Source organism: Bradyrhizobium sp. ISRA442 (assembly GCF_038085055.1).
Classification (GTDB): Bacteria; Pseudomonadota; Alphaproteobacteria; order Rhizobiales; family Xanthobacteraceae; genus Bradyrhizobium.
The window spans coordinates 165,574-220,547 of record NZ_JALGCN010000011.1 but is presented as its reverse complement, the minus strand read 5'-3'; the positions used below and the strand labels follow the sequence as shown (position 1 = coordinate 220,547).

Annotated in this window: 58 protein-coding genes, 1 tRNA gene and 1 pseudogene (2 of these 60 only partly in view); 34 read left to right on the top strand and 26 right to left on the bottom strand. The window is 63.4% G+C overall.

The genetic code is table 11. From position 1 onward, the window contains the following. From MTR72_RS23710 to MTR72_RS23700, 3 genes are all read left to right on the top strand, one after another. A protein-coding gene (locus MTR72_RS23710; RefSeq protein WP_341511153.1) for an acetyl/propionyl/methylcrotonyl-CoA carboxylase subunit alpha crosses the window boundary here: on the top strand, positions 1–1,626 show its 3' portion. It extends 390 nt beyond the left edge of the window; the window shows 1,626 of its 2,016 coding nt (coding positions 391–2,016); the start codon falls outside the window, past its left edge; it ends in the stop codon at positions 1,624–1,626. A 153-nt stretch (positions 1,627–1,779) separates the two neighbouring features. Further along, a complete protein-coding gene (locus tag MTR72_RS23705; protein ID WP_341511152.1) occupies positions 1,780–2,646 on the top strand; it encodes an isocitrate lyase/PEP mutase family protein in 867 nt (288 codons plus the stop codon). Further along, a complete protein-coding gene (locus MTR72_RS23700) occupies positions 2,643–2,942 on the top strand; it encodes an acylphosphatase (protein WP_280970402.1) in 300 nt (99 codons plus the stop codon). Before MTR72_RS23705 ends, MTR72_RS23700 begins: the two co-directional genes overlap by 4 nt. A 45-nt stretch (positions 2,943–2,987) precedes the next feature. On the opposite strand, the gene MTR72_RS23695 is transcribed toward MTR72_RS23700, so the two are convergent. Both MTR72_RS23695 and MTR72_RS23690 read right to left on the bottom strand, forming a co-directional pair. Next, on the bottom strand, positions 2,988–4,508 hold the full coding sequence (locus MTR72_RS23695) for a PAS domain-containing sensor histidine kinase (RefSeq protein WP_341511151.1): 1,521 nt from the start codon (positions 4,506–4,508) through the stop codon (positions 2,988–2,990). A 221-nt stretch (positions 4,509–4,729) separates the two neighbouring features. Further along, positions 4,730–5,584 carry a LysR family transcriptional regulator gene (locus tag MTR72_RS23690; protein ID WP_341511150.1) on the bottom strand — a complete coding sequence of 285 codons (855 nt, stop codon included), beginning with the start codon at positions 5,582–5,584 and terminating at the stop codon, positions 4,730–4,732. A 115-nt stretch (positions 5,585–5,699) separates the two neighbouring features. Between MTR72_RS23690 and MTR72_RS23685 the strand changes: the two genes are divergently transcribed. Continuing rightward, positions 5,700–6,128, top strand: a complete 429-nt coding sequence (locus MTR72_RS23685) for a tautomerase family protein (RefSeq protein ID WP_341511149.1) — start codon at positions 5,700–5,702, stop codon at positions 6,126–6,128. Between the two features lie 110 nt (positions 6,129–6,238). Here the strand turns inward: MTR72_RS23685 and lipB are convergent, their stop codons facing one another. After that, a complete protein-coding gene (gene lipB, locus MTR72_RS23680) occupies positions 6,239–6,976 on the bottom strand; it encodes a lipoyl(octanoyl) transferase LipB (RefSeq protein ID WP_341511148.1) in 738 nt (245 codons plus the stop codon). A gap of 67 nt (positions 6,977–7,043) precedes the next feature. Between lipB and MTR72_RS23675 the strand changes: the two genes are divergently transcribed. Both MTR72_RS23675 and MTR72_RS23670 read left to right on the top strand, forming a co-directional pair. Continuing rightward, positions 7,044–7,286, top strand: a complete 243-nt coding sequence (locus MTR72_RS23675) for a FliM/FliN family flagellar motor switch protein (RefSeq protein ID WP_018647371.1) — start codon at positions 7,044–7,046, stop codon at positions 7,284–7,286. 134 nt (positions 7,287–7,420) lie between these two features. After that, positions 7,421–7,505: transfer RNA gene (locus MTR72_RS23670), tRNA-Leu, on the top strand. A 236-nt stretch (positions 7,506–7,741) separates the two neighbouring features. Here the strand turns inward: MTR72_RS23670 and MTR72_RS23665 are convergent. From MTR72_RS23665 to gspD, 4 genes are all read right to left on the bottom strand, one after another. Beyond that, positions 7,742–7,984: a hypothetical protein gene (locus MTR72_RS23665; protein ID WP_341511147.1), complete on the bottom strand. Its 243-nt coding sequence runs from the start codon at positions 7,982–7,984 to the stop codon at positions 7,742–7,744. A 102-nt stretch (positions 7,985–8,086) separates the two neighbouring features. Then, positions 8,087–9,928 carry an alkaline phosphatase family protein gene (locus tag MTR72_RS23660; protein ID WP_445819624.1) on the bottom strand — a complete coding sequence of 614 codons (1,842 nt, stop codon included), beginning with the start codon at positions 9,926–9,928 and terminating at the stop codon, positions 8,087–8,089. Positions 9,929–10,191: 263 nt separating this feature from the next. Then, the gene (locus MTR72_RS23655) at positions 10,192–10,728 is read right to left on the bottom strand and encodes a tetratricopeptide repeat protein (protein WP_445819623.1); all 537 of its coding nucleotides are present in this window, start codon (positions 10,726–10,728) and stop codon (positions 10,192–10,194) included. After that, positions 10,700–13,015, bottom strand: coding sequence for a type II secretion system secretin GspD (gene gspD, locus MTR72_RS23650; RefSeq protein ID WP_341511144.1), 2,316 nt, complete (start codon positions 13,013–13,015; stop codon positions 10,700–10,702). Before gspD ends, MTR72_RS23655 begins: the two co-directional genes overlap by 29 nt. A 252-nt stretch (positions 13,016–13,267) precedes the next feature. On the opposite strand from gspD, the gene MTR72_RS23645 reads away from it, so the two are divergent. The 10 genes from MTR72_RS23645 to MTR72_RS23600 all read left to right on the top strand — a co-directional run bounded on the left by MTR72_RS23645 (position 13,268) and on the right by MTR72_RS23600 (position 21,459). After that, positions 13,268–14,923: a GspE/PulE family protein gene (locus MTR72_RS23645; RefSeq protein ID WP_341511143.1), complete on the top strand. Its 1,656-nt coding sequence runs from the start codon at positions 13,268–13,270 to the stop codon at positions 14,921–14,923. Between the two features lie 8 nt (positions 14,924–14,931). After that, positions 14,932–16,143, top strand: coding sequence for a type II secretion system F family protein (locus MTR72_RS23640; protein ID WP_341511142.1), 1,212 nt, complete (start codon positions 14,932–14,934; stop codon positions 16,141–16,143). A gap of 75 nt (positions 16,144–16,218) precedes the next feature. Next, positions 16,219–16,677 carry a type II secretion system major pseudopilin GspG gene (gene gspG / locus MTR72_RS23635; protein ID WP_280970412.1) on the top strand — a complete coding sequence of 153 codons (459 nt, stop codon included), beginning with the start codon at positions 16,219–16,221 and terminating at the stop codon, positions 16,675–16,677. Continuing rightward, on the top strand, positions 16,670–17,134 hold the full coding sequence (locus MTR72_RS23630) for a prepilin-type N-terminal cleavage/methylation domain-containing protein (RefSeq protein WP_280970413.1): 465 nt from the start codon (positions 16,670–16,672) through the stop codon (positions 17,132–17,134). Before gspG ends, MTR72_RS23630 begins: the two co-directional genes overlap by 8 nt. Beyond that, positions 17,127–17,516, top strand: a complete 390-nt coding sequence (locus MTR72_RS23625) for a PulJ/GspJ family protein (RefSeq protein ID WP_280970951.1) — start codon at positions 17,127–17,129, stop codon at positions 17,514–17,516. Before MTR72_RS23630 ends, MTR72_RS23625 begins: the two co-directional genes overlap by 8 nt. After that, positions 17,516–18,238 (top strand): PulJ/GspJ family protein, encoded by a 723-nt coding sequence (locus MTR72_RS23620; RefSeq protein WP_341511141.1) that lies wholly within the window; start codon positions 17,516–17,518, stop codon positions 18,236–18,238. The genes MTR72_RS23625 and MTR72_RS23620 overlap by 1 nt, the downstream gene beginning before the upstream one ends. After that, complete coding sequence (locus MTR72_RS23615; protein ID WP_341511140.1) at positions 18,238–19,176, top strand: type II secretion system minor pseudopilin; 939 nt, start codon at positions 18,238–18,240, stop codon at positions 19,174–19,176. The genes MTR72_RS23620 and MTR72_RS23615 overlap by 1 nt, the downstream gene beginning before the upstream one ends. After that, entirely contained in the window at positions 19,173–20,240 is a 1,068-nt protein-coding gene (locus tag MTR72_RS23610; RefSeq protein WP_341511139.1) for a PilN domain-containing protein, read from the top strand. The genes MTR72_RS23615 and MTR72_RS23610 overlap by 4 nt, the downstream gene beginning before the upstream one ends. Beyond that, positions 20,237–20,800 carry a type II secretion system protein GspM gene (gene gspM / locus MTR72_RS23605; RefSeq protein ID WP_341511138.1) on the top strand — a complete coding sequence of 188 codons (564 nt, stop codon included), beginning with the start codon at positions 20,237–20,239 and terminating at the stop codon, positions 20,798–20,800. Before MTR72_RS23610 ends, gspM begins: the two co-directional genes overlap by 4 nt. Next, positions 20,800–21,459: a hypothetical protein gene (locus MTR72_RS23600; RefSeq protein ID WP_341511137.1), complete on the top strand. Its 660-nt coding sequence runs from the start codon at positions 20,800–20,802 to the stop codon at positions 21,457–21,459. Before gspM ends, MTR72_RS23600 begins: the two co-directional genes overlap by 1 nt. 18 nt (positions 21,460–21,477) lie before the next feature. On the opposite strand, the gene MTR72_RS23595 is transcribed toward MTR72_RS23600, so the two are convergent. From MTR72_RS23595 to MTR72_RS23575, 5 genes are read right to left on the bottom strand one after another with little or no spacing between them, the layout of a single operon-like run. Then, positions 21,478–21,960 (bottom strand): A24 family peptidase, encoded by a 483-nt coding sequence (locus MTR72_RS23595; RefSeq protein WP_341511136.1) that lies wholly within the window; start codon positions 21,958–21,960, stop codon positions 21,478–21,480. 46 nt (positions 21,961–22,006) lie between these two features. Further along, complete coding sequence (locus MTR72_RS23590; RefSeq protein ID WP_341511135.1) at positions 22,007–22,621, bottom strand: HupE/UreJ family protein; 615 nt, start codon at positions 22,619–22,621, stop codon at positions 22,007–22,009. After that, positions 22,618–23,223 (bottom strand): HupE/UreJ family protein, encoded by a 606-nt coding sequence (locus MTR72_RS23585; protein ID WP_341511212.1) that lies wholly within the window; start codon positions 23,221–23,223, stop codon positions 22,618–22,620. Before MTR72_RS23585 ends, MTR72_RS23590 begins: the two co-directional genes overlap by 4 nt. Before the next feature lie 17 nt (positions 23,224–23,240). Continuing rightward, positions 23,241–24,215, bottom strand: a complete 975-nt coding sequence (locus MTR72_RS23580) for a HupE/UreJ family protein (RefSeq protein ID WP_445819626.1) — start codon at positions 24,213–24,215, stop codon at positions 23,241–23,243. Next, a complete protein-coding gene (locus MTR72_RS23575) occupies positions 24,215–25,012 on the bottom strand; it encodes a peptidylprolyl isomerase (RefSeq protein ID WP_341511133.1) in 798 nt (265 codons plus the stop codon). Before MTR72_RS23575 ends, MTR72_RS23580 begins: the two co-directional genes overlap by 1 nt. 382 nt (positions 25,013–25,394) lie before the next feature. Here MTR72_RS23575 and MTR72_RS23570 point away from each other — a divergent pair, with 382 nt between their 5' ends. The 3 genes from MTR72_RS23570 to MTR72_RS23560 all read left to right on the top strand — a co-directional run bounded on the left by MTR72_RS23570 (position 25,395) and on the right by MTR72_RS23560 (position 28,552). Then, a complete protein-coding gene (locus MTR72_RS23570) occupies positions 25,395–27,377 on the top strand; it encodes a hypothetical protein (RefSeq protein WP_341511132.1) in 1,983 nt (660 codons plus the stop codon). 221 nt (positions 27,378–27,598) lie between these two features. Then, positions 27,599–27,814, top strand: coding sequence for a hypothetical protein (locus MTR72_RS23565; protein WP_341511131.1), 216 nt, complete (start codon positions 27,599–27,601; stop codon positions 27,812–27,814). A 114-nt stretch (positions 27,815–27,928) separates the two neighbouring features. Then, positions 27,929–28,552 (top strand): putative 2OG-Fe(II) oxygenase, encoded by a 624-nt coding sequence (locus MTR72_RS23560; protein ID WP_280970425.1) that lies wholly within the window; start codon positions 27,929–27,931, stop codon positions 28,550–28,552. A gap of 25 nt (positions 28,553–28,577) precedes the next feature. On the opposite strand, the gene MTR72_RS23555 is transcribed toward MTR72_RS23560, so the two are convergent. Continuing rightward, positions 28,578–31,211, bottom strand: a complete 2,634-nt coding sequence (locus MTR72_RS23555) for a spermine/spermidine synthase domain-containing protein (protein WP_341511130.1) — start codon at positions 31,209–31,211, stop codon at positions 28,578–28,580. A 669-nt stretch (positions 31,212–31,880) separates the two neighbouring features. Here MTR72_RS23555 and MTR72_RS23550 point away from each other — a divergent pair. Then, positions 31,881–33,908, top strand: a complete 2,028-nt coding sequence (locus MTR72_RS23550) for a TonB-dependent receptor (protein WP_341511129.1) — start codon at positions 31,881–31,883, stop codon at positions 33,906–33,908. Here MTR72_RS23550 and MTR72_RS40535 read toward each other — a convergent pair. The 5 genes from MTR72_RS40535 to MTR72_RS23530 form a co-directional block, all read right to left on the bottom strand. Continuing rightward, positions 33,797–34,342, bottom strand: coding sequence for a hypothetical protein (locus MTR72_RS40535; protein ID WP_445819625.1), 546 nt, complete (start codon positions 34,340–34,342; stop codon positions 33,797–33,799). The two genes, MTR72_RS23550 and MTR72_RS40535, sit on opposite strands and share 112 nt — an antisense overlap. Positions 34,343–34,389: 47 nt before the next feature. Beyond that, positions 34,390–34,608, bottom strand: a complete 219-nt coding sequence (locus tag MTR72_RS23545; RefSeq protein ID WP_280970428.1) for a hypothetical protein — start codon at positions 34,606–34,608, stop codon at positions 34,390–34,392. Between the two features lie 49 nt (positions 34,609–34,657). After that, positions 34,658–35,287, bottom strand: coding sequence for a DUF1326 domain-containing protein (locus MTR72_RS23540; protein ID WP_280970429.1), 630 nt, complete (start codon positions 35,285–35,287; stop codon positions 34,658–34,660). A 515-nt stretch (positions 35,288–35,802) separates the two neighbouring features. After that, complete coding sequence (locus MTR72_RS23535) at positions 35,803–36,300, bottom strand: hypothetical protein (RefSeq protein WP_341511128.1); 498 nt, start codon at positions 36,298–36,300, stop codon at positions 35,803–35,805. A 165-nt stretch (positions 36,301–36,465) separates the two neighbouring features. Continuing rightward, entirely contained in the window at positions 36,466–36,723 is a 258-nt protein-coding gene (locus MTR72_RS23530; protein ID WP_280970431.1) for a hypothetical protein, read from the bottom strand. Between the two features lie 301 nt (positions 36,724–37,024). Between MTR72_RS23530 and MTR72_RS23525 the strand changes: the two genes are divergently transcribed. Beyond that, a complete protein-coding gene (locus MTR72_RS23525) occupies positions 37,025–37,399 on the top strand; it encodes a hypothetical protein (RefSeq protein WP_341511127.1) in 375 nt (124 codons plus the stop codon). A gap of 4 nt (positions 37,400–37,403) precedes the next feature. Here the strand turns inward: MTR72_RS23525 and MTR72_RS23520 are convergent, their stop codons facing one another. After that, complete coding sequence (locus tag MTR72_RS23520) at positions 37,404–38,687, bottom strand: polysaccharide deacetylase family protein (protein WP_341511126.1); 1,284 nt, start codon at positions 38,685–38,687, stop codon at positions 37,404–37,406. 166 nt (positions 38,688–38,853) lie between these two features. Continuing rightward, positions 38,854–39,627, bottom strand: a complete 774-nt coding sequence (locus MTR72_RS23515) for a polysaccharide deacetylase family protein (protein ID WP_341511211.1) — start codon at positions 39,625–39,627, stop codon at positions 38,854–38,856. Positions 39,628–39,740: 113 nt separating this feature from the next. On the opposite strand from MTR72_RS23515, the gene mgtE reads away from it, so the two are divergent. The 4 genes from mgtE (at position 39,741) to MTR72_RS23495 (ending at position 43,617) form a co-directional block, all read left to right on the top strand. Further along, positions 39,741–41,162 (top strand): magnesium transporter, encoded by a 1,422-nt coding sequence (gene mgtE / locus MTR72_RS23510; protein ID WP_280970434.1) that lies wholly within the window; start codon positions 39,741–39,743, stop codon positions 41,160–41,162. Between the two features lie 184 nt (positions 41,163–41,346). Further along, positions 41,347–41,664 carry a helix-turn-helix domain-containing protein gene (locus tag MTR72_RS23505; RefSeq protein ID WP_341511125.1) on the top strand — a complete coding sequence of 106 codons (318 nt, stop codon included), beginning with the start codon at positions 41,347–41,349 and terminating at the stop codon, positions 41,662–41,664. Between the two features lie 131 nt (positions 41,665–41,795). Next, complete coding sequence (locus MTR72_RS23500; protein WP_341511124.1) at positions 41,796–42,614, top strand: aldo/keto reductase; 819 nt, start codon at positions 41,796–41,798, stop codon at positions 42,612–42,614. 49 nt (positions 42,615–42,663) lie between these two features. Beyond that, positions 42,664–43,617 (top strand): hypothetical protein, encoded by a 954-nt coding sequence (locus MTR72_RS23495; RefSeq protein ID WP_341511123.1) that lies wholly within the window; start codon positions 42,664–42,666, stop codon positions 43,615–43,617. Positions 43,618–43,641: 24 nt separating this feature from the next. On the opposite strand, the gene MTR72_RS23490 is transcribed toward MTR72_RS23495, so the two are convergent. The 4 genes and pseudogenes from MTR72_RS23490 to MTR72_RS23475 form a co-directional block, all read right to left on the bottom strand. Next, a complete protein-coding gene (locus MTR72_RS23490; protein WP_341511122.1) occupies positions 43,642–43,977 on the bottom strand; it encodes a hypothetical protein in 336 nt (111 codons plus the stop codon). An 8-nt stretch (positions 43,978–43,985) separates the two neighbouring features. Next, on the bottom strand, positions 43,986–44,213 hold the full coding sequence (locus MTR72_RS23485) for a hypothetical protein (RefSeq protein ID WP_341511121.1): 228 nt from the start codon (positions 44,211–44,213) through the stop codon (positions 43,986–43,988). Between the two features lie 20 nt (positions 44,214–44,233). After that, positions 44,234–44,401 (bottom strand): annotated as a pseudogene (locus MTR72_RS23480) (RNA polymerase sigma factor region1.1 domain-containing protein); the annotation flags it as partial. Between the two features lie 1,110 nt (positions 44,402–45,511). Continuing rightward, positions 45,512–46,234, bottom strand: coding sequence for a DUF599 domain-containing protein (locus MTR72_RS23475; protein WP_341511119.1), 723 nt, complete (start codon positions 46,232–46,234; stop codon positions 45,512–45,514). A 121-nt stretch (positions 46,235–46,355) separates the two neighbouring features. Here MTR72_RS23475 and MTR72_RS23470 point away from each other — a divergent pair, with 121 nt between their 5' ends. From MTR72_RS23470 to MTR72_RS23450, 5 genes are all read left to right on the top strand, one after another. Further along, positions 46,356–47,018 (top strand): glutathione S-transferase family protein, encoded by a 663-nt coding sequence (locus MTR72_RS23470; protein WP_341511118.1) that lies wholly within the window; start codon positions 46,356–46,358, stop codon positions 47,016–47,018. Positions 47,019–47,049: 31 nt separating this feature from the next. Beyond that, the gene (locus tag MTR72_RS23465) at positions 47,050–47,472 is read left to right on the top strand and encodes a YidB family protein (RefSeq protein ID WP_341511210.1); all 423 of its coding nucleotides are present in this window, start codon (positions 47,050–47,052) and stop codon (positions 47,470–47,472) included. Positions 47,473–47,671: 199 nt separating this feature from the next. Beyond that, complete coding sequence (locus MTR72_RS23460) at positions 47,672–47,863, top strand: hypothetical protein (RefSeq protein ID WP_280970444.1); 192 nt, start codon at positions 47,672–47,674, stop codon at positions 47,861–47,863. Between the two features lie 147 nt (positions 47,864–48,010). After that, complete coding sequence (locus tag MTR72_RS23455; RefSeq protein WP_341511117.1) at positions 48,011–49,006, top strand: hypothetical protein; 996 nt, start codon at positions 48,011–48,013, stop codon at positions 49,004–49,006. 41 nt (positions 49,007–49,047) lie between these two features. Then, positions 49,048–49,488, top strand: coding sequence for a DUF1489 family protein (locus MTR72_RS23450; protein WP_341511116.1), 441 nt, complete (start codon positions 49,048–49,050; stop codon positions 49,486–49,488). Here MTR72_RS23450 and panC read toward each other — a convergent pair. Then, positions 49,485–50,336, bottom strand: a complete 852-nt coding sequence (gene panC, locus MTR72_RS23445; protein WP_341511115.1) for a pantoate--beta-alanine ligase — start codon at positions 50,334–50,336, stop codon at positions 49,485–49,487. The two genes, MTR72_RS23450 and panC, sit on opposite strands and share 4 nt — an antisense overlap. A 280-nt stretch (positions 50,337–50,616) precedes the next feature. Here panC and MTR72_RS23440 point away from each other — a divergent pair, with 280 nt between their 5' ends. The 4 genes from MTR72_RS23440 (at position 50,617) to MTR72_RS23425 (ending at position 54,476) form a co-directional block, all read left to right on the top strand. After that, on the top strand, positions 50,617–51,540 hold the full coding sequence (locus MTR72_RS23440; protein WP_280970448.1) for a division plane positioning ATPase MipZ: 924 nt from the start codon (positions 50,617–50,619) through the stop codon (positions 51,538–51,540). Between the two features lie 356 nt (positions 51,541–51,896). Further along, on the top strand, positions 51,897–52,757 hold the full coding sequence (locus tag MTR72_RS23435; protein WP_280970449.1) for an alpha/beta fold hydrolase: 861 nt from the start codon (positions 51,897–51,899) through the stop codon (positions 52,755–52,757). A gap of 135 nt (positions 52,758–52,892) precedes the next feature. Then, positions 52,893–53,648 (top strand): VWA domain-containing protein, encoded by a 756-nt coding sequence (locus tag MTR72_RS23430; RefSeq protein WP_341511114.1) that lies wholly within the window; start codon positions 52,893–52,895, stop codon positions 53,646–53,648. A 99-nt stretch (positions 53,649–53,747) separates the two neighbouring features. Beyond that, the gene (locus MTR72_RS23425) at positions 53,748–54,476 is read left to right on the top strand and encodes a DnaJ domain-containing protein (RefSeq protein WP_280970451.1); all 729 of its coding nucleotides are present in this window, start codon (positions 53,748–53,750) and stop codon (positions 54,474–54,476) included. A gap of 222 nt (positions 54,477–54,698) precedes the next feature. Here MTR72_RS23425 and MTR72_RS23420 read toward each other — a convergent pair whose 3' ends face one another. After that, positions 54,699–54,974, bottom strand: partial view of a serine hydrolase gene (locus MTR72_RS23420; RefSeq protein ID WP_341511113.1) — the end only. 1,539 nt of this gene lie beyond the right edge of the window; 276 of the gene's 1,815 nt are visible here — the last part of the coding sequence; the start codon falls outside the window, past its right edge; the stop codon is at positions 54,699–54,701.

The window sequence follows — 54,974 nt, the reverse complement described above, 5'->3', positions numbered from 1 at the left end:
GTGCCCGGCTATCTCGGCGTCATCGAGGACGACCGGCACGCGGTGCGCATCGCCGACGAGATCGGCTATCCGGTGATGATCAAGGCCTCCGCCGGCGGCGGCGGCAAAGGCATGCGCATCGCGCATTCGAAGGCCGAGGTCGCCGAGGGCTTCAACCTGGCCAAGGCCGAGGCCAAGGCCTCGTTCGGCGACGATCGCGTTTTCGTCGAAAAATTCATCGTCGATCCCCGCCACATCGAGATCCAGGTGCTGGGCGACAAGCATGGCAACGTGATCCATCTCGGCGAGCGCGAATGCTCGATCCAGCGCCGCAACCAGAAGGTCATCGAGGAGGCGCCGTCGCCGCTGCTCGACGAAGCCACCCGCCGCAAGATGGGCGAGCAGGCGGTCGCGCTGGCGAAAGCCGTGAATTACGACTCGGCCGGCACAGTCGAGTTCGTCGCCGGGCAGGACAAGAGCTTCTACTTCCTGGAGATGAACACGCGCCTTCAGGTCGAGCATCCCGTAACCGAGCTCGTTACCGGCATCGATCTCGTCGAGCAGATGATCCGCGTCGCCGCCGGCGAGAAGCTTACCATCGCGCAGAAGGACGTCACTCTGACGGGCTGGGCGGTGGAATCGCGCCTCTATGCCGAAGATCCCTTCCGCAACTTCCTGCCCTCGATCGGGCGCTTGGTGAAATACCGGCCGCCGGCGGAAGCGAGCAGGGACGGCATTACCGTGCGCAACGATACCGGCGTGCAGGAGGGTGGCGAGATCTCGATCCACTACGATCCGATGATCGCCAAGCTCGTCACGCATGCGCCCTCGCGCGCCGCCGCGATCGAGGCACAGTCAACCGCGCTCGACGCCTTCTACGTCGATGGCATCCGCCACAACATCCCGTTCCTGTCGGCGTTGATGAGCCATCCGCGCTGGCGCGAGGGAAGGCTGTCGACTGGCTTCATCGCCGAGGAATTTCCGCGCGGCTTTGCGCCGCATGCGGCTGCGGGCGAGGTCGCCCGCCGGATCGCGGCGGTCGGCGCCGCCATCGATCACGTGTTAGGCGAGCGCAAGCGGCAGATCTCCGGGCAGCTCGGCGGCCGGATTGTGCAACGCGAGCGGCGCCGCGCGGTGTGGCTCGACCGTGACGAGATTCTGCTCGAGGTCGGCCGCGAGGGCGATGCCATCGTGGTGCGCTTCCTCGACGCCGAGGGCAAGGCCGGCAATGCGCATCTGTTGCAGTCGTCGTGGAAGCCGGGCGATCCGGTCTGGCAGGGCACGATCGACGGCCACATCATCGCGGTGCAGACGCGGCCCATTGCGAACGGCGTCCGCCTCGCGCACCAGGGCGTCGAGGTGCCGGTCTATGTCTGGACCGAAGCGGAAGCGGCCTCGGCGCGACTGATGCCGGTCGTCACGGCCTCCGATACCGGCAAGAAGCTGCTCTGTCCGATGCCCGGCCTCGTGGTCTCGATCGTGGTGACCGAGGGTCAGGAGGTCAAGGCCGGCGAGACGCTCGCGGTGGTCGAAGCCATGAAGATGCAGAACGTGCTGCGCGCCGAGCGCGACGGCACGGTGAAGAAGATCCATGCCAGCGCGGGCGCCACGCTTGCGGTGGACGCGCTGATCTTGGAGTTTGCGTAGGGCGTGAGTGGGGCTCTCGGGCCCCACAAACTTCGTCATTGCGAGCGCAGCGAAGCAATCCAGACTGCCGCCGCGGAAAGATTCTGGATTGCTTCGCTGCGCTCGCAATGACGGAGTATGTTGCGGCTGCGTCGCGACAGTTGAGAGGGCACCATGGCCTTTCGTTCCCGCCGCGAAAAACTGCGCTCCATCCTGAAGGGCTCGGCCTGCATCCGCCCGGGCTCGGTCTACGACGCGATCTCGATCCGGATCGCCGAGGATCTGGGCTTTCCGCTCGGCATGTTCGGCGGCTCGGTTGCCTCGCTCGCCGTGCTCGGCGATCCCGACATCGCGCTGATCACGCTGAACGAGCTCGCCGAGCAGATGCGGCGGATGTCCCGCGCGGCAAGGCTTCCGGTGCTGGTCGATGCCGACCATGGCTACGGCAATGCACTCAACGTGCGGCGCACGGTGCAGGAGCTGGAGACCGCGGGCGCGGCCGGCCTCACCATCGAGGACACGTTGCTGCCGGCCGCTTTCGGCGAAGCCAGGACGCAATTGATCCCGCTTGAGGAAGGTGTCGGCAAGATGAAGGCGGCGCTGGACGGCCGCAGCGATCCCTCGCTCGTCATCATGGGCCGCACGGGGGCGGCCTCGATCACCTCGCTCGACGACACGATCCGCCGCGCGCAGGCCTATGAGGCTACTGGCGTCGACGCGCTGTTCTTCACCGGCATCAAGTCCCGCACCGAGCTCGAAGCGATCGCGGCGGCAACGCGCCTGCCGATCGTGCTCGGCGGTGCGCCGGACGAGCTGAACACGCTCGACTATCTCGCCGGCCAGCGCGTGCGTATCGCGCTCCAGGGCCACGCGCCGATCGCGGCTGCGACGCAAGCTGTCCATGACACGCTCAAGGCGCTGCGTGAGGGCACGCCGCCGAAAAACCTCAAAGGCCTCGCATCGTCGGACTTGACCGGCCGCGTGATGCGAGAGGCCGACATGAAGGCGCGTAGCGCCGAGTTCCTCGGACTGAAAAAATGAGCCGGGCAATTCTCCAGGTCACGATCCGCGGCCGCGTCCAGGGCGTCGGCTATCGTGCCTGGGTCGAGTACCAGGCTGTCACCAGCGGGCTCGAAGGCTGGGTCCGGAACCGGCGCGACGGCAGCGTCGAAGCGCTTTTTGCGGGCTCGCCGAAGCACGTCGCCGACATGATCGCGCTGTGCCGCCACGGTCCGCCGTCCTCGCGCGTCGACAGCGTCACCAGCGAGACTGCCGGCACCGATGAGCTGAACCTGCGCAGGGCAGGGGAAGCGTTCTCGGTGCTGCCGACGGTGTAGGTGCACTCCATCGCCCGCTTGCGGGGCGAGAAGAAGCAGCAGGCTTCACCGCGGCAGCTTGGCGATCGCCTCGCTGAGCTCGTGGATCTCGTAGGGCTTGCGCAGGATCGGGAAATCGCCACGGACATGGGCGGCAGCGTCGCTGTAGCCGGTGGCGAGCAGGATCGGCAGGCGGGGGTGGACCCGACGCAAATGCTGGGCGAGGCTGAGCCCGTCCATCCTGCCGGGCATCACGATGTCCGAGAACACGAAGTCGACACCGTTCTTCTCCAGCTCGCGTAGCGCAGCTTCGGCATCGGCGACCCGGCGCACATTGTAGCCGAGCTGCTCCAGCAGCCCGGTGCTGACCGATGCGACGTCCGGATTGTCCTCCACCAGCAGCACCGTGCCGCTACCGCGGAACGGAGCCGCCTCGCTCGCTTCCCGCGCCGGCGCGTTGCTCCCGCGCGGCAGGAGTATGGTGAATGTCGCGCCCTTGCCGAGCTGGCTTGAAACCTTGACCGTGCCGCCGGCCTGGTGGGCGAAGCCGTGCACCTGGGAGAGGCCAAGGCCAGTGCCTTTACCGATCGGCTTGGTCGTGAAGAACGGCTCGAAGATCCTGTCGAGTACGTCGGCGGGGATGCCGAGCCCGGTATCGGCAACGCTGATCGCAACGAACTCGCCGACGTGCGGCGGCTCGTCGAGCACGATGTTGCGGGTGCCGATCGTCACCGTGCCGCCGTCGGGCATCGCATCGCGGGCATTGATGACAAGGTTGAGCAACGCGGTCTCGAGCTCGGCGACGTCAGCCGTGATCGGCCAGGCTCCGCGCTCGAAGTCGAAGACGAGACGCACCGAGCTGCCGATGCCGGCGTCGAGCACCTCGCGGATTGCCGCAATGCGCTCGGCGAAATCGATCGTCTGCGGGTTGACGCTCTGCCGCCGCGCGAAGGTGAGGAGCTGGTTGGTGAGTACGGCACCGCGCTTGGTCGCAGTATCGATCGCGGAGATCGCGCGGTGAAGCTTCGCGTCGTTGTGGGTTCCCCGCTTCAGGATGTGAAGGCTGCCGCTGATGATCATCAACAGGTTGTTGAAATCGTGGGCGACGCCGCCGGTGAGCTGGCCGAGCGCGTCGAACTTCTGTGACTCGGCGAGCTGTTTCTGCATCGCCTCGAGCTTGAGCTGCGCATCGCGCCGCTCTGTGATGTCGCGCGTGATCTTGGCGAAGCCGACAAGCTCGCCGTCCTCATAGATCGGATCGATCACGACGCTCGCCCAGAAGAAGGTACCGTCCTTGCGGACGCGCCAACCTTCTTCCTCGTAGCGGCCCTTTTCCCGGGCAATTCGCAGCGCACGGGCGGGCTTGCCGTTGGCCCGGTCGGTCTCGGTATAAAAGCGCGAGAAATGCTGGCCCAGGATTTCCGAGGATGAATAGCCCTTGATGCGCTCGCCGCCGACATTCCAGCTCGTGATGATGCCGTTGGGATCGAGCAAGTAGAGGGCGTAGTCGGCAAGGCCTTCAACCAGCAGCCGGAAACTGCGTTCGCTATCGAACAAGTCTCTCTGCTGATTGGACTTTTTCACCATGCCCTCGACCCTGCGGCAACCCCTGCAAACGCTCCACGGTGGGGGATTGTTCCCGTATCGTGGGATATTTTTAGGCAAATCGCGCGCGGGGTATGCAGGAAGATCCAACGATGCGGATCAGGGGCGACGTCGGGCCGAACAGGGTGCTGAGCCGCGGTTTCGTGTTCAGACACGAGACGCTGCGCAGCGCATTCGAGGCGATCCTGTGAGAGTGCGCGGCGTCAAGTCGTCGCTACGCTTCGGAACGTTGCCGCAATGGTACGCAGCGCCGCCAGTTTTGCGGGATCGCTGACCTTCGAATGCAGCATCACTTTGGAGCTGCCGAGCTTCGGCAGCTTGTGTGCCGGTCCAACGTCAACCAGCCCTGCAGGCGCGATCCGCCGCGCCAGCGGCGCCACTGCAAGTCCGGCAAGCGCGGCCGCGACCACTGCCGTGACGCCGCCGCCAACGAAACGCTCGCGCCAGGCGATTCCCGCCTTGTCGAGCGCGCGTACGGCGATGGCACGAACCCCGCAGGGCGGGGCGAGCGTGGCAAGCGGCAGCGGCTGACCGCGCGGCAGCGTGAAGCGTTTTGCCGCGAACCAGCCGAACGCGTCCTCGGCAAGCTTTTCGCCGCCGCGCCGGCTGCCTTCCTGACGGACGATCACTGCATCCAGCCGGCCCATATCGTAGGCGTCCTGCATCTCGCGCGAGAAGCCGATGGTGACGGCGAGGGTGAGCTGGGATGACATCGCGTGCAGGCGTTCGAGCAGCGGCACCAGCTCGGGGCCCGCGGCGTGGTCGGAGATCCCGAGCGAGAGCGACTGCGCGGCCGAGGCTCCGCCGGACAGCGCGCGGTCATGCGCCTCCATCAGCGCCCGGGCGCGATCGAGGAACGCAGCGCCTTCGGCGGTGAGCCGGACCGCGCGAGGCGAGCGCTCGACGAGGCGTTTTGCCAGCAACGTCTCCAGCCGCTGCAGCTTGAGGCTGACGGCCGCCTGCGTCGTGCCGAGCGCTTCGGCGGCGCGGGTAAAGCTCTGGAGATCGGCGACCAGCAGGAAGGCCTGGACGGTGGCGATGTCGAGTGTGGCTTTCATTACGAAATGTTATCACTGGTACCAATCTGGATAAGATACCAAAATGACGGCGGGCGGTCTAGCTTTCCACCGACGCCGCGCGAAGCCCGCGCGACAGTTCGAGAGGAGAACGACCATGCCGCTGATCACCGTGTCCTACACCACCTCCCGCCAATCGCCTTCGCTGAAGGCGGACATCGCGAGCGCCGTGTCCGAGCTCACCGCAAAGATCCTGCACAAGGACCCCAAGGTCACCGCGATCATCGTCAAGTCGGTCGACGCCAGCGACTGGTTCGCGGGCGGCGCCTCGCTCGCCGAGCAGAAGCTCGCGAGCTACTGGATCGACATCCACGTCAGCGAGGGCACCAACACCAAGGACGAGAAGGCTGGTTATCTCGCCGCCATGTTCAAGCGCATGGGCGAGCTCCTCGGCCCGCTGCATCACGAGACCTATCTGCATGTCGACGAGGTGAGGGGCGACGCCTACGGCTTCGGCGGCCTCACCCAGGAGCGCCGCTACATCGCCGGCAAGCTCGACGTGGCGCCGGACCGCGCGGCCGCTTAGAGCATGATCCGGAAAAGTGTGCGGCGGTTTTCCCTCGCGACAAACGCGGACCGCGTTTGCGCGGAGATCATGCGCAAACGATAACCTAAAGCGCGATGACGATCGCGCTTTTAGGCCGCCGCTTCCGGCAGCAGCGCCTTGGTCGGGCCGAACAGCTCCTCGAAGACCTGCCGGAGCGCGATGTCGACGTCGGCCATCGTCACCGGGTGGCCGAGATCGACCAGCGAGGTGACGCCGTAGCGGGGATCGGCGACGCCGCAGGGCACAATGCCGGCGAAATGCGATAAGTCCGGCTCGACATTGATGGCGATGCCGTGGAACGACACCCAGCGCTTCAGCCGGACGCCGATGGCCGCGATCTTGTCCTCGTGGTCCGGCCCCTTGTCCGGCCGCCTCACCCAAACGCCGACCCGGTCCTCGCGCCGCTCGCCGCGGATGTTGAAGGCGGCGAGCGTCCGCAGGATCAATTCCTCCAGGCCCGCGACATAGGCCCGGACGTCCGGCCGGCGGCGCTTGAGGTCGAGCATGACGTAGGCCACCCGCTGTCCGGGGCCGTGATAGGTGAGCTGCCCGCCGCGCCCGGTGGCGAAGGTCGGAAAGCGCGAATCGAGCAGATCGGAGGGTTTGCCCGAGGTGCCGGAGGTGTAGAGCGGGGGGTGTTCGAGCAGCCAGACGAGCTCCGGCGCTTCGCCCGCCGCGATCGCCGCGACGCGCGCCTCCATGGCAGCCACCGCGTCCGGATAGGGCACAGGGACGTCCGAAATCCGCCACTCCACGGGCGCGCCCGTGGAGGCGGAAAACGGCGTCAAATCGAGGTCTTGGCGGGGGTTTTGACGGTCATTAACCATTGGCTAACCATAACGTGGTGATCATCGCGAGAGCAAATGCGAAAGTCCCAAGTTGCGGCGGTGCTAAGTGCCCACACTCGATAAAGTCACCGTGGATCTCATGGTCGTCCTCGGGACGACCACCATGCCGATCCATCAGGTATTACGTCTTTCCCGCGGTGCCATCATAGAGCTGGACGCGACCGAGGCTGACGAGGTCAAGGTTTTGGCCAATAACCTGCCGGTCGCCTCCGGCGTCGTGCTGGTCGACCGCAACCGGATCGCGGTCGAGGTCAAGCAGATGCTGCCGCGCTCGCCGGGCACCAGATAAGGCCGGTCCGGGCAGATCTTTCCGCGCAAGCTTGTGGAATTCGCCTCCTATGCAGGCTTGTATCCCCCTGATGGATTTGTTAGATCGGCGCCGCTGATCCGGCCGGCCTTAAAGCCTCAGGCCGGCATCTCCTAGCGCTCGTGGCGGAACTGGTAGACGCGCTGCCTTGAGGTGGCAGTGGGTAACACCGTGGGGGTTCGAGTCCCTCCGAGCGCACCATAAACCCACGTTTAGCGTTGAAATCCTTACGGTTTTTTCCGGAAGTAACCGATCGGCGTTACTGTTGCGTTCACTGCGCGCAACGGCGTGAAATCCCAGATGTTCTCATTTTGATTATGGTCGAATGACACCCTTCTCCATGCCGCTGGCTCCAGTTTGTCGCGCCTAGCCTTGGTGCCTAGCCTTGGTAATGTAGTGGGCCGGCATCTTCGGGTCGGTCCGGCCGAGCATCGCCATCATCTGCGCCTCCGTGCAGTCGGCATGAGCGGCGGCCTCGGCTCTCGTCTTGCGCACGGTAGGGGCGTGCGCATTTCATTGCGCTGCTTCTGCGCGTTGAGATAGTCGCCGACAATGCCGTACTCGGCGATCTGCCCGGCAATGGCCGTATCGACCGCGTCGTTGTTGCCATTGGCTTGGTTGTCGCCGAACGTTTCGACCCGCGTAAGGTTCTCGAGCCGCTGTCCCTGTGTGTTGAGCAAGGGCTGGTCGATGCCGAAACAGTGGGCCCGCGGCGGTTCATGCCGCGGGCCTCGGGAGTTGTCTGGTTCAATCAGCGTTGAGCCAAGCGCATGATTCCTGGATCAGCGATCGTCGCGATCGTGATCGCCGTCACCGTCGCGATCGGCAAACGTAAACATGTTCATCAGATCGCCGATCGCTGGACGATTCTTCGGAACATATCGATGATCGTCGCCATCGTGGACCGGATTTGGCAGCCGGTCACGGCTCACGGCCGAGATGGTCGGAAGGTGCCAGTTCCGCTCGATAAATTTCACGATCGACACGTGGTCGTAGTAGGTGTGATCCACGAAACTCTTCTTGGCATAGGGCGAAACCAGGATGAACGGGATGCGGGTGCCGTCGCCCAAGAAGTCAACTGGCTGGACATAACCCGAGTCATAGTAACCACCGCCTTCGTCGGTGGTGATGAAGATGGCAGTCGTAGCCCAAAGCTCCGGATTGGCCTTGACACGGTTGACCAGCGTCTCGAGGAATTTCTCGTAGAGGTCCGTCGTGGAATCCGCCGGATGCCCGGCCAGAGCCTCGAACGGACGGACGAACGAAACCGCCGGCAGCGTGTGGTTCTGGACATCCTTCAGGAACGCGCCGTAATTCTGCAGCTTCGCTTCCTCGGTCGGATTCTTCATGATCTTGAGAAAGCCGGTAAGTGGATCACAGATGCCGCAATAATAATGGTAGGGGATCGCGACGCCGTCCACGGCCGCCGCGAAAGTCGTCACGTCGTCGCCGCGATCAGCGGTGTAGTATTTCCACGAAACACCCTTTGCAGTCATGACGTCGGCAATCGTTGGGGCGCTCTGGGGCGGCAAGACGAACTTGTCCGAGCCGAGCATCTGCGGATTCGTGCTGTTCTGGTTCCAATACATGTTGTAGTTGTTGACCAGGTAGTAGTGGTTCGCAGAGCAGTTGTTGTTGTGAACGTTGTTCTTGTAGAGTTGCTCGTTGATGGCTGCGACGCCGGGAGCACTGGGGTCGGAGCAGTTCACGTAGGAGCCGCCGCTGTAGCCGTCCTGCGTGTAGTAATTGTTGGTGCCGCGCGCCGGATCTGGATTTTCAATCTGATTGGCATAGGGCACCGCAACAGAACCATCGAGCGATTCGGGGTTCGTGAAGAAGGCGGCGTGGCCGGTGACCAGCGCCTGGAAGTTGGCGCCCGTTCCGCCCATGATCGCCTGATGATAGTTGTCGCTGATGGCATACTGGTCGGCCATCGACTTGAAGAAGGGCGCATCACCCGGCTGCGGCTTTCCGGACGCATCGGTGAAGGGGTTCATATTGTAGAAGCCCATGGAGATGGCGCCTTCCATGGGGTTGAAGCCGCCTGCCGGATAGGGCTGGCCGTTCGAGCCGGTGCCGATGGTTTCCTCAACCCATACGAACTTGTCATGCTTGCCGCCGTCGATGTCCTGCCACATCTGGAAGAAGCGGTGCACGGGGTCGCCGGTATAGGCCGCATAAGGCACGTACTTGCTGATCTGGAAGGGGCCGTTCGGCAAATTCGCCGGAAAGCGCGTGTCAAGCACGTTTTGCGGAAGGCCGGTGCCTGAGGCCCAGGTGGTGTAGGGTTGCGGCAGAGCTGTATAGGCGCCGGTCGAAATTGTCTCGGCATTGTAGCGGACTTCGTCGCGCCCGATCCGTTGCTCTGCCTTCCGGAAATGCGGTCCCGGCGTGCCGTCCTCGTTGACGATGCCCTTGCTCAGGAGATTGTCGATCGTCTGGCCGGCCTTCGGCTTGTAAGTGCCGAATAGATTGTCGAACGTATGATTTTCACCGACGATGATGATGACGTGCTCGATCGGTGTCCTCGTCGCTCCGGCAAATGCAGGTGCGATGCTCGTTACGGTGAAGAACGCTGTTGTTGCGAGGGTAAGCGACTTGAATCGGCCGTTCGCTATTCTCATGGTCATCTCCAAGGGAGAATTGTGGAGGGAGGCGAGGCTTGATGAGCCCGCGGCGAACTATCGCGAGCGCGAATTGCAGTGCGGTGTCGCTTGTGATTCAAAACCGTGAAAGCTTGGGAAAAAGCGGCAACTCATCTGCGCAACCGTCGCGGGCTGTCGATGAGAGCTACGTTGTCATCGATCTCGAACGGTGGCCGCGTAGCGCCGGTTCACGATTGAATTTGCAAGGATCTCGGGAATCGCCCTGCAGTCGGGCGAAGACTTCACCAACGACCGGGGGCCCAGGCGAGCGCAAGAGCCTGTCCCTGGGCGATTTGGTCGACCGACATCTTCGAAGCAACCGCGTTACGCAGGCGGATGTAATAGGCACGCTGCAGCCTTCCCGCGCGGCCCGCGGCGAGATTCAACCATTTGTAGGCAAGCACGACGTCGAGCGGCACTCCATGCCCTTTGTCGTACATCAGGCCGAGCATCGCCTGGGCGAACGGATTGCCGGCAATCGCAGCTTGGGTGTAGAGGTCGGCCGCAGCGTCATAGGCTTGCGGCGCTCCGAACCCGTTCTCATACATGAAGCCGAGCATCGCCTGCGCGTCCACATTGCCGCGCAACGCGAGAGGCGTCAGCCGGTTGACGGCCTGCACAAAGTTGCCGCGCGCATATGCACAGCGCGCTGAGGCAATCGGATCGGCGAGGGTGGAAGACCCAGCAAACAGCCAGCACAGCAGCGAAAGGAGAAGTGCGGCCCTTACGAGGCGCATCGAAACCGGGGCGTCAGCGGACGGTCTGGACACGGAGGTCATCGGTGATACTCGCGCCAACAGTGCCGCGAAGCTTCGAGCGCAGCTCCTCGGCTATTTGATGTGCATCACTGCCATCGCGAATGATCTGCGGGCGAATGAATATGATCAGCTCCGTGCGCGTGCCCTTTTTGCCCTGGTGTGAGAAGGCGTCGCCAAGACCGGGAATTTCGTCAAGCAGCGGGATACCGTTGCGACTGCCGTTCTGTTGCTCGCTGATCAATCCGGCCAGGAGCACGGTCTGGCTGTTTGCCACCGAAACCGAGCTCTTCACCTTGCGCTGGGACACGGTCGGAGTGAGGCTGGTTGAGGTCTGGGGCGATACGTTGCTGATCTCCTGTTCGATTTCGAGACGGACGTTTCCATTTGCGGTGATCCGCGGCACGACGCGAAGAATGATGCCGGTGTTGCGGTAGTCGATGGTGTTGACCACAGTATTGCTGGAGGACAGCACGGTCGCACTGCCAGTCGAGACCGGGACAACGTCGCCTACCTGAAGGGTTGCAGTCTGGTTGTTGATGACGACGAGCGACGGATTGGACAGCACTTTGACGCTGGTCACTTCATGCAGTGCGTCGAGGATAACGGCCGGCTGTGACTCCGATCCGATCAGGAAGTTGAAGCCGGGAAATGCGCGGTTGATCATGGCGCTCGTCACCGTGCTCACGACGCCGGTGGTCGCATCGGTTGTCGTCGTTGTCGATGGCGCCGAGGTTGATTGCGTGTTGAGGATCGAGCCCTGGTTGGCCTTCAGGCCGAGCTGCTTGCTGGTCAGATAGGTCTGGACCCCGTAACTCAGCTCGTTGGTCAGCGTGACCTCCGCGATGGTGGCGTCGATTGCGACCTGCAGCACCGGCTGATCGAGTTGTTGCAGAGTGCTGGAGATGGTTCGATAATTCTCGCGGTCGGCATAGATCAGAAGCGCGTTATTCACGATATCGGGCGTGATGCGCACATTGGGCATGAGCGGCTGTCCGCCGCCGCTTCTCGTGTCGAGCCCACCACTGGACGCTGCCCCGTTTGAGGAAGTGGATCCGGACGGCGTGGTGGAGCCCGCGCCTGCGGCGCCCTGAAGGCGGTTGGTCGGGCTTGCCGATGCGCTGGACGAGTTGGTGTTGAATGACAATCGTTCGGCAACCGATGTCGTCATGCCGCCCGATCCGGGAGCGAGCTGGTTCTCGGCGCTGTCGAGCGAGGCCGAGGCACTGCCCACGAACATTTCGGTCAGCACCTTGGCGAGCTGTCGAGCATCGCCATAGCGGATGCGATAGACGTGGACACTGGTTCGGGTCGAGTCCGCCTGGTCGAGGCGTCGGATCCAGGTCGCCGCAGCTTGGAGCAGGGCAGGTTTGCGCGTCACGACCATAATGGCGTTCAGCCGATTGACAACCTGGAGCTTGACGAGATTCTGGCTGAGGCCATTCTCACCGGAATCCATGATCTTTTCGAGCTCGGCAATCAGCGGCTCGGGTGCGGAATTGTTGACCGGGAAGATTCCGACTGACTGGCCTCGCATCCAATCGACGTCGAAGCTGAGGGCGGTTTCGACGGCGGTCCGCCGTTCAGCTCCAGTACCCTGGATCAGAAGGAGGTTGCGCGTCGGGTCGGCGCGGACGCTGCCAGCGCGCGTTGCGAAGCTGTCCATCAGCTTGAGGATGGTCTGGGCGCCAACATATTGCAGTGGAATAACCGAGACTCCGTAACCAGCCTCGGGACGACCGGCCGCGGCGTCGACACGACCGGCGCCAACGGCGTCGCCAAGTGGCGTCAGCTTGTATCCGCCCGCATCGCGCACCAGCACGACGCCCGACAGTCGCAAGGCGCTCTCGAGCACGAAGACGATGTCGGATTTGGGCACCGGTCGCGCAGAGATCAGACTGACGCTGCCCTGCACGCGCGGGTCGATCGTATAGCCAAGGCCGAGAATGTCGCCGAGTACCACTTTTGCGACGGTCGCGACCGGCGTGTTTTCAAAGTTCAGGTCATAGCCCGGACCGCTCGAGGTCGGCTGTGGCCGAATCTCGGCGACGTCGGAGATCACCGCGCCCTCATAGGTGCGATTTGTCACGCGCTGCGTCTCGGGACGCCCCTGGATCGCAGCGACCGGCTGATCGCCACGCGGCAAGATGTCGAGTGATCGCACCTTGTCGAGCACGTCAACATCAGCCGGCGCCGTTGCCGGCCCACTGATCGTAGCCATGTTACATGACGAGAACAGAAGCATCGTCGCGACGAGCACGATGTTGCGGGCAACCGCACCGGACTGGCTTCGATTGCCGAAACGAAACATGGACTTGCCGATCTACTCGCGTTGCTGATCGGATGCCGGAAGGCGCCGCCCAGATCATCGGTCATCCTTAGCGATCAATTATGACAGTTATGTTTTGCGAGCCGAGACGCTCCGCATTTGTGGGCGAGTGCGCCTGCCGCGTGGATACATCGAGCGACCTTCGTACAGTCGTCATATTTCGGATCGATAACGACGTCCGGTCTAGCTGCAAGATGCCAACAGCGTCACGCGCAGGCGCAACCGGATCATGTCATGAGCGGTACACCGTCTTCGCAATTCATCGAGCATCTTCGGCTGATCTTCCCGGGACATCCGGAGAAGGGCGCGGCTATTGGCGAGCGGCCGGCCAGAGCCTGGGAATCGTTCGACATACCGGCCGATACATTCGCGGACGAGGCTGCTCGATTTTGCGGTCTGATGCGAATTGGTCTGCGGGAGATGCTGGCGGCCGCCTCTGCGACCGACGAGTTTTCGCAACGTTTCCTTCGGGAGGTTCTCGCTTTTCCCTGCCGTCTGGCGGACGACACGCCCGTTTTTGCGATGGCGGACCCGACCGATCATGCGGCCAGAAGGGCGGCGGAGCTCGTGCTCGGAGCCCGGACAACCTTCAAGGTGGCGTCGGTCGAAGATCTGGCCATCGTTCTCGACCAAAAGCTTGGTCACTCCGAGGATGGCGAGCAGCCTGCCGCTCAGGACCTGCGCGATGACGATATCGAGAGCCTGCGCGACCTGGCCAGCGGCGCGCCGGTCGTGCGCGCGGTCACCGATCTGATCGAAAAAGCCGTTGAGATGCGCGCCAGCGACATCCACATCGAGCCATTCTCGACCGGTCTTGCGGTTCGGCTCCGGATCGACGGACTGCTCCGTGCCATCCAGCCGCCGGCGGGCGTACTTCCCCAGGCGGTCATTTCCCGCATCAAGATCATCGCCGGATTGAATATTGCCGAGCGGCGTCTGCCTCAGGACGGAGCGGCGCGGATCCGGGCTGGCCGAACCGAGATCGACGTGCGTGTCGCGATCATGCCGACCCAGCACGGCGAGTCCGCGGTTCTGCGCATTCTGCCAAAGGATCGCTCGCAGCTCGTCGCGAGCCGGCTGGGTCTTTCCGAGCGGGACGATGCCATCCTGCGCCGCTTGATTACATTACCTTATGGCATGATCGTCGTCACCGGCCCGACGGGAAGCGGCAAGACGACAACGCTTGCCACGATCCTGTCGATGCTGAACGTACCCGAGCGGAAGATCCTGACCGTTGAGGACCCGGTCGAATACGAAATTCCCGGCATCAATCAGTCCCAGATCAAGCCGGCGATCGGGCTTACCTTCGCAAGCGCACTGCGCTCCTTTGTTCGCCAGGATCCCGACGTGATCATGGTCGGCGAAATCCGCGATTCCGAGACGGCTCATGTGGCCGTCCATGCGGCGCTTACAGGCCATCTTGTGCTCACGACCCTGCATACGGAGACGGCCGCGGCGGCTGTGCCGCGGTTGCTGGATCTCGGTGTGGAAGGCTACTTGCTGCGTTCCACGCTACGCGCCGTCGTCGCGCAGCGGTTGGTCCGGCAACTCTGCGAGCATTGCAAGGTGCCGACGCGTTTCCGCCCGGACGAAGAGACCCGGGATACCAGGCTCGATCACCTCGGGCTCCGAAGCGGAGAGACCTTATGGCAGCAGCGGGGTTGCGAACGATGCGGCCAGAGCGGCTATCGCGGCCGGGTCGGGATCTTTGAGCTGCTCGAGCTCAGCAGCGGTCTCCGAGAACTCATCGGGGAGCAAGCCGATGGTCTGGCAATCGATCGTCTGGCGATCCGCGAGGGGATGACGACGATGCTTGATGATGGGGTCGCGAAATGCCGCGCGGGCATCACCACGCCAGCCGAAATCCTCCGTGTGATTGCCGCGCGCTGAGTAGGATCATGCCGAGTTTCCGCTATCGCGCCTTGACCCAGTCGGGAGAGATCGTCGTAGGCTCTCTGGTCGCACCGACGCGAGCGGAGGTCGAGCGCCGGATTTCCTACTTGCGGCTCCTGCCGATCGAGGCCGTGGAGGAGGCCCGATCGGCTCCCGCGCTGCGCGGCGGATTTGGACTGAACCGCCCGTCCCGCGCGGAGATCACGACCTTCACACGGGATCTTGCGCTGCTGTTGAAGGCAGGAGCGCGTCTTGACGACGCTCTTGAACTGCTGTCGAGCGATTCCGACGTCGGTCGGCTGCGTCCGGTGGTCGGGCGATTGAGGATGGCCGTGCTCGGTGGCGAGAGTTTTGCCGATGCGGTGGCTGCCCAACCCGAACTGTTTCCTTCTATGTATGGGGCACTCATGCGCGTGGGCGAGGCGTCCGGTACGCTCGACCACGTCCTTGAGGTGCTGGCTGGCGAGCGCGAGCGCTCCGAGGCGACCCGGCGAAAGCTCGCCGATGCGATGCAATATCCGACCTTCGTCCTGCTCGCGGCGATCGGCGTCATGCTGTTCTTCATTCTGGTGGTGTTGCCGCAATTTTCATCGGTGCTTCGCGATTTCGGCGGGCGGGCCGACACGGCACTCGGCTTCTTCATGGACGTCTCTGACGTGATGCGGGCCAACGGCGCATTGATTTCGATCTCGTGTGCGGTCGTGCTGGCTTGCGGATGGTGGCTCCTGCGGCAGGCCAAGGTGCGCGCTTCGCTCGTCGCCGGACTTGCGAAGCTGCCCGGAATCGGCGGCATCTTCATCTTCTATCGCACGAGCCTGTTTTGCCGGAATCTGGGATTGTTGCTCGGCTGCGGCGTAAACCTCACGACGACGCAGCGCATTCTCGTTGATGTCATGTCCGTGACCTCGTCGTCCGCGCCCTGGGTCGAAGCGGCTGATCGCGTTCGGCAGGGCGGCAAGCTGTCCCAAGCACTGGCGGCGTCGAACGTTCTCCCTCCTATGGCGGTGCGCATGCTGCGACTTGGCGAGGAAACCGGACAATTGCCGGCGCTGGCCGGCCGGATCGCGGAATTCTACGAGGCCAAGCTGCAGCGCAGTCTGGATCGTGTTTTGGGAATCGTCGGGCCCGTCGCCATCCTGACGATCAGCGTCGTCGTCGGAGGCCTGATCGTCTCGGTCATGACGGCATTGCTCTCAGTCACGCAGCTCGTCGGCTGACGGAGCGAAAGGAGGATCGGTATGACAGCGAGGAACCAATCGAGGCTGGGTCGCCCTGCATGGGGATCGAGATTGATGCAGCGCCATTCGATGGCGGCCCGCGATGGCGAGCGCGGCTTCACGCTGGTCGAGATGCTGGTCGTGATCACCATCATCGGTCTGATCATGGGGCTGATCGGGCCAAGGGTCCTCAACTATCTCGGCGAGTCCAAGGTCAAGACGGCGAAGATCCAGCTACAGAGCTTCTCGAGTGCGCTCGACCTGTTCTATCTGGATGTCGGCCGCTATCCCTCGACATCCGAAGGATTGGGTGCGCTGGCGAGCCGTCCTGCCGGCATCACGGCTTGGAACGGCCCGTATCTGAAAGGCGGGGCTCTGCCCACCGATCCATGGAATACGCCCTATGTGTATCGTTCCCCCGGCGAGCACGGACCTTACGACATCCTGTCCTATGGAGCCGATGGTCAGGAGGGAGGTAGCGGCACGGCTGCCGACATCTCGCTCGCCACGCAGAGAAGCGCCCGCAATGAGTGACGACGGTCAGCGCGGCTTTACGCTGCTGGAGATGGTTTGCGTGCTCGCGATCCTCGCGATGCTCGTAACCGTGCTGTTGCCGTCGGTGCCGCGGCAGACCTCGAAGGCAAGGCTGCAGGCTTATGCCCTTGAGGCGGCTTCTATCCTGAAGGCGGACCGCGCTGTGTCGCTCCGCAGCGGCGTGAGAGTGGATACCGAGATCGATACATCGGGCCGGTCGATCCGTTCGGGCGCCGGATCCGCCGCGGTCCGGGTGCCGGACGACGTCGCTTTCGAGGCGGTCCTGCCGCGCAACTGCAACCAGCGCCCAGTGTTCTCGACGATCAGCTTTTTTCCGGATGGTCTATCCTGCGGCGGAGCGATTGCAATCGCGCGGGCAGACCTGCGTCTCGAGATCAGGATCAACTGGCTGACCGGGAGGGTCGACATTGTCTCTCGTTCGCTCGCCAATGGTTGAAGAGGGTGAAGCCGGCTTCACTTTGATTGAGGTGCTGATCGCACTGGCCGTGGTCAGCCTGTCGCTGGCGGCCATCGGCGCGGTCGTGGCGTCGAATATGCGGGCCGTCCGGAAGATCGAGGAAAAGGTCACCCTGATCGAAGATGCGAACGCATCCCTTGTGACTGCAATTCCCGATCGTAGCCGGCTTGTGCCAGGTGCCGCGAGTGGTGAGTCAGCTTCCGGACGGTGGATCATGCGGGTCGCGCCACTCGGCTCGGGCTGGGATCTTGCCGCCGGCCAGGCGGGCTGGATACCCGAGTTGGTGGAGTTGCGAGTCCGCTCCGCCTCAGGAGCAAGCGTCGACGTGCGGACGGTACGACTTGCGCGGACAGCTCGCTGATGTGCTCGGCATCCACTCATCGGGACGACCAGGCCGGCTTCACTCTGATCGAAGCACTGGCCGCGCTGATCGTCGCCGGGGTCGTCCTGTCCGCGCTCGCAACGATCACTTCGCAATGGCTGCCGTCGTGGAATCGCGGTGTCGATCGCGCCCAGCGGGCGGAGATGCTGGGCCTGGCACTGCGCAGAATCGCCGACGATCTCTCGGCCGCCGAATTTGTTCCGGCCAATCGTGAACAGAAGCAACCGCTTTTTGAGGGACGAGAGCTGATCGTCACCTTCGTGCGCAAGGCAATTGGACCGAATGCCGGGCGCGGGCTGGATATCGTACAGATTGGCGAGATGGCCAATGGACGCGATCTTGGGCTCGTGCGGGCCAGAACAAGCTTCGCACCCTTGCTCGTAGGTGTGTCGATGTCCGAATCGCTGCATCTTTCCGATCGTGTGATGCTGCTTGCGTCTCCGTTCCGCCTGTCGTTCGCCTATGCGGATCGGACGCTCACCTGGAAACCGGATTGGCGCGATGCGGACCGGCTGCCTTCTGCCGTTCGGCTGACTGTTCACGACAACAGTCGAGGAGGCGTACCGGTGATGTCGACCGTGGCGCACATCCATGTCGACGCGCCGGCAGTGGGCTGCGACGAGGGCAAGAACGACTGCAGCGAGTCCGGACAGGACCAGCCGAAGACGCCGAATGTCGCTTCCAGCGGAGCGAAGGACTGATGTCGCGATCGATGAGATATCCGCCACGTCAGGAAGATGCTCGGGATGGATTTATCCTGGTGGCGGCGCTGTGGATTCTGGCGGCGCTGGCGGCGCTCGTCGTGATCTTTTCCCAGCATCTTTCGAGCTCGGCACGCGTGCTGCGCATTGGCGATGAGGCCTTGCAGGCAGACGCGCTTGTCACTGCAGGTGTCGAGCTCGCGGCTTATCAATTGCTCCTGGCCAAGGCGGAGGAGCGCCCGAAGCAGGGCGGATTTCGAGTTCGGCTGGGCGATGACGAGGTTGCGGTCTCGTTCGTGACGGAAGCGGCCCGGATCGATCTCAATGCTGCGCCGAAGGAGATGATTGCCAACTTGTTTGCGACGCTCGGCGCCGATGGCGAGGCGGCGAATGATTACGCGGAACGCGTGGTGGCTTGGCGCACGAAGCCTGCAGACAAGGCGGCTGAGCAGGCGGAAGAGGCACTCTATGCTTCCGCCGGGCGCAATTACGGGCCGAGGCTCGCGCCCTTTGCCCATGTCGAAGAGCTCCCACTCGTGCTCGGTCCGCCGCCCTGGTTGGTCGATCGGGCCATGCCATTCGTCACGGTGTTCAATGGGTCAGCCGGGATAGACGTCTTGACCGCCGCGCCTGAAGTGATCGCCGCGCTGCCGGGAATGACGCCGCTGATCCTGAAGGATTTCCTCGCATCGCGGAATTCATTGTCGGCGGATACTTCGGCAGTCGCGCAGGCTCTGGGGCCAGCGGGTGGCACTGCGACAACGGCCAAGAGCAGGGCCTGGAGACTGCATATCTCCGTGAGCGGGGCGACCGGCTGGCGCCGTGGCTCGGTGGCGGTGATCGCGCCGGGTGAAGGGGATTTGCCTTATCGGGTTTTATCGCAAGAGGACGAGGGTCCGCAAACAAGGAACGCGCGCGTTGCGCGTCGGGCGTCATGAAGCTTGCAACCGACATCGAGGCGGGACTTGCCGCCTGGAGTGCGACGGTGGCCGCGGCGATCGAACAGATGGCGGATCGGTTGCAACGGCGTCGCCAGATCAGCGCCCGCCGCAACGGTGCGGACACGCTGACGCTGCGAGTCGCGCAGCAATCCAGAGGCAAACCGCCGCTGCCCGATGTTGAAGTTCGGCTGGCCGACGATCGCGCCTTACCGGCCGACTGGATTGGCGGTCTGCGCGGCTGCGCAATGGACATTCATCTTGCCCCCCACGAGGTTCTGGTTCGACAGCTCGACTTTCCCAAACAGGCAGAACCATTTTTGGATGGCATGGTCCGCTCCCAGATCGATCGCCTGACACCTTGGACCGCCGATCAGGCCTTCTTTGGCTTGAGCGCGCCGCAGTCGGCGCCTAACGAACGCATTGGTCTCATTTTGGCGGCAGTACCGCGCGCCGCCATCGTACCGCTGGTTCAGTTCGCCGATCGCGCCGGAGCAGCCGCCGTCGCGATCAATGCCGACGACGGATCGGGCTCGCGGTCGATCATGCTGTTCAAGGCCGGTCTTCGCTCGGCAATTGCCGGTGGACGAGATCTTGCGAAGCTGCTGAAGTTCGTTCTCCTTGGTGTTGCGGCCACAACCGCTGTGACTCTGGTCGCGACGATGTTGCTCGGTACTGTCGTGGACGGGGAATTGCAGGACCTGCGCGCCGCGATTGCACGCCAGCGCGCGGCCTTGAGGCTCAGCCCGAGCGGGGGCGCGTCCACAGCCGAAACGTTGCTCGCCCGGCGCAAGCAGACGACGCCAGCGAACGTCCTGGCGCTCGATCATCTTTCCAAGCTCCTGCCCGACGGGACCTACGTCACGGATCTGCGTATCGAGGGTGATCGGTTGCAATTGGCAGGATTGACTCAGGACGCGCCGACGCTGATCCGGCTGATTGAGCAGTCACCTCAGTTCAGTCGAGCTACATTCTATGCGCCGACGACCAGATCACCGAACGAGCCTGGCGAGCGCTTTCATATCGAGGCTCACGTGAATGCCTATTTCGGGGAAGGAGCATGAACGGGTCGGCGCTCCTTCGAAAGGTCTTTTTATCGTCTCCGGCTTTGGCTGCCTCGCTCTATGGACTTGTCGTCATTGCTTTGCTGTGGCTGATCGCAAGTTCGCTCGTCGATCTGCTTGCCCGATATGACCAGCGCAATAGCGCTGCCGATATGTTGGCCCAGTTCGAGGGGCGACCGGTGCGGGGCGACCGTCGCGGCAAGAACAACTCGGCGGCGCCGCAAGGTTCGGCGTTTCTTGATGGAAAGACAGTCACGGTCGCCGGCGCTGCACTGGTGCAGCGGGTGGCGGAAGCCACGACCAAGGTCGGCGGCAATGTGCTCTCGACTCAGGTCGAGCTACAAGGCAATCGATCGAAGGCCGGGTTCGTCAGTGTGGTGGCAAGTTGCGAGATCGAACAACCGGCCGTGCAGCAGCTCCTCTACGACCTGGAGGCGGGTCTTCCGTTCCTATTCGTCGATCAGCTCGTGGTGCAGGCACCCTTGGCTGTCGCGACCACAGGGGAAGGAAAGCTGCGCGTGATGTTGACCGTTTCGGGCCAATGGCAAGGATCCAAATGATGCATCGCCTTGTGGTCATCGGCTGGGGCGTCGCCGTCCTGAGCATGGCAGGTCTTTCGGCCAGTGCGGCAATTGCGCCTGCGACAAGCGACGAGGCGATGGACGCGAGTTCGATTGCATCGCGGGAGAGCCCGTTGGGGGTGGAAAAGCCCGAACGCCCTTCGTTGACCGCTAGCCCGGCGCCGGCATCGAATGAGCCTGCAGCAAAGAGCGCCAATCCATTGTGGGGCATTCCACTGGCCTCCCTGTCGGCGACGCGCGATCGTCCGATCTTCTCGGCCTCGCGACGGCCGCCTGCTCCGGTGGTGGCGCCGGTTGCGACCTTGCGCCCGCCGCCGCCGCGTCCGAAGGAGCCGGAGAAACCGCGCCTCTTGCTGGTTGGGACGGTCATTGGAGAGAGCGAGAGCTTCGGTATCTTCGTCGAGCGGTCCAGCAAAGTATCGCTGCGGTTGCGCCTCGGCGAAGAGCGTGACGGCTGGGTGCTGCGCGCGGTGCAGGGCCGCGAAGTTGTCCTCGAGAAGGATGCTCAGACGGCGATCATCTCGATGCCCCAGCCCGGAAAGGCGAGCGAGGGAGAGGTTCGGATGGCGCCCGCGACCGCGGAGCGCGACGGCTACGACAATAGGGCAAACTCGACGAGGACCCGGCCGCCGCTATGAGTCTCGACCAAAGACTGTCTAAAGCAGCATCCCATAGCCATTCGCCTGCAGCGCGAGTACGACCAGTAGGCCTGCGGCCAGGAAAGGCCCGAACGGAATCGACGTTCTTGCCGTGACGTCACCCCCGACAACCGGCAGGGAGAGGCAGACGGCCAGCGCCGTGGAGGTCGCCGCCAATAGCAGAACCGGCATGTCCGGGAGCCCGGTCCAGATCGTCGCAGCAGCGAGAAACTTGATATCACCAAGCCCAAGCCCTTGCATGCCGCGCCACCGGAAATAGAGGTGCCTTAGAAGCAGGAGCAGACCTCCGGTCAGCAGGCCCTGGGATGCTGCGATCAGGGCCGTCGAGTGGCCGTCGATGACGAGCACCCGCGCAAGCCCGAGCGCCGCGATCAAGCCGTTGATCCAGTCCGGGATGATGCCGTAGCGAAGGTCGGTCCAGATTAGCCATCCGCACGCGAGCAGGAGCAGCGTGTAAGAGATCGTGACCAGGTTGTTCATTCTCGGCTTGTCACGAACCATGCCGGTGTCATGAGATGCAGCTCGTTCACGAAGCGAGCGAGAGGCCGGCCATCATCAGCCCCACGGCGGCGATCCAGCCCCCGAGCGCCCGGATCGCGATCCCGCGCCAGACCATAGGGGATTCGGCTTGCCGAAACGCGACTGTGAGGGCCATGACGAGTGTTATCGCGGCATACCCGATGCAGCCCAGCCCGGCCGCAAACAAGAAGCGATCGGTCTCAGGCGCGAGGTCGCTGGCATTTGCCGCTCCGCGGATGACAGCCAGGGCGAACGCCATGGCGCACAGCAGAAGGATGGGAATACGCAGTGCCGCTGCAAGCAGCAGCCCGACCAGCAGCGTCATTCCAGCGTTTAGGGCTGAGCCTGCCGACAAGGCGCCAATGGCGTGGGCAGACAGCAGCCCAATCAGCAGTCCCAACGGGAATACCACCATAATCCAGCGGCCTCTTCCGGCTCCGAGCGATCCTGCCAGGACGCCAAGCGAGAACCACAAGACAAGATCTTGAAGGTCAGTCAGGGGATGGAGAGCTCCTGCGTAGAAATCGCCGAGCCGGGAAGAGACGATATGAGCACTCGCTGGCTGAATGCCTGCGACCAGCAGGCCAGCGGCGATGGACATCCGTCGGGTCGGAGCGCTCATGCCAGCGCTCCGATGCTGTGCGCAAGGAAATAGCCACCGAGGATGGCGATGACCACGCCAAGGCCCTGGATGAGGCGTTCTCCCGCAGACCATCGGGTCAATGCACCGATGAGGATTCCGCACAAGTGGAGCAGCCCGGTCGCGACGACGAAGCCGAGACCGTAAGCCAGAGGATTCGCCGAGGTCGGAAGCTCGGCTCCATGCGCGTGACCGTGAAAAATCGCAAAGACAGCTACGATGATGGCCGCCACCGCGAAGGGCAGGCGCAATCTCAGTGCTACCGCCGCGCCAAGCACCAGCGCGGACATAGCGATGACCGCCTCCGGTACAGGCAACGGCACCTTCAGGACACCAAGCACCCCGCCAAGCGCCATCACCAGCGGGAATGTGATTGGCAGCACCCAGATCGCCGGCGCGCCGAGTTGCGCACCCCAAATTCCGACCGCGACCATCGCGATGAGATGGTCGACGCCGGTCAGGGGATGTAGCAATCCCTGCGCCAAACCACCACCAACTCCCGCCTGCTCATGCGCAAATGCAGGCTGCGCCAGGGCCAGGATTGCGATAGCTGTCAGAGCATTGATGGTGTGTCGCGTGGACATCGTTTTCCATTGTGTTTTCATGGGAGCGCCAGAACGCGGACCAGCCGGCCAAAGAACCAGAACATGGAGATGGAGCCGATTGCATAGGCCGGGAGTGCTTCGCCCCAGCGCGGCAGGCCCGCGTTGAGCCGTCGATGCGCCCAGATCAGGGAGAGCACCAGCAGCACGAACAGGAGCTGTCCGATCTCGACGCCGACGTTGAAGAAGAGGAGGGCCCTGGGGAGCAGGCGAGGCTCGAGCCCAAGTCCAGCGAGAGCGCTGGCGAATCCGATGCCGTGAACGAGTCCGAAGGTAAAGGCCACGGCCCAGGGATAACGGGCGGTCAGCCCGGGATCGCCGCGCTGCTGTTTGACGATTTCGACGCCAACGAACACGATGCTGAGCGCAATGCAGGCATTGAGAGGCCGTTCCGGGATGCCGATTAGCCCCCACGCCGCCGCCGCAAGGGAGACGCTGTGCCCGAGCGTGAAAGCCGTGATGGTCTGCACCAATTTCCATCCGCCACCGACGATCCAGATCAGTCCGAGCACGAACAGCAGATGGTCCGCCCCAAGCAGGATATGGTCGATGCCGTAATTGACGTAGGTCCTGGCGAGTTCGATCCACGTCTGTAGCGTCGGAGCGGCCGTGCCCAGGACAGACACCACGGGATTGGCGGTCGATATCGTGTAACTGCGGGGCTCGCCGCTCAAGGGAAGGATCTTGATCAAGACGGCCGACATGTCGGCGCCGAGGTTGGTGATGGTGATCGGGCCGACCAACCCTTTCTCGCCGCAGTTCATCTCGGGCAGTCGCAGGAAGCAGTGGGGTGGTACCCGCAGGTCCACACGTGCGGCGCCGATCGACGGCTCCATGGTCCAGAGGCCGATGAATGCTCCGGGCCGGACCTCACGGAATTCGAGCACGCCGAGCGTAGCCTCATGCGCCTGGACATAACGAGGCAGGGCGAGCGCGACGAGAAGAAGCAAGATCGCCTGGCAGGCTCGGATCATCATTGCTCGTATCGCACCTTGTAATTGGCCTTGAGCCGGCCAACCGCCTCCCAGGCCTGCTTGCGCGTTTCTTCGGTGTGCCAGGTCCGTGCGGCCTCTTCGCGCACATCGTCGAAATTGGCGAGCTTGCCGGGGTGGCGGGAATCGAGCCGAGCGACATGCCAGCCGTCTTTCGACTGCAGAATGCCCCACTGTCCCTCCGGCATCGCTAGAAGCCCATCGCGGAAATTTTCGCCAAAGGAGGCGGCAAGGCTTACGACCGGACGTCCCAGTATGGCCCGGGTCTGCTTTCGCAATTCCTCGGATTCGTGTTGGCCCAGTATGTCGTCGAGCTGCTTCTGCGCGGTCGCCCGGTCCGTCGCTGGTGTCAGATAAAATCCCACGCGCTCCTGTTCGTCGAACCGCGCGTGGTTGGCGGCAAACCAGGCGCGGAGCTGCTCTTCGGTCGGTTGTGGAACGCGGACCTGATCGAATATCAGCAATTGCAGCTTGAATGCGACGCGGTCTCTGATCATGTCATCGCCCTTGTCGACACCAAGCGCCTTGCCTTCACGATAGAGAATCTCGCTGGCGACCCAGCTCTCGATCATCTTGTTGAGCTCCGCGTCGGATGGGACGCGCGCTTTGTCCTCGTCGAAATTGTCTATGAAGGACTGGCGCAGGGCTTTGGTCACGGTGATGACCTTGTCGTCCTTGGCCGGTGGATGCAGGACGGCGTCGGCGCCGAAAATCAACGATCCCAGCAGGGCAAAGTGTAGGAGCGGCTCTCGTGTCAGTGAGCTGATGACGTCGGGCAAGCTTAGTGATCGTCTCACCGAACGTCCTTCGATCGGACTGTCAGATCGATCGGACGGAGTGTTTCCAAGAATCTGTGTGGCGTTTGGCATCGCTGGCGTTGACATATTTCCTTCACATCTCTGACAGCCGCAACGGCGCGCAGCGGCTTATGCAGCGAAGCTCGCACGTTGTCACGCGCAAATCGCGCGAGCTCGTCGAGATAGACTGTAGACGTGAAGATCAGTTGGTGGATTTCTCAGGCGGAGGTACACGCGGAAACAAAACCTTCACGGAACTGTCTCCGAGTTCTGTTTTGGTTGCGCCACTGCAAAATCCGCACATCTTGGCTGCGGCGATTTGTTTTGAATTCCTGACTCGCACAAATCATCAAGGGGCGACTACATGGCTTCGTCTACGAAGAAAATCCTGCTGACGGCAGCGTCGGTCTCGTTGGCTTTGACGCACACGGCGCATGCCGATGACCGCGGCGAAGGGTTCGGACATCGGGGAAATCCTTACGTCGCCGGTGACATGCACAACCACAATACGTGCACCGATGGGTCCGTAGCGGCCGGCTATTCGATTGATCGCGCTGTTGCTACCGGCGTTGCGGCGGCGGGTGGCAATAATTTCGATCTCGACTGGTTCACGCTCGGCAATCACGGCGGCTCGGGCAATCGCGATTGCCGCTTCAGTGATACCAGCGCCAATATTCCGGGTGAGACCACGACGACCTGGAGCGACACGCTCGGCAAGACCATCGACGGCATTACGATCACCAGCCTGAAGGGCACGCCCAACGGCACCGGCACCAGTGCTGCAATGTGGCGCTGGCAGTCGATCCGTGAAGTTGAGTATCCAATCATCGTGGACCGCACCGCGATGTATAACAAGGTGCTGGTGGAAGGCCTCGAGTGGATTGTTCCAGGCCACGAACACACGGACGTCGCCGTCATTGCCGGGCAGAACCCGCGCGGCTACGGCAATGCCGACAAGATGGCTGAGTTCGAATATCGTTTCGATCGGGCCGATACCGATGCGATTGGCCCTGTCGATGTCGGCAACAGTCCGCTCTGGCCGGGCAAGGACAACGTGAACAATTCCGGCACCGCCGGTCACGGCAAGGCCCTTACGGGAATTCAGTGGCTGCAGGCAAATCACCCGCTGCAATCCTATGCAATCCCGACGCATACCGAGCGTCAGGGGCCGTTCAGCGCGTCGTCCAGCAAGGGCTACAACATCGAGCATTTCCGTGATTTCAACAATGCCGGTCCGACCGTGGCGTTCGGCATCGAATCTCCGGGCCACATGGCGCAGGGCACCATCACGGGTGGTTCGGGCTCTTATGAATCCAACGCGGTCGGCGGCGGCACCTACGGAATGTCCGGCGTTTACACCGCAAAGGTTGGCGGCCTGTGGGACGGCCTGCTCGGAGAGGGGCGCAACTTCTTCATGTATGTGAGCTCCGACTGGCACAATCGCGGTGCGGGCGGCGCGCGTGACTCGTTCACGACCTCCGACTTCATCCCCGGCGAATATACCAAGCTTTACGTTCCCAACCGCGAGCGCTTCAGTGCGCAGTCGATCGTCGACGGCATGCGTTCGGGCAATTCCTACTCGGTCAATGCCGACATCATTGGCCCGGATCTCGTGTTCCGCGCCAAGGCCCGCGGCGAAGATTGGAAGACGATGGGTGAAACGCTGGTCGTGAGACCCGGCGAGAGGATTACGCTCGAGATGGAGATGACCGTCCCGGCGAAGAACAACAGCCCGTACAGCTTCAACAACCCCCTCTTGCAGCAGGTTGGCATCAACCAGCCCCTCAACAAGCCGTATCTCGACCACGTTGACCTGATCACCGGGCAGATCACCGGGGTGATCCAGCCGGGCGCGCCGGGCTATGCCGTTCCGAACGCCGCCGGCGTGGCGGGTGCTTCGATCGTCTACAACCAGACGACCGTCATCGCTCAGCAAATTCCGACCAAGGACATGCATAGCGACAGAGAACGGAACGGTGCGACGCGTTACCGGTTCCGCACGACGTTCGTTGCAAGCGACAAGCCGATGTACATCCGTGCACGCGGCACGAACATTCCTGCCGCGACGCCGAATGTGACCGACACGCACGGCAATCCTCTGATCGACCTGACCAATGCCCAGGTTAGCTGCACGGATGCCGCCTGTCCTGCTCATCTTCAGACGGTCAACGGCGTGAAGAAGGTGACCTACGACGTTCAGGCCTATTCGAACGTCTGGTTCTATGCGAACCCGATCTTCATCCGGCCGGAAGGTACGCCGAAGCTTCTGGTGGAAAAGAATGCGGAACTCGCCGAACGGCTGGCCAGCCGCCGCGCTGATAACGACCACGATCACGGCCGCGATTAATCGCGGGTGGCGCGAACTGTAGACGGTTCTGGCGGGGGCCTCGCGGTGCCCCGCCAGAAAGTTTTCGACGAGACTCCTAATGCGATCCCTGCCCAAGCTTGATCAGATCCATGTTGTCGGGATTTAGTCGCCGAGCGTTCCTCCTTTTGCTCGGGCTTTCGAGCCTGGCATCGGGCACCCCAGCCCGCGCCGAGCCCGATCGCGAAGAGTGCGAACTTGCCGTGAAGGAAGCTTCCGCATTGGCCGCTGCTCTGCCGGCAGACAATCTGTCGCGATATTTTGCCGAGCGCGATCTCCATCAGGCCATGGTGGAGGCGCGGAATGGCGAATTCGATGATTGCCTCGAAATGGCGGCGCGTGCGGTTGAAGAGACCAGGGAGAGGCGGCACGAACTGCCGCCCGGTGAGAAGCTGAAAGTCCTCAGAGCCGACGAGTAGCCGCTGTCCACGCGAGCGAGTTTTTTGGCGCGCGATAGATCTCGTCTTTTGTCATCGCCATGTCATGTCCGGCAAATTATCGTCCGGCCATCTTTCAGCACGTTGGATCACGATATGGATCAGATCGAGGCTCTTTTTCCGATTCCGCTCATGCGCTCGCCGGGGCTCTTGAATCCCACGCTCAACGAAGCCGCCGTGGTGGCGATCCGCAATGCCCGTATCGAGGCCAATCTGCGATCCGACCAACTGTTCCACACCGAGGTGGCAGATCCGGGTAACAACAAACTCTTCCGGGAGATCGCGAACGTCGCGATCCCGAAGCTGGAAGAATTCGGCGTCCTGCTTTTCGGCGAAAAGCTCCGTTGGACGGTCAAGGAGATGTGGACCAACATGCTGGAGTCCGGAGGTAGCCAGACGCTGCATTCACATGCCAACAGCTTCATCTCGGGAATCTTTTACCTGACCCCGTCGCATCCGGCGTGCAAGACGGTCTTCGTGCGCCCGCCGGGCGGATTCGAATTCTCGTTTCGGCATCATACCAAGAGCGCCGCGGTCGGTCCCTTCAACGCCGGCAAATACGTGCTGCCGGAGGCCGAACCGGGAGATCTCGTACTGTTCCCGAGCTACGTCTATCACGAGGTGCCCAGGAATCAGGGACCGCAACGCATGACGATCGCCTTCAACGCAATGCCTGATCATCTCGATTGCTGGGGCTATCGGATCAGCTTCGCGCCCTAGGAGCCGCCGACCTGCGCGGCATCCGTCATCGTCCGAATTCGCGGATGAGCAGGTCCTTGGCATCCGTACGCAAGGGCGCGGCTTCGTCGATCGAGCGCAGGAGGCGCGCGGCGGCCGCGTGGTCGGACGCCATCAACGACTTTGCCATACCGATCAGAGGTGCGTAAGCCGGTTCGAACTCGGGACTGAGACGAATCGCGTCGAGCAATCCCGGAGCCGCGGCGGCGATCAGGGCTGCACCGCGGGGATCACCGGGTAACGCCGCGCCCGCTTCGATGAAGCGATTTCGCGCCTGCCAGTAGGCGGTCAGTCGGTCGCTCCAGATCTCATGCTCGGGCGCATCCAACAGTTCTGCTGCCTGGGGCCGAATGGAACGAATTACGGAGAGTAAGAGCGACCAGGGCGGTGCCGACAACGCACGAACGTTTCGCTGCGCGTCGAATGCGACGAAGGGATAGTCGTCCGTGTTGCGCGGACCCTCTCCGGCGAATGCAGCCAGAGCGCGTCGACCCCCAACAAATTGGCCAAGCAGATCGAGCGGCGTCTCGAATCCGAGGGGGCGAACGGCGGGGCGGACGCGGGGATCGAGCAGGCGGGACGCGAGCGCGCGAGAATCGACGCGGCCTCCGTTGCGGGGGCCGATCAGCGCCAGCATGGGCGTGCGGACGCTATAGTGGTTGAGCCATGCCGAGCCGTCGGGATAGACCTCAAGAAATGCCCGAATGATTGCGCGCAGGGACGGCAGATCAAGCTGGTAGAGCGGCAACCACTGGCAGAAGATGCCGCCGGGCGCCAATCGCTGCTTGATGGCTGCGAAATGCTCGACGGTGTAGAGCGACCCGCTTCCGTCGAGGGCCGGATGAAAGAGATCGGCGACAATCACGTCGTAGCTGTCGGAGTCGGCGGCCACGAACCGGCGTGCATCTGCGACGGTCAACCGAGGCGGTTCACCGGTGACTGCTGGATTGGCAAACCAGGGCAGCAGGTCGATGACCTCGCGCGACAGTTCGACCCCATGCACGTTGGTGCCAGGCATCTGCGCGCCCCCGACCACCGTCGCACCGGTCCCGATGCCTAGAAACAACGCCTTGTGCGGCCGCTCATGCAGCAGCAGCGGCAGCATGGCTTGGCGATAGTCGGAGCGGACGGAGCTCGTGCCTCCCATGCGGAAGCGACCATTGACTTCCAGATAGCGAGCACCCGTTGCATCATCCACGACGCTTGCGGTCGCCATAGGCCCTTCGCTGAGAGCGAGCAGCTTGCCCCCAGGAGGTATCTTGACGAGCGTTGGCGCAGGCCGAAGCAGCAGGACGAGAGCGATGCACGCTGGTATCGCTGACTGCAGCGCCGCAGCGCGCCGGAACGGGAGCAGGAGCAGGTAACCCAACGCGATCGGGATGAGCGAGGTCCAGGCGCCGAATGCTGGGATGAGGATTTGTGCCGTCGTTAGCGGAGCGATCGAGGCGCCTATGCTGTTGATGCCCACCGCCCAGCCGAGCGACCCGCGGCGGTCGCGCACTTGCTGGGCAAGGTGGCCGAACAGCGCCCCCATCGCGGTCGCCGGCAACAGGAACAACGCGATCGCGACCGCCAGCTCGCCAGCGATGCCAGCTTCGACAGCGGTCTCGGCAATTCCTGCAATGAAGGACGTGAGTACGGCGGTGATCAGGCAAGCGAGCGCCGCCGCGGCGAGTAGCCAGGCGAGGCTTCCGTCTCCGGCATTGCGCCCGGCCCGCTGCCAGAGGAGGCCTCCAGCCGCGGTGCCAAGCAAATAAGCCGCCAGAAGACCGGCGAATGTATACACCGTGTCCTGCATGACCTGTGCGGCAAGCCGGACCACAAGGACTTCGAACGCGATTCCGAGCAGACCGGTCGCGAACAGGGTAAAGCTGAGCCGCAAGCCGCCGAAGCCGTGTCGTATCGAGTCTTCGGTTTTGATCGTGCCGCGACCGGAGGTCGATCCGATCATCACTGCCGCGAGGGCGCACAGCCCATTCATTCCGGCAAGGCAGATCAGCGTGCCTGAAAATCCAAGCGAGGGAATCAGGAGAAAAGCGCAGGCGAGGGTACCGGCCACGGCACCAGCGGTATTTGCGCCGTAGACACCGGCGCTGACCTTTGCATCGCTGCGAGCTTCGCGGGTCATTCGCTCCAGTGCCGCGAGGGTCCCGCCCATGGCGACGGTTGCGGGCATGAGCGTGAGGGTCGGGAGTGCGAAGCTCGCCGCCCAGAGCAGCGCCGGCGCCGGCGTGGTGCCGAGCAAGGGAGCCATGACGCGGCCTGCAGCGGGAAGGAGCCAGATCGCGGTCAAGCCCCAGAGGCCGATCACGGCCTCGAGGATCGCATAGACATATCGCGGCGAAGATGCGCGACGGATCAAGCCGTCGAGGGCAAAGGCGCCAAGCGCGAGCCCGGAAAAAAAGCCGGCGATCGCCCCGAGAACCGCCATCATCTCGGTGCCGAGCGCGAGGCTGAGCTGGCGCGTCCACACGATCTCGTAGCCAAGGCCGGCAAATCCGGACGTCGCGACGATGGCTATCAGCGTCCAATCACGATCGGTCCGTAGGTCAGACCGCGAGGCAGATGTCTCATTGATGCCAGTCGTGATGGTAAAGTCACGTCTTGAGTGCCGCGCGTCGACATTCGCGTCGGATTGCATGCCGTCGTCCCTGGTTTACTGCGTGCGGCCGCTGACCTCGCGCCCATCTCACTCGGGGAGAAGAGGATGCAAGCGAGTGGATGAATGTCCTGCGATTATTGTCCGGCCAAGATGCCGGCGGCGATCGCATCAAAGCACCCGTTCGATCGCAGATTATTTCATCGATAATGACGGCCATTTGACAGCCGAGACAATGATCCCCAGATTGCCGATCGGTATGATGTTCATGAGCCGACATCATACTGTCGTGTCGGCCCGGTAGGAGCCCCATGACAGCGACCAGAAAACTCCGAACGGACCTCAGAGCCGAGCCGGGCAGACGTGGCGCTTTGCAAGCTTCGTAGGGGTAAGGGCGTGTCCGGCGGTTGGCGTCAGTTGTCGTTCGCAGCGATCCTGGTTCTCGCAGTTCAACAGTCGGCTTGGGCCCAGTCGCAGTCCGCCTCCGAGACATCGGGCCCGGACGTCACGGGGGCCACGAAGCCGACAGTCCTGCCACCAATCGCGGTCGAAGCGCCGAGCAAGCCCGTCAGGGTCAACCGGTCTTCCAGGCGCATCGTCAGGGCCGACGCGCGATCATTTCGACAACGAACCGCATCCGATCGAGAGCCCGCGCCGGTTGCCGGGTCCGGCGCACCCAACGCAGGCTCCGGCCCTGTCTCGCCGCCGAGCATGGCGAGTCAGATCACGGTGACCGGTGATACGATCAATGCGCGTCCGGTGGCGCGTCCCGGGGAAGTCCTCGAGGCCGTTCCCGGCCTGATCGTGACGCAGCATTCGGGCGAAGGCAAAGCCAACCAATATTTCTTGCGCGGCTATAATTTGGATCACGGCACCGACATGGCGATCTATGTCGACGACGTGCCGGTCAATATGCGCACCCATGCGCATGGCCAGGGCTACGCGGACCTCAATTGGCTGATGCCGGAAACGATCAACGCACTCGACGTACGCAAGGGGCCCTACTTCGCGGACGAGGGCGATTTCAGCTCTGTCGGCAATCTGCACATTTCGCTGATCGATCGCGTCGAGAAGAGCCTGGCGCAGGTCACTCTTGGCAGCTTCGGCTACAGGCGACTGTTCAGCATGGGCTCGAGCAAGGTCGGCGATGGAACGCTGCTCGTTGCAGGCGAAGCCGGGACTTACAACGGCCCGTGGGATAGTCCCGACGACACGCGCAAGCTGAATGGTCTGGTGCGCTATACCCAGGGAACGGCGCTGGATGGCCTGTCGATCACCGGCATGGCCTACACCAATCGCTGGAATTCGACCGATCAGATCCCGTTGCGCGCAATCACGTCCGGCGAGATCGGCCGGTTTGGGGCAATCGATCCGACCGATGGAGGCAACACCGATCGCTTCGCGCTCTCGGCGCGTATCGCGGGCACCGATGATGCGGGATCGTGGAAGGCGAATGCCTTCGCTGTGAAGAGCACGCTCGACCTCTTCAACAACTTCACTTATTTCCTCGACAATCCCGAATTCGGCGATCAGTTTCACCAGCGCGATGACCGCGTCATGGCCGGCGCCAATGCGTCGCGGACCGTCAACGGCTCATTCGCAGGCCGGCCAATGGAGACGACTTTCGGAATCCAAACCCGCTATGATGCCATTGGTCTCGCGCTGACGGACACCTACCAGCGCAGCTTCCTGTCGAACGTTCGCAGCGACCGGGTCGGAGAAGGTAGCGTTGGCATCTACGCCCAGAACACGGTCCGCTGGACCGACTGGCTGCGCACCACGCTCGGCTGGCGCGGCGATTGCTACGACGCTCACGTCACCTCGGTGTTCGACAGCAACAACTCTGGCCACGTCAACGCGGGGATCGGCAGTCCCAAATTCACCATGGTGCTCGGTCCGTTCAACAGGACCGAATTTTTCCTGGGCGCAGGCCTCGGTATGCACAGCAATGATGCGCGCGGTGCGACGATCACGGAAGCACCGGGCGATTCCGACACGAAGCTCTCTACTTCGCCTTTGCTGGTGCGAACCAGGGGAGCAGAGGTCGGGGTCCGCACCAAAATCATCTCAAATCTCGAGTCCTCGCTCAGCCTGTTCCTGCTTGACCAGGACTCCGAGATCGTCTTCAGCGGCGATGCCGGCGACACCTCAGCAAGCCGCCCAAGCCGGCGCTATGGCGTGGAATGGACCAACCATTTCCGGCCCCGTTCGTGGATCGAGTTCGACGCCGATCTCGCGATGACCCATGCCAGGTTCATCGGATATGACAGCGAGCAGGCCGCCGTTTACGATTCGCTTTTAGGATATCCTCTAGCCCAGATCGGCAATGCGCCGGGCAACTACATTCCCAATGCCCCCGAGGTCGTCGCGTCGGCAGGTGTGACGCTCGGCGATAGAACCGGCTGGTTTGGCGCGCTTCGCTGGCGCTATCTGGGATCAACTCCGCTGACCGAAGACAATGCGTTCCGCTCCCAGCCGATCAGCGTGGTCAACGGACGCATCGGCTACCGGACGGACAACGGCTGGCGCGTGCAACTCGATGTGCTCAACCTGTTCAATGCCAGAACAAGCCAGATATCTTATGCCTATGGATCACTGATCAAGTCCGACAGCTACTTCAATCTCTGCTATCCCGTGCAAACCGCTCCGGCCGCGGTATGCCAAAATGGGGTGATGGATTCCGTCATCCACCCGGTCGAGCCGCTCGCAATCAGGCTGACGGCCGCTGGGAGCTTTTGAGCTGGTCTAAGTCGTGCTTTGGCGAGATCGACGTCGCGTTTGGCCTTTGCCTGTGGTTTCTTCCGGAACGCATGCCGCACGTGAACAACATCGCCGATCGTGGTCAGGTAGATGATCGGGTAAGCGGATCCGGTAAGCGCCGGACGCCTGACTCGCAGCACTTTTCTGGGACACCTGCAGAACGTTCGGTCTGAAAGGCATTGCCGTGCTTTCAGCTCGTCGGCGCGGACGAAAATCGATCGAGGAACAGTGAGGTCGAATTGCACTTGCAATGTTGCTGCTGGCAATTCGAACTTCTTCACTGCGGCAAGGACACCAGCAGCGAAAAGCCACTCCAGGCGAGGAGATAACCGGCCGCAAACCCGCCGGTCGCGGCGAACGGATTGCCCTGCGTTTTCCCCCCGTTGACCCAAGCGGGCGTACATGAGGATCATGGGCGCTGCCGAGGGCGCCATCATTCCGACCATCATCACCGCCCACATCAAGAACACATATGCGAACTCGATCGCTCGCCATGGCTGGTTGGCCGGCAGCATGATTCCGATCCCATGCCGAACCCGGTCATGTCCATCCCGCCCATGTCCATGTCGTTGGCGAGCCAGAGCACATAGTTCCGTGCCAGCAGGACAATGATGCCGATCGCGCCGCCGATGACCCAGCGATCGCGGCGCAGCACGGTTTCCAGTATGCTGTCGGTCATTTGCGATTGACGTTGCCGGCCTTGTCACAGGCCAGCATCAGGAGTTGCATCAAGCCTGGTTCGACCAGCGGATCGGCGCATAGAGGCCGTTCTTGCCGGAATTATCCCAGCTCATGCCATGATCGCTGAACGTATTGCCGGAGGCGCCGACTGCCAACGCCATCTTGTCGGGGCTAACCGGATGGCCGATGTTCGCCCACATTTCCCCGCTCGGATGCATGGTGGGCAATGGATCGACGGACATGTGCAGAATGCCCGGGATTTCCGCGGACCGCGTCTTGCCGTCGATCCGGAATGTGATCGGAACCTTGCGCACGCCCAGATTCTTGCTGATCAGCGGTGTGAACGCAGCCATCGGACCACCGGCCGCGCCGGTGAAGATCGCGGCCAAAGCCTCGGTCTGCTCATCGTTGGCGCGCTGATCGATATAGGCGGCCACCGACCAATCTCCGTCTGCCATGACCCCAGGTGCGTGGAGGATGACCAGGACATTGAGCCCGTCGAGCGTGATATCGCCGTAGCGGCCGCTTTCGACGTGGAAGATCAGTGGTACGTTGCAGAAGCCCTCGGTCGGGCGCGAGGTCAATGGGGGCGCTGCCGATACGAGGCAGGGACACACGATGCTGCAACTGCAATTCTCGAAGTAGTCACCGGAAAGGTGCCATTGGATGTCCGCCATCGCTCTCTCCCGCTAGGCCGAACCCGATAGATTGTCTTCGAACGAGCTACGTGTGGTTGAAATTATGTCGCGCGGGACGGTATCGCAAGCCGATACCGTATCGATCCGCCGAGGACGGCGAGATGGACGACGTTGTTGGTAGGAAATGCACTTAAACTCCTTGCCCGTCTCCGCAAGTCATTGAAATCGCAGCAAATACGACCTCCTTCCGAGCGCGCCAATGGCAATAAGCTATTGATACGAAAAGTATTCTCGCGATGTCTCTCGCGTGTAGCTGCAATCAGCTCTAGCATCTAATTCGCGCAAATCTTCGCTGTTTGATTTTGCGTCTTGGTCCTCTGATCGTCGCTGCCTATGACCAGCAGAGACGCCGCGTTTCTCGAATTCGTCGAGCTTGGACTCAAGATCCTTTAGCTGGCTCTTGCAGATGAGGCAGTGGAGGCTGCGATAGAAGACGAGCGTGAGGTTCGTCGGCTTCTGGTGCAGGCATTGTCAGGTCTAGCCAAATCGGATGCCTAGTGCGATCGCGCACTGCGACCGCTATTCCACCGAAGGGCTTCCAATGGGACATGCCTGAACACTTCAGCCAATCGCTGTCGCCACGGCTGCCTCACCATCGAAAGCCGCCCCTCGAGATGAGCCACTTTCTCGCGCGCCGCCACGGTTTCAATGTTGGCTTTCAGCAGTTCGGCCAGCAGCTTGTTCGTGCGGTCGCACTCTCTCTCGAAGTCGCTCCGGTGACCGCCGGCAACGGTCTTCATCTCCAGGAGATCGGCCTGCAACGTCGCAATGTGTTCCTTCAGGGCGGTGACCAGGTCGTGACCGGGCGGCGTTTGGGACGCTCGCGTGACAGGAGAATGGTTGATCTCGGTGAGGTCGACCTGCACCAAGGTCTTACCATCATTCGAGCGGGAGCGGGGCAGCCGATGCCGCTTCACCAGTGCTCTGGCCGCCTCCGGCGAAATTTTGAGTCTTTCGCCCAGCTCTGCGTAAGTCAGCATCTCGACGGGCATGATGGTCGCTTCCGGCTGGCCGGGCGGTCACCACCCGGACATGGCAAACGATAGCGCCCCCGAGTTAACGGGCGGTTTACTACGCTTGCGGGGACGCAACGAGCCGACAATCTCGCTCGATCCCAGCGACCGGGCAAACCAGCCGTTCACGGTGAGCGGGCCGCTTCAGCCATATTCCTCGCCGATCCCGTATTCCCGGTAGATCTCCAGCGGATCGAGGTCGGGGAATAACCGGCACTTGGCCTGGGCGAGGTGCAGGCTCACCGTCGCCGGCTCCTTGCCGTTCGACAGCATTTTGCGGATGTCGTCCATATGCGCGCGCGGCTGGTGCTTTGCCTCGAGCTGCTCCAGCGCGACCAGCGCGGTCGCGAGCGCCTCGGTGAGGACCCATTCGTCGTGGCCCGTGATTCCCTTTTTCGGCATCGGCAGACCCCACATGCGGTGGCACCGGCAGTGTATCCCGGCTTGCGCCGAATCTCCATTGAGCCGTTGCTTGCGCGGAATGGGCGCGGACCAGGCGGCCGGCTCTCCGCTCTGTCTCTGTCTTGCTTTATGGCCGAGCGTAGATAAAACGCCGCCCTGCCGGCCGGTCTTATCTTTGTTGCAACAAAGTGGGCGTAGACCTGCCCGCGCGGCATTCGGGCCGGCCGTTCCGGCCCCGGACCGACTTCCCCGAAATTCGAGAGCGCGATCCGGTTGCGCCGTCCTTGAGGCTGGAGCCAGCATGGCCTTTCTGAGCATCCTCTACCGCTTCATCACCAACTTCGCGTTTATGGCGGTGGTCTATTTCAGCCTGAACTTCATGGAGAAGTATCCGAACCGGGCGATCCTCGCGATCCTGGTGCTGGTCTATACCGCCATGCGTGCGGGCTCGACGCTGCGCGCCTTCTATTTCTTCCAGAAGATCGAGAAGCTCGAGGCCGAGACCAGGCGCCTGCAGGCCCCGATCAACGACGGCTCGGGCGGAACCTCGACGCGCAAGCAGATCGTGACCGACGTTGCGCGGCTGCGCCGCGACGGCGAGCTGAAGTCCTATATGGACCTGTTCTTCCTGGCGCTGATCGTGCTGCTTTGCGTCGCCAACATCGTGCGGCAGTAGACGCCTACTGCGGCCGCTTCTTCAGGCTGGCAAGGCGCGTCGGACGGGGCGCTGTGCCCCTGACCTGCGGCGCGCGCTTTGCTGCGGGGGCGGCATGCGCGGTCTGACGGTTGTGCGATGAAGCGGCGGCCTTGCCTTTGTGGCCGCGGGCATTCGCGCGCGCCGCACTGGAGATCTCGGCTGCAGCCATCCGCGTCGCGGCGCGCCGGGACAGTGTCGTCGACAGCAGGACCTCGATCGAGCCCTCCGGGATCGCGAACAGGTCGCGCTCGGGCACGGGCAGGGTGGCGGCGATATTCGCCAGCGCCTTCGTCCGGCGCGGCAGCGGCGATTGATCGGACGGCATCGCGTTGAGGTCGGCGAGGCTCGGCGCCGGAAGCGTCCTCGTCTGCGTGAACACGAAATTCGGAACGCTCGGCCAGCGCGCGATCGGCACGGTCTCCGACGGCGGATGCAGCAGCCATTCCACCGGCTCGGTCGGCGTCGCCGGCCGGTCGGCGGTCGCGGGCACCACGTGCACGATGCGATAGCCGCGCGCCTTCAGGTCGCGGATGATTTTTGGCAGCGCCGCAACCGTGCGGGGCTGGATGTCGTGCAGCAGCAAGATGCCCTTGCCCTTGGCCTCGAGCCGCTGCATTGCGAGCTGGTAGACGCGATCGGACGACACGTGCCGCCAGTCGTCGGCCGGGAAGTCGGCGCTCCAGACCTGGATGCCGCGGGAGATCAGGTAGTTCTCGACGCCTTCGGCGCGCAGCAGGCCGGGAATGCGGAAGAACGGTGCCAGCGCGGACGGATCGGTCATCGCGGCCGTGGTCCATTCGATGCCGCCATTGATCTCGGCCTCGGCCTTCTCGATCGGCATCTTCTGAAACGTCAGGGGATGGGTCATGCTGTGGGTGCCGACGGTGTGGCCCGCCGCCACCAGCTTGCGCACGCCTTCCGGGTTGGCCTTGGCCTGGCCGCCGATGATGAAGAAGGTCGCCTTGATGCATTCATCGGCCAGGATCTGCAGTACCTGGTTCGAGTATTTCGGCAGCGGACTGTCGTCGAAGGTCAGGACCACCTCATGATCCTTGAGCGGCAGCGTCTCGCGGTACTGCATGGTGCCGATACGCGGATGCTGGCGCGGATCGACGACCAGGGTGCGGGAGGTGCCGAGCGCGTCCGGGTGGCCGGGACAGTTGGCCGCATAGGCCGCCGGCGAAGCGGCGGTCAGGAAACCCAACACGCCACCAAAGCACAGGACGATCCACGATCGCGTCCGGACAGAAACGCTACTCCCGATCATGAATCCCGTCTGCCTCCATGCGCGTTGCGGATGTGTCCAACGTTGGTCGGAGACGGCCCGAAACGGTTCAGGCGCAGGTCCCCTGTCATCATTGCATAGCCTAGCATGAACAGGGGCTTAACACGCCCATTTTACCCCATTTTGCGCCTGGCGTGACATTCCGGCATCAACGCGCGTCGGCGCTCTTCTGCGTCGGCGCTGCCGAGACCACGTGGACGACGCGGTAGCCATTCTCCCGCAAATAGCGCAGGAAGGCTGGCATGATCGCAGCCGTGCGCGCCTTCGGGTCGTGGAACAGGATGATACCCTTGCCGGCGGCGGCAAGGCGCTCGGTCACGAGCTTCAGCTCCTGCTCGGGGGTTATCTCGTTCCAGTCGCTGGCCCAGAGATCGGCCCCGAACACGACGATGCCGCGCGACTGCAGCAGGTCGAGCTGCGCGGGCGTCGACTCGAAATAGGGGAAGCGGAAGAACGGCGTCGATGGCGTCGTCGTCGAGCTGCCGTGCAGGGCCATCTCATCGGCAGCGATACCTCGATCGATCTCGCTCTTCGCCTTCTCGAGCGGGATCCGCGCCATGAACGGATGCGACCAGGTGTGATGGCCGATGGTGTGGCCCTCGCGCACGATCCGTTTCACCATCTCGGGATGCTCGGAGGCGTGCAGGCCGATCAGGAAGAAAGTGGCGCGCACGCATTCCTGCGCCAGCGCGGCCAGCACCTTCGACGTGGTCGGCGGATACGGGCCGTCGTCGAAGGTGAGCACGACCTCGTGATCGGCCAGCGGCAGCGTCTGCGGAAAGCTCTTCAGGCCGATGCGCGGGGTCGCCTTGGCGTCGACGCTCAGCACGCGCGAGGTGCCGAGCGCATCCTTGCGCGGACAGTCGGCGGCCTCGGCCAAGCCGGCGCCGACGAGTGCGGCGATGACCGCGCCCATCGACATCAGGATCCATTTCGGCCGACGTATCTTTGCCATTGCGCTTGCAGTTGCCTTGTGTATTGCCTGAGCCGATAGCCCAAACCACCTGATCCACCTGTCAAACGGCGAGGCGCGCCATGGATGAACAAATGGACGTTGCCCCATCCGCCGCGGCCTCGGTACTCGACCACGTGCCGATGCGCAATGAAGAGGGCGAAATTCGGCACGAATTCGTCGAGGAGATTGCGCGCGCGATCGAAGCCGGCGACTCGACTCTGCTTCGGGCCATCGTCGGCGAGCTGCACGAGGCCGATCTCGGCGATCTGATCGGGGCGCTCGAACCCGACAACCGTGTCCGCCTGGTCGAGCTGACGGGACGCGATTTCGACTTCTCGGCGCTGAACGAGGTCGACGAGGCGGTGCGCGAGGAGATCCTCGAGGAGCTGCCGCCGGAAACGGTCGCCGAGGGCGTTCGCGAGCTCGAATCCGACGACGCGGTCGAACTCCTGGAGACTCTCAACGCCGCGGACCAGGAAGAGATCCTGGAGAAGCTGCCGCTGCCCGAACGCGTCGCGCTCGAGCGCAGCCTGCTTTATCCGGAGAACTCCGCCGGCAGGCGGATGCAGACCGAGTTCATCGCCGTGCCCCAGGATTTCACCGTCGGCCAGGCGATCGACTACATGCGCGAGACGCCGGATCTGCCCGATCGCTTCTACGAGATCTACGTGGTCGACAAGGAGCAGCATTGGCAGGGCGCCGTGCCGCTCGACGTGCTGCTGCGCGCGCGCCGCCCCGTTCCGCTCGCCGACCTCTGCGACGAGGATCGCCGCCGCGTCTCTGTCCTGGAGGACCAGGAGGAGGTGGCGCGCATGTTCGGCAAGTACAACCTCGTCGCCGCGCCCGTGCTCGACACCCAGGATCGTCTCGTCGGCGTCATCACCGTCGATGACGTCGTCGACGTCATCGAGGAAGAGGCGGACGAGGACTTCAAGGCGCTCGGCGGCGTCACCAGCGACGAAGAGCTGTCGGACAAGGTGCTGACGATTGCGCGCGGCCGCTTCAACTGGCTCTTGGTCAATCTTGCCACCGCGTTCCTGGCGTCCTCCGTGCTCGGCCTGTTCGAGGGCCAGCTCGAGAAGATGGTGGCGCTCGCCGTGCTGGCGCCGATCGTGGCGAGCCAGGGCGGCAACGCCGCGACCCAGACCATGACGGTCGCGGTGCGCGCGCTGGCGACGCGCGAGCTCGGCTCATCCAACGCCTGGCGCGTGGTGATGCGCGAGAGCCTCGTCGGCCTCGTCAACGGCCTCGCCTTTGCCGTGATCACGGGAATTGCCGCAGTGGCCTGGTTCAAGATCCCGGGCCTCGGCATCGTGATCGGGCTCGCCATCATCTGCAACCTCGTCGCCGGCGCGCTCGGCGGCATTCTGATCCCGATGGGGCTCGACCGCGTACGAGCCGATCCGGCGGTGGCGTCCGGCACCTTCGTCACCACGGTGACCGATGTCGTCGGCTTCTTCTCCTTCCTCGGCATCGCGACGCTCTGGTTCGGTCTGAAGTAGGGAAGTTTGAGCCACTTCCCTCCCAACGGTCGTCATTGCGAGCGCAGCGAAGCAATCCAGAATCTTTCCGCGGGGACAGTCTGGATTGCTTCGCGGCGCTCGCAATGACGGAGTGTGAGCAATGGCAGCCCTATCGTTAATCCGAACTTAAGCGGCCTCGCGCATGATTCCCCCGGCTTAGGGGATGAACATGCGGTTGCGGCTGAAGGCGGACGGACGGATCGTCGAATTGCGGAACGGGCAGGAATTTCCGGTGCAGCCCGCAGGTCGGAGTGCGCCGGGCGAGGCAAGCGCGCTCGAGACAGCTCCGCTCGCGGTGCGCGACCTGCGCCGCCGCGCCTGTCTCACCCAGATGGAGTTCGCCGCCAAGTTGGGGGTTCCCGTCGAGACCATCCGCAACTGGGAGCAGGGCAAGCGCGCCCCGCGCGGTCCTGCCCGGGCACTGCTCGCGGTCATCGCGCATGCGCCGGACACGGTGTTCCAGGCGCTCGCCAAGGTCTGACGGCAAGATAACCCATCAAGACCTCGTCAGTCTGATCTGGATATCCCGTCGGCGTGCCGCCGCCTCGGTTGGCAGTGCCATGGGCGAGGTCCATAATGGCTACGGGGGGCGAACGTGGAATCGGATTCCTCATGCTGTTCGTCGAGGCCAATGGCGCAAAGATCCCGGCGATCGGGCTAGGGACGTGGGAGTTGAGCGGCCGCACCTGTGCGCGCGTGGTCGAGCAGGCGCTGCGGCTTGGCTACCGTCACATCGATACCGCGCAGGTCTATGAGAACGAGCGCGAGGTCGGCGATGCCTTACGCGCCTCCGGCGTGCGCCGTGACGACGTGTTCGTGACCACGAAGGTCTGGACCAATCATTTCGCGCCCCACGACCTGGAGCGCTCGGTCAAGGAGAGCCTGGCGCGGCTGCGGCTCCCGTCCGTCGACCTGGTGCTGCTGCACTGGCCCAATTCGCACGTGCCGCTGGCGGAGACGATGGGGGCGCTGGCGCACGCCAAGCGTATGGGCCTGACACGGCACATCGGCGTCTCTAACTTCACCGTGGCCCTGATCGAGCAGGCGGTCGCGCTTTCGCCGGAGCCGCTTGTCTGCGACCAGGTCGAATATCATCCTTATCTCGATCAGACCAAGGTGAGAGCGGCCTGCGACCAGCACGGCCTTGCGCTCGTCGCCTACAGTCCGATCGCCAAGGGCCGCATCAAGACCGACCAGACGTTGGCCGAAATCGGCCGCGCGCACCGCAAGACCCCGGCGCAGGTCTGCCTGCGTTGGCTGGTGCAGCAGAATGTCGCCGCGATCCCCCGGACCTCGCGCGTCGAGCGGCTATCGGAGAACATCGAGATCTTCGATTTCGAGCTGTCGGACGAGGAGATGAGCTGGATTTCCGGGCTCGCGCACCCCAGGGGCCGCCTGACCGATTTCGGCTTCGCGCCGAAATGGGATTGAGGGGTCGGTCGGGTATGCTAGGACCGACGCGGCAACCCAAGATCAGGCAATGGAACTGCGGCGGATCATACGGACGGACATTGCAGCGTCGGCGATCGCGCATCTGACGCTGGTGGGGCTGATCATCCTGATCAGCGAAGTTCATCCGTTCCATGCCGCGCCGCCCGAGACGGTCTCGGTCGACATCGTCACGCCGGAGCAGGTGCAGGAGCAGGTTAAAGAGCAGGAGGCCAAAGAGGAGGCGAAAGAGAAGCCGCCTGAGCCGCCGCTCCCCGACCTGAAACTGCCCAAGATCGATTTCCAGGAAAAGGCGGAGGCGACCGCGCCGCCGGCCAAGCCGTCGGCGCCAGCACCATCGCCGTCACCGGCACCGCAGGCATCGCCCGAACCGCAGCGGCAGCAACCGCAGCCGCAGCCCTCATCGGCGCCGAAGCAGCGCGAGGCCAATGTGCAGCCGCAAGCCCAAGTGACGCCGCAACCGCAGGCAGCGCAGCAACCCCAGCCCGCGCAGCAGTCTCAGTCCACGCAGCAGCCACCGCCGTCCGTGCCGCCAGCCGACAAGCCGGCCTATGCGCCTCCGGAGCCCGACGTCACCGTTAAATACGGCGTCATGCTCGGCCTGCCGCCGGACTTGTCGCTCGCGCCGAAGGACGCGCCCAAGGACGACGGCGGCGATGCCAAGGATTCGATTGCGGCCAAGCTTCCGCCCGAGGTCATCGCGGAGTTTCGCCGCCATTTGAGGAGCTGCGCAAAACTGCCGGCCGGGGTGGCACCGGGCGACAACGTGCACATCAAGCTGCGCGCGGTGATGGCCACCGACGGCACGCTGGCGCGCGCGCCGATCCTGATCGAGGCCAGCGCATCGGCCAAGGGCCCGCTGCTGATGCAGTCAGCGATGCGCGCGCTCCAGGCCTGCCAGCCCTACAAGATGCTGCCGGCCGACAAGTACCAGGAATGGAAAGTGATGGACCTTCCGTTCACGCCGCGGGATTTCGGGTCGTAGGTTGTTGCCTAGGGCCGCCAATGGTCACAGGCTTTCAGCAATGAGCTTCCTGATTTCCCGGACTGTACTCGTTAAGAGGCGCGCGTGCTCTTTTGGAATTTCGGTGAGGTTCCTGTCCAAAATGTCAGCATTAACGTCTTCCAGCACGCCCCATTGCTTGAGGAAGGCATTCTTCCACTGTGCATCCACACCTTCGAGGGCGCTTTGAAGTCCATCCAAGCTCGACACAAGGTGAGGCAAATCGATCGCGCCTTTGTCAAATGCGTCGAGCTTTTCAATCATGCGGCTGAGTTGCCGAGCGTTGTACTCCGCAATCTTTTCCTCATGGAACTCCCTGACGAAGAGCGGAGCGAAACCCATCCTACGAGCTACGGTTCGCCCGGCGGTCGCAGCTCCGCTGGAACGATATCGGGAAACAGGGAATGCAGAGACTGCGAGAGATCGAATAGTCCAGCCATCGACTGCCCGATTGACTTGACGAGTTTTGAATACTCTTCGTCCGACAAGTTGTTCTTAATGTAGTGAGCAATGCCCTCCAGGGTGCCCAGCGCGCCCAAAACCATTCCGTCGATTCTAATCGCAATGTCTCTTTCCATGACTGCTCCTGCCGACGTTACGCCTCGACCACGTTGATGCCCTCATCGCTGAGCGCCTCTAATAGCTGCTCGATGATCTCCGGCGGGGTCGTATCGGAAGGGCACAATTCGTTCAATTGATCGAACGTGATCTCTTCCGTGGCCTTGCCGATCTCGATGGCGCGACGAATGATTTCCGATGCGTTCATTTTAATCGTCCTGTCGCGCTTTTGCGTCGCCCGTTTCGAGGAGCGAGAGCGCATCTGGAGCTATACGCGCCTTAGTTGTGAATGGGATTTGCTAAAGCTTGGTGACGATGGTGGTCCGGCTTTTAGGTAACTAGCGCCAAACAATGGGCTCGCTTTGCCCGTCGGGCAAAACACGCGCCATCTTCGTCGCGCGTCAAGCGCCTGCATCAAAAATATTCCACTTTACCGAAATTCGGATTTGTCGTATGTGTCGGCCATCCCGGCCCACCAAGAGGGGCGATCGTACGTCGTCACGTTTCGCGGGCCGGGTTGCGGTGGACGCGGCAGCGTCGGCACGAGAGGTGCGGGCAGGGCGGGTAGTCCCTGTGAGCTCGTAACCGCGTGCAGACGAGCGGCGCTGTAAGGTTCGTCTCGCCAACATTTCGATGGCTACGTGCACGACGCCATCGAACCCTGTGGCGATGCGCGAGCGCGCGTACGGCAAAACCGTGTGGTCCTGGCCGTCGTTGCTACGGTCAAGCCTGTCGCGGAGGTGCACGCGAGCCCAACCGGGCGGACTGCATCGTCAATTCGCGGGGCGAGGGAGGCCAGAGGGAAATCGGCTCCCGGGAGAGCGCGGCATACGCCGTCAAACCACTGCGCAGGGAAGGCCGTGTGTTGGGCTTCACCTGTCTGCCGCTGTGCAGTCCTTTTTTGCGCTACACGCGCACAGCGGATCTGCGGGTGCCAGCCGGCATCCGGCCTTCCCTGCGCCCTCTTGGATTAGAGGGTGGAGAGACGAAGCAAAGCTCGGGCGAAATCCGCCGCGAGAAGGCGAAGGTGCGTCTGCTAGTTGAGATGCAAGTCGGAGGATGGCGGCGCCACATCTTGCTCCGTCATTGGGGCACGCGTTCTCCTCGATCTCACCGTCATCGCCCGCGCAGGCGGGCGATCCAGTATTCCAGAGACTGCGCGAGGATACGGAGAAGCCGCGGCGTACTGGATGCCCCGGTCAAGCCGGGGCATGACGGCGGTGTGCGGGGCGCGCAGCGAAGCAGTCCAGACTGCCACCGCGGAAAGACTCTGGATTGCTTCGCTGTGCTCGCAATGACGCTGTGGAGAGAGTCTGGGTCAATGACCGCGCTTCTGCGCCGTCTCGCCGTCGACAGCCACCATCTCCGGCGCCATCGCCGCCCAGGCGCTGGATGCGAACTGCCGCCGCCATGTCACGATCACCACCGCTGCCGTAGAGACGAACAGCACCCAGGGGCTGACGAACCAGCCGAGATAGCCGAGCGCGAAGAAGAAGGCGCGCTGGCCGCGGTTGAAATGGCGGCCGGCGGATTCGAACACGCGCGTGGTGCGGATGACGTGGGCTTCCGCCTCCGGCGTGTCGCGCTGGGTGGCCGGCGGCATCCCGCCGAACAGGATCGCGACATAGTTGAACAGGCGATAGGCCCAGGCGAACTTGAAGAAGGCGTAGACGCAGATCAGGACGAGGCCGACGCATTTCAGCTCCCACAGCGCGGGCGAGGGGCTGAGGTCGATCGGCAGCTTGCTCAGAATCGTGATCGCATCGTTGGTGGCGTGCAGCAACGCCAGCGCGCCGCCGATTGCGAACAGGCTGGTGGAAGCGAAGAAGGCGGTGCCGTTCTGCAGCGAGGCCATGATCTGCATGTCGACCATGCGCGTCTCGCGCTCGAGCAGGCGGCGGACCCAGACCTCGCGGTAGCGGTTCATGCGCGCCGACAGGCTGCCCCGGCCATAGGCCGAGTGCTCCAGCGTCAGCGCGTAGACCAGCCATTCGATGATGAAGAAGCCGACGGCCGCGACGTCGACCCAGTATCCGTGCATTGCGATCCCCTCGTTCGGGGAAGAATTGCCATGCATGTTCGCGCGCGGCAACGATTGATTGGCGGCAGGCGATGGCGCTACAAGCAGCACGCATGATGGAGCCCCGAGAAGGACTGGTCACATGGCTGCGCTGAAACTCGCAATCGGCAACAAGAACTACTCGTCATGGTCGATGCGGCCCTGGCTCGCGCTGCGCGCCAATGACATCCCGTTCGTCGAGACAGTGATCCCGCTCTACACCGACAATCCCGCGGACAAGGAGCGCATCCTTGCCTTCAGCCGTGCCGGCAAGGTGCCGGTGCTCGTCGACGGCGACATCACGGTGTGGGATTCGCTCGCGATCATCGAATACATTGCCGAGCGCTATCCGGAGGTGAAGCTGTGGCCCGATGACGTTGCGGCCCGCGCGCATGCCCGTTCGGTGTGCGCCGAGATGCATTCCGGCTTCATGCCCTTGCGCAACGAATGCGGCATGAACCTGCATCGCCCCGTGCGCCCCGTGACGCTGTCGGCGGATGCGCTAGCCAACGTCGCACGCATTCAGGAGATCTGGCGCGAATGTCGCAACCGCTACGGCGCCAAGGGACCGTTCCTGTTCGGCCGCTTCGGTGCGGCCGACGCGATGTATGCGCCAGTGGTGCACCGCTTCCGCACCTACGCGATCGAGGTGGCGCCGGACACCAAGGCCTACATGGACACGATGATGGCGCTGCCGGCGTTCCAGGAATGGACCCGCGACGGCCTCGCCGAAACGCTCGTCATCGAAAGGTTCGAGAACGTCTGATCGCGATTGTGATTGGGCGCCGCTTGACGGCATCACGGCTGGCGGCGCTCAATCGCAGTCACGATCGGCAAGGAGAGGGACGGCCATGGGAATCCTGGACTCGCTGGAAAACAACCCCGCATTCCGCAGCGCGCTCGGCCAGCTCGGCGCGGCGGTGCTGCCGGCCGTGCTCAGCGAGGTGCTCGGCAGCAACAACCAGGGCGGCCTCAGCGCGATCATCGCAAAGCTCCAGCAGGCCGGCTTCGGCGACCAGGTGAAGTCCTGGCTCGGCAACGGCCAGAACCTACCGATCTCGGCCGACCAGCTCCGTGCGGTGCTCGGCAACGACACGGTCCGCCAGCTTGCCGCCCGCTACAACATCCCAGTCGACCAGCTCAGCCAGATCCTGGCCCAGGAGCTGCCCAAGGCGGTCGATCAGGCGAGCCCCGACGGCAGGCTTCCCCACACCGCCTGAGGGCCCTCAACCGCCGGTATCATCGCCGGGCCGGTTTCCCTCGGTATCGCCCTGAAAACATTGCAAAATTGATACGTTTGCTATGCCGGATACCGCTGGCCAAAAAGGCCTAGCGCTGCTATAGAGCGCACCGGGTTTCCGGCCGGCCATCGCAGTGGGACAATGGGCGAGGCAGGCGCTGTTTGAGTAGGAGAGGGTGTTGAAGCACAAATTCCCCGTGGGAACGCTCGTATTTTTCACGGCCAGCAACGTCGCGCGCCCGGCTGCCAGCGGGACGTATGAAGTCATCCGCCTGCTGCCGACGGAAGGTGACGACTGCCAGTATCGGATCAAGAGCTCGACCGAAGCCTTTGAGCGCGTTGCCAAGGAAAGCCAGCTCGCAATCTCCTGAGAGCTGAAGCGCGGGCGTCGGCGGCGAATCTGTTCGTGCCGCCGTCAAAAAGGCCCGGTTCATCTTAACAAGGTGAATGGGGCGGTTGCCGACTCGCGGCGCTTGCCTTGATAATTCGCTGCTTGCTCGCGTGAGGGGACGTCGCGCATGAACTCGTCATGGGCCGACTCGCTCGACCAAATCTGGCGCTCGGCGGCCGCTCCGATGTGGCTGACCCTGGCCGCCGCCGGCTTTTTCGGCCTGATCCTCCTGATCACGCTGGTGCGCGCCGAGAAGTCGGTCGCCAACGGTGCGCTGACCGTCATTACGCTGCTCTCCATCGGCATCGCGGTCGCCGCTACCATGCGCGTCTACGGCCCGACGGGACAAAGCATTGCGAGCGCAGCCCCCATGCCGGCCACGGCGACCGCAAGCCTGCCTGCACTGTCCTGCCTCGACGATCTCGCCGGCGATGCCGTGGCTCTGGGGTGCGAGAAGGCGCTGTTCGGCACGCCTGACGCGGCCGCCGCCGCCGTCTCCTATACTGCGGCGCGGATCGACCGGCTGACGGCTCTCGGCGATGCCGCGACCGCCGAGAGCGGCATGACGCTGGAATTGAAGGCGATGCGCAAGGCGCTGGAGCACGACCGCTACGGCTTCGTCGCGCAGGTGTTGGTCGTGCGCAACGGCTGCACGAAGTCGGATTGCGCGGCCTTCCGCTCGCTGACCGATCAGCAGCAGGTCGCCGCCAATATGGAATCCCATCTCTACGATACGCTGGTCGCGCGCTATGCGCTGACCTGGAACGCGCCCGGAGCGGCGGGACTGCCGGCCACGGGGGCGCTCGCCGGGTTGCCGCCCTCGATGCCGACGGGCAAGCCGACCAATGCGGAGTTCCCGAGCGCCTCATCGACGCCGGCCGTGAGCATCATGACGCCGGAACCGACACGTCAGGCGCCCGCCGCGAACGCGAATGCGAACGCCGCGCCGCCGCCAGCCGCCCGTGCCCCGGCTGCGGCATCGGCACAGGCCGCCGCGCCGGCCGCAAAGAAGCCGCCCGCGCCGAAGGCCGCGCGCGCTCCCGCCGCCGCGCCGGTTCCACTCGCGCCGCCGGCGCCAGCCCAGGCCCAGGCACCGGCTCCTGCGGCTGCGGATAACAACTAGTTCGACTTTCAAATGCGCAGCCGGCCCGCTATTGCTGGGGCATGCCGCTACATCTGATCAAGCTCGCCGTTGGCTGCGACTCCGTGAAGGAGCTCAGGCAGTGGATCGCCGAACGGATGCAGGCCGCCAAGAAGAAGGGCCTGCCGCAGCATCACGTCCACATCACCCGCATGGTGCCCAAGCGCGGCGATGAGATTCTTTCGGGCGGATCACTCTATTGGGTGATCAAGGGCGAGATCGCCGCGCGCGAAAAAATCATCGGCATCGAGCCGTTCCGCGACAAGGACGGCATCGGCCGCTGCCGGATCGTGATGCAGCCCAAGGTGATCTCGGTCTCGCCGCGGCCGATGCGTCCGTTCCAGGGCTGGCGCTATCTCACCGAAGATGCCGTGCCGCCCGATCTCGGCAAGGCCGCCGCGGGCACCATCGCCGCGATGCCGGAGCCGATGCGGCGCGAGCTGCGTGACCTCGGGCTGCTCTAAACCGCAATATTGTCGATCAGGCGGGTCGAACCGAGCCTTGCTGCGACCAGGATCCGCAGGGGTCCATCCTTGCGCGAGGTGACCGGGGCGAGCGTCTCGGCATGGCGGACCTCGAAATAGTCGAGCACAAAGCCGGCGGCCTCGATCATCTCGGCTCCGCCCGCCATCGCGGCCGCGATCGCATCGCCGGCGCGGATCCGCACCGCGCTCTCCTTCATGACGCGGTAGAGGGTGGGCGCGATCCGCCGCTCCTCCGGCGACAGGTAGACGTTGCGCGAGGACATCGCGAGCCCGTCGCGCTCGCGCACGGTCCGTGAGCCGATGATCTTGACGCCGAGATCCAGATCCCGCGCCATCCGCGTTACCACCCGCAATTGCTGAAAGTCCTTCTCGCCGAAGATCGCAACGTCCGGCCGGCACTGCGTGAACAGCTTGCCGACCACGGTGGCGACGCCGCCGAAGAAGTGCGGGCGGAAGCGGTCCTCGAGCCCGGCCACCGCCGGCCCCTCCGGCACGATGCGGGTGGCAAAGCCCTCCGGATACATCGCCTCGACGCCCGGATGCCAGACGATGTCGACGTCCTCGGCGGCGAGTTTGGCAATGTCGGCCTTCCAGGTCCGCGGATAGGCGCCCAAATCCTCGGTCGGGGCAAACTGAGTCGGGTTCACGAAGATCGAGACCACGACCCGGCTCGCGCGTCGCTTGGCGAGGCGCACCAGCGACACATGTCCGTCATGGAGTGCACCCATGGTCGGCACCAGCGCGATCATGGCTTTTCGCTTGCGAAGATTGTCGACGGCGCGGCGCAGGGCGGGGACCGTGCGGGCGATCAAGGGGCTGCGTGACATCGGGACTCTGGGAGGGTTGGGATTCGGCAGGACCGCACGGTCTGCCGCGCGGCCGCCAACCTTAACAAGCCGCGGCCGTGGACGCCATGCATCCGCATGCGGCGGAGCATCCCGCGCCGCGCCGTGAAGGACGCCGCGACGCCGTGGGCAGACGCGAGATGACGATGCGATTCATGATTGAAGAACGGCGCACCGCGATTTGCATATCCTGTCACGCATTTCACTTGACCACAGACGCGGTCAACTCGAAGATATTTCGCAGGGGTGTTGAGGATCACTAATGCTTGTGCAGGCTAGCCAAGGCCAATCCGGCTCGGCGCATGTTGTTGTGCTCGGCAATGAGAAAGGCGGCTCAGGCAAATCGACGACCGCCCTGCACATCGCGGTCGCGCTCCTGAAGGCCGGCCAGCGCGTCGCCAGCATCGACCTCGACTGTCGTCAGCAGAGCTTCACTCGCTATATTAACAACCGCGCCGCCTGGGCGCGCCGCACCAAGCTCGACCTTGAGCTGCCGGTGCATCGCTGCATCAAGCTCGGCGAGACCATGCAGATCGCCGACAACGAGAGTTCCGAGTTCCAGCAGTTCGTGGAGGCGGTCTCGGCGGTCGAGAGCAGTTTTGACTTCATCGTCATCGATACGCCCGGCACCGACAGCTACCTGATGCGGCTCGCCCATTCGATGGCAGACACGCTGGTTACGCCGATCAACGACAGCTTCCTCGACTTCGATGTGCTCGGCACCGTCGATCCCGCCAACTATGCGGTCACCGGCGAGAGCCACTATGCCGAGATGGTGAGGGACACCAGGCGCAAGCGCCGCCAGCTCGACGGCTCGACCACCGACTGGATCGTCGTGCGCAACCGCCTGTCCATGCTCGGCTCGCGCAACAAGCAGCTCGTCGCCGACGGCTTGAAGGAATTGTCGCTGCGGCTCGGCTTTCGGTATGTCGATGGCTTCGCCGAACGCGTCGTCTATCGCGAATTCTTCCCGCGCGGCCTGACAGCGCTCGACGAGATCGACGAGGCCACGCTCGGCGTGCGGCCCAATCTCGGACATCTCACTGCGCGGGAAGAGGTGACGAGTCTGCTCCGCCAGCTCAAGCTGCCGCTCGATGAGCGCGGCCGCCGCCGTGCTGCGAACCGCGCCGAATGGTTCAGCCAGGTCGACAAGCCGCTCGAGGTTCACGACATCATCGTCGCTTGAGTTGCGACGGTATGTCGCTACTTCCGGTCGAAGATCTTTTAAGCACAAACCGCCGGTTCCCATGGAACCGAGCGAGCGCGAGACGGTTTCTACACCGCAATTACCCTGAAATCGGACCCGAAAGAGAGAGGTTGTGTTCAAACCACGGCTGCACCCTGACGTAGCGGTGCGGGAATAAGGTGCCCAAGGAGCGTGTGCGCCGCACAATGAAAGGGCTGCCAGCTCACAATATTTAGCCTTCCTGTCACGTGCCTGTGACATATATTAGGGAATAGGCGACAAGGGGCCACCGAGAGCCCTCTACCAACGATTTTCAACAGGGATTCAGGTCAGAAGACCTGAGGCTGAGGACGAAAATGAAGCGTGGAATTGCCGTTCTGGTTTCGGTCGGTGCCCTCTGCGGCGTTGCTTATTTCACCGCGAGCAAGTGGGCCATCAAGCACGAGACCATCACCTTTTACGACGCCTCGCGCGACAATCGTCCGGTTCCTGTCGATATCGCGATTCGCCGCGACAAGGAAATGCAGGCCAATGCCGGCATGATCACGCTGCCGGTCGCTGTGATCAATCACGGCAACACCGTCAAGAACACCGAATACGGCTTCCTCGCCAACATTTTTGCGGCGCGCGGCTACCTCGTCGTTAGCCCGCAGCACGACCTGCCGACCGATCCTCCGATGGTGACCAAGCCCGGCGAGCTCTATGTCGGCCGGCTGCCGCAGATCCTGCGCGGCGTTGCCAACATCCATCTGGCGATGCAGGAAATGAAGAAGGTCCAGCCCAACGCCGACTACGCCCAGGTGACGATGGTGGGCCACTCCATGGGCGGCGACATCACGATGTACTTCGCCAAGCAGTATCCCGACGAGGTCAAGAAGGTCGTCACGCTGGACAATCTCCGCGTGCCCTTCGTCACTGCCGGCAAGTTCAAGATCCTGTCGTTCCGTTCGCACGATCCGCAGTTCAAGACCGATCCGGGCGTGATCCCGACCGACGACGAATGCGAGAAGGCCGGGATCCAGGTCGTGAAGACCGAATTCCAGCATAACGACATGCGCGACACCGGTCCGGATGACGCGAAAAGCTCGATCCAGGGCATGCTGGACAAGTTCCTGAGCGACACCGACAGCGACATCGCGCCGGTCGACACCCGCTCGGCGCCGCCCAAGATTCTTGAGCCTGGTCCAGTCGCCTTGATGGCGCCCGCCAAGAGTTGATCAAGAGCTGATTGCGCCTCTCAGCTTAAGCGCGACTTCCGAAGCCTCCGCCGGCCACCGCCCGCGGAGGCTTCGTGCATTGACCGTACGCGGCTCACTCTCCACATTAGCCGCTCTGGTGAGATGCGAGCAGACATGTCCGGCGAACCAACCAAACCGCGCGGCCGCGAAGCTGCCTCGGCGAAAGATGAGAGAAGCGACGGGCTACCGCAGGCGCAAACGTCAACAGCAGACGATATCGCCGCCTTCGTCGCCAAGGCCCGCGCCACGTCCCCGCATGCGCCCGGCGCGAAGGGCCGGTTGATCTTCGCGCTGGATGCGACGATGAGCCGGCAGCCGACCTGGGACATGGCCTGCGCGCTCCAGGCGGACATGTTCCGCGAGGCGGCGGCGCTCGGCAGCCTGGACATCCGGCTCGTCTACTATCGTGGCTTCAACGAGTGCCGCGCGACCGGCTGGATTTCGGACAGCACCAAACTTGCCACGCTGATGAGCAAGATCGATTGCCGCGGTGGCGACACCCAGATCGGCAAGGTGCTGAGCGAGGCCCGGCGCGAGGCGGTCGCTTCCGGCGTGCGCGCGGTGGTTTTCGTCGGCGATGCCATGGAAGAGAAGGTCGACGAGCTCTGCGCCAAAGCCGGCGAACTCGGTATGCTCAAGGTGCCTGTCTTCCTGTTTCAGGAGGGCCATGACGCAGTGGCTGAACAGGCGTTTCGGGAGATCGCGCGCCTGACCGGCGGTGCCTGGTGCCGGTTCGATCCTGGCGCGGCGGCGCAATTGCGCGACCTCCTGCGCGCCGCCGCCGCCTATGCCGCCGGCGGCCGCGATGCACTGTTGAAGTTATCGAAGACAACGGGCGGCGCGGCCCTGCTGATCGGCCAAATGAAGTAGCCGGACGTTCCGGCGAACGAACGTCTCGTGTCGTCGCCGGTTGCGGACACGCGGAAAGACCGCAATGCATTTTGCCGACAGGGCGATTATATTCGGGCCATGCCGACCCTGATCGCTGGCGCTGTTGCCGTCATCACTTTGTATCTGCTGCTCCAGATGTTCCGCGCGGCCAATCCGGCGGTGCTGGCGCGTGCCATCAAGATCGGCGGCGGCGTGGTGGCGCTGGCGGTCGCAGCATTCACGGGCATCAGGGGCGAGCTTGCGGTGGCGATCCCGCTCGGCATTTTCGGCGCCGGGCTGCTTGGCTGGACCCCGCTCGCGAACACTGGTTTTGGTAATATTGGCGGGCTGTTCGGCGGCGGCGCGACGCGCGCGTCCGGCCAAAGTTCACGTGTGCGCTCGCAGTTTCTGGATATGCAGCTCGATCACGACAGCGGCCAGCTCACGGGCCAGATCGTTGCCGGGCCGAACGCCGGGCGCAGTCTCGGGGAGTTCGATCTCGCTGCGCTGCTCGCGATGGCCCCAGAGTTCGACGCCGAGAGCGTGGCCTTACTTGAAAGCTATCTGGACCGCCGGTTTCCCGCTTGGCGTCAGAACGCGCAAGGCAATGCGACAGGGGGGCAGCGCCGCGCGGCGGCGGGCGGCAAAATGACGGCGGAGGAAGCCTATCAGATCCTTGGCCTGCAGCCGGGCGCGGGGCGCGACGACATCAGCCGAGCCCACAAATCCCTCATGAAGAAACTGCATCCCGACCAGGGGGGCTCGACGTACCTCGCTGCCCGTGTAAACGAGGCCAAGGATACTCTGCTTCGCACGCATAACGGCTAACTCCGGCACCACGCTACAAACGCCCGTACCGCGTGAGCTCCGTTTGCTCCGTTTGCCGTCGCCTAATGCCCGCCGTTGTCGGCGTGGCCGATCCCTTGAGCAAAGTTTTAACCGTAAATCCTTGACGAGAGGTTGTTGCGGAACGGACTTCGGATCACGCCCCCGACAAAACGAAAATGCCCGCGGAAGGCGCGGGCATTCGGATCGCAACAGCGGAAAAAATCAGTTGCGGACGGTGATACAGGAGATGTCGGCGCGCTTCAGCGTGCGGCACACCGCTTCGGCCTGATCCCGCTCGAGCCCGGCAAAGCGGGCACGGTAGAGCTTGCGGTTGTCCTTGGCGACGACCTCGGTGAACGGATCGGCCTTGCTGAGCAGGCCGCGGGCCGAGCTGCGCGCAGCTTCGATGCGCTGCTGGGCTTCGTTCTCGCTCTCGAGCGCGCCGACCTGCACGATCCAGCCGCTGTGGGTGACCATCGGCCTGGTGGTGCTGCTCAT

Bases quoted from the DNA above. Each gene is read 5' to 3' on its own strand.
- MTR72_RS23540 (WP_280970429.1), bottom strand. From the start codon at position 35,287: ATGGCGGACATCCAATGGCACCTTTCCGGTGACTACTTCGAGAATTGC.
- MTR72_RS23435 (WP_280970449.1), top strand. From the start codon at position 51,897: ATGAAGCGTGGAATTGCCGTTCTGGTTTCGGTCGGTGCCCTCTGCGGC.
- MTR72_RS23590 (WP_341511135.1), bottom strand. From the start codon at position 22,621: ATGAGCGCTCCGACCCGACGGATGTCCATCGCCGCTGGCCTGCTGGTC.
- MTR72_RS23475 (WP_341511119.1), bottom strand. From the start codon at position 46,234: ATGCACGGATACTGGGTCGACGTCGCGGCCGTCGGCTTCTTCATCATC.
- MTR72_RS23580 (WP_445819626.1), bottom strand. From the start codon at position 24,215: ATGATCCGAGCCTGCCAGGCGATCTTGCTTCTTCTCGTCGCGCTCGCC.
- MTR72_RS40535 (WP_445819625.1), bottom strand. From the start codon at position 34,342: ATGATCCTCATGTACGCCCGCTTGGGTCAACGGGGGGAAAACGCAGGG.
- gspM (WP_341511138.1), top strand. From the start codon at position 20,237: ATGAACGGGTCGGCGCTCCTTCGAAAGGTCTTTTTATCGTCTCCGGCT.
- MTR72_RS23620 (WP_341511141.1), top strand. From the start codon at position 17,516: ATGTGCTCGGCATCCACTCATCGGGACGACCAGGCCGGCTTCACTCTG.
- MTR72_RS23615 (WP_341511140.1), top strand. From the start codon at position 18,238: ATGTCGCGATCGATGAGATATCCGCCACGTCAGGAAGATGCTCGGGAT.
- mgtE (WP_280970434.1), top strand. From the start codon at position 39,741: ATGGATGAACAAATGGACGTTGCCCCATCCGCCGCGGCCTCGGTACTC.
- MTR72_RS23655 (WP_445819623.1), bottom strand. From the start codon at position 10,728: ATGACCTCCGTGTCCAGACCGTCCGCTGACGCCCCGGTTTCGATGCGC.
- MTR72_RS23660 (WP_445819624.1), bottom strand. From the start codon at position 9,928: ATGAGAATAGCGAACGGCCGATTCAAGTCGCTTACCCTCGCAACAACA.
- MTR72_RS23555 (WP_341511130.1), bottom strand. From the start codon at position 31,211: ATGCAATCCGACGCGAATGTCGACGCGCGGCACTCAAGACGTGACTTT.
- MTR72_RS23690 (WP_341511150.1), bottom strand. From the start codon at position 5,584: ATGAAAGCCACACTCGACATCGCCACCGTCCAGGCCTTCCTGCTGGTC.
- MTR72_RS23490 (WP_341511122.1), bottom strand. From the start codon at position 43,977: ATGGGTTTCGCTCCGCTCTTCGTCAGGGAGTTCCATGAGGAAAAGATT.
- MTR72_RS23640 (WP_341511142.1), top strand. From the start codon at position 14,932: ATGCCGAGTTTCCGCTATCGCGCCTTGACCCAGTCGGGAGAGATCGTC.
- MTR72_RS23505 (WP_341511125.1), top strand. From the start codon at position 41,347: ATGAACATGCGGTTGCGGCTGAAGGCGGACGGACGGATCGTCGAATTG.
- MTR72_RS23685 (WP_341511149.1), top strand. From the start codon at position 5,700: ATGCCGCTGATCACCGTGTCCTACACCACCTCCCGCCAATCGCCTTCG.
- MTR72_RS23495 (WP_341511123.1), top strand. From the start codon at position 42,664: ATGGAACTGCGGCGGATCATACGGACGGACATTGCAGCGTCGGCGATC.
- MTR72_RS23550 (WP_341511129.1), top strand. From the start codon at position 31,881: ATGGCGAGTCAGATCACGGTGACCGGTGATACGATCAATGCGCGTCCG.
- MTR72_RS23595 (WP_341511136.1), bottom strand. From the start codon at position 21,960: ATGAACAACCTGGTCACGATCTCTTACACGCTGCTCCTGCTCGCGTGC.
- MTR72_RS23705 (WP_341511152.1), top strand. From the start codon at position 1,780: ATGGCCTTTCGTTCCCGCCGCGAAAAACTGCGCTCCATCCTGAAGGGC.
- panC (WP_341511115.1), bottom strand. From the start codon at position 50,336: ATGTCACGCAGCCCCTTGATCGCCCGCACGGTCCCCGCCCTGCGCCGC.
- MTR72_RS23645 (WP_341511143.1), top strand. From the start codon at position 13,268: ATGAGCGGTACACCGTCTTCGCAATTCATCGAGCATCTTCGGCTGATC.
- MTR72_RS23560 (WP_280970425.1), top strand. From the start codon at position 27,929: ATGGATCAGATCGAGGCTCTTTTTCCGATTCCGCTCATGCGCTCGCCG.
- MTR72_RS23525 (WP_341511127.1), top strand. From the start codon at position 37,025: ATGGCCTTTCTGAGCATCCTCTACCGCTTCATCACCAACTTCGCGTTT.
- MTR72_RS23500 (WP_341511124.1), top strand. From the start codon at position 41,796: ATGCTGTTCGTCGAGGCCAATGGCGCAAAGATCCCGGCGATCGGGCTA.
- MTR72_RS23535 (WP_341511128.1), bottom strand. From the start codon at position 36,300: ATGCCCGTCGAGATGCTGACTTACGCAGAGCTGGGCGAAAGACTCAAA.
- MTR72_RS23440 (WP_280970448.1), top strand. From the start codon at position 50,617: ATGCTTGTGCAGGCTAGCCAAGGCCAATCCGGCTCGGCGCATGTTGTT.
- gspG (WP_280970412.1), top strand. From the start codon at position 16,219: ATGCAGCGCCATTCGATGGCGGCCCGCGATGGCGAGCGCGGCTTCACG.
- MTR72_RS23530 (WP_280970431.1), bottom strand. From the start codon at position 36,723: ATGCCGAAAAAGGGAATCACGGGCCACGACGAATGGGTCCTCACCGAG.
- MTR72_RS23515 (WP_341511211.1), bottom strand. From the start codon at position 39,627: ATGTCGATGGGCGCGGTCATCGCCGCACTCGTCGGCGCCGGCTTGGCC.
- MTR72_RS23520 (WP_341511126.1), bottom strand. From the start codon at position 38,687: ATGATCGGGAGTAGCGTTTCTGTCCGGACGCGATCGTGGATCGTCCTG.
- MTR72_RS23470 (WP_341511118.1), top strand. From the start codon at position 46,356: ATGGCTGCGCTGAAACTCGCAATCGGCAACAAGAACTACTCGTCATGG.
- gspD (WP_341511144.1), bottom strand. From the start codon at position 13,015: ATGTTTCGTTTCGGCAATCGAAGCCAGTCCGGTGCGGTTGCCCGCAAC.
- MTR72_RS23430 (WP_341511114.1), top strand. From the start codon at position 52,893: ATGTCCGGCGAACCAACCAAACCGCGCGGCCGCGAAGCTGCCTCGGCG.
- MTR72_RS23570 (WP_341511132.1), top strand. From the start codon at position 25,395: ATGGCTTCGTCTACGAAGAAAATCCTGCTGACGGCAGCGTCGGTCTCG.
- MTR72_RS23630 (WP_280970413.1), top strand. From the start codon at position 16,670: ATGAGTGACGACGGTCAGCGCGGCTTTACGCTGCTGGAGATGGTTTGC.
- MTR72_RS23485 (WP_341511121.1), bottom strand. From the start codon at position 44,213: ATGGAAAGAGACATTGCGATTAGAATCGACGGAATGGTTTTGGGCGCG.
- lipB (WP_341511148.1), bottom strand. From the start codon at position 6,976: ATGGTTAATGACCGTCAAAACCCCCGCCAAGACCTCGATTTGACGCCG.
- MTR72_RS23545 (WP_280970428.1), bottom strand. From the start codon at position 34,608: ATGACCGACAGCATACTGGAAACCGTGCTGCGCCGCGATCGCTGGGTC.
- MTR72_RS23450 (WP_341511116.1), top strand. From the start codon at position 49,048: ATGCCGCTACATCTGATCAAGCTCGCCGTTGGCTGCGACTCCGTGAAG.
- MTR72_RS23425 (WP_280970451.1), top strand. From the start codon at position 53,748: ATGCCGACCCTGATCGCTGGCGCTGTTGCCGTCATCACTTTGTATCTG.
- MTR72_RS23695 (WP_341511151.1), bottom strand. From the start codon at position 4,508: ATGGTGAAAAAGTCCAATCAGCAGAGAGACTTGTTCGATAGCGAACGC.
- MTR72_RS23625 (WP_280970951.1), top strand. From the start codon at position 17,127: ATGGTTGAAGAGGGTGAAGCCGGCTTCACTTTGATTGAGGTGCTGATC.
- MTR72_RS23700 (WP_280970402.1), top strand. From the start codon at position 2,643: ATGAGCCGGGCAATTCTCCAGGTCACGATCCGCGGCCGCGTCCAGGGC.
- MTR72_RS23585 (WP_341511212.1), bottom strand. From the start codon at position 23,223: ATGTCCACGCGACACACCATCAATGCTCTGACAGCTATCGCAATCCTG.
- MTR72_RS23455 (WP_341511117.1), top strand. From the start codon at position 48,011: ATGAACTCGTCATGGGCCGACTCGCTCGACCAAATCTGGCGCTCGGCG.
- MTR72_RS23600 (WP_341511137.1), top strand. From the start codon at position 20,800: ATGCATCGCCTTGTGGTCATCGGCTGGGGCGTCGCCGTCCTGAGCATG.
- MTR72_RS23610 (WP_341511139.1), top strand. From the start codon at position 19,173: ATGAAGCTTGCAACCGACATCGAGGCGGGACTTGCCGCCTGGAGTGCG.